This is a genomic window from Ensifer sp. ENS11 (genome assembly GCF_014851895.1).
GTDB lineage: Bacteria > Pseudomonadota > Alphaproteobacteria > Rhizobiales > Rhizobiaceae > Ensifer > Ensifer canadensis.
On the sequence record NZ_JACVAN010000004.1, the window covers coordinates 338,782 to 395,471 of the forward strand.

Annotated in this window: 55 protein-coding genes and 1 riboswitch (2 of these 56 only partly in view); of the genes, 24 read left to right on the forward strand and 31 right to left on the reverse strand. The window is 61.7% G+C overall.

Annotated elements, in window-relative coordinates:
• Positions 1-817: the 3' portion of an inositol monophosphatase family protein gene (locus IB264_RS10835; RefSeq protein ID WP_192433330.1), read on the forward strand. Its footprint begins 8 nt before the window's first position; 817 of the gene's 825 nt are visible here — the last part of the coding sequence; the start codon falls outside the window, past its left edge; its stop codon occupies positions 815-817.
• A 72-nt stretch (positions 818-889) separates the two neighbouring features.
• Here the strand turns inward: IB264_RS10835 and IB264_RS10840 are convergent, their stop codons facing one another.
• From IB264_RS10840 to IB264_RS10875, 8 genes are all read right to left on the reverse strand, one after another.
• Complete coding sequence (locus tag IB264_RS10840; protein ID WP_107028034.1) at positions 890-2,119, reverse strand: multidrug effflux MFS transporter; 1,230 nt, start codon at positions 2,117-2,119, stop codon at positions 890-892.
• Between the two features lie 118 nt (positions 2,120-2,237).
• Positions 2,238-3,473, reverse strand: a complete 1,236-nt coding sequence (locus IB264_RS10845; RefSeq protein WP_025427161.1) for a multidrug effflux MFS transporter — start codon at positions 3,471-3,473, stop codon at positions 2,238-2,240.
• A 392-nt stretch (positions 3,474-3,865) separates the two neighbouring features.
• On the reverse strand, positions 3,866-4,204 hold the full coding sequence (gene grxD / locus IB264_RS10850; RefSeq protein WP_025427160.1) for a Grx4 family monothiol glutaredoxin: 339 nt from the start codon (positions 4,202-4,204) through the stop codon (positions 3,866-3,868).
• A 135-nt stretch (positions 4,205-4,339) separates the two neighbouring features.
• Positions 4,340-4,582, reverse strand: coding sequence for a hypothetical protein (locus tag IB264_RS10855; protein ID WP_025427159.1), 243 nt, complete (start codon positions 4,580-4,582; stop codon positions 4,340-4,342).
• Positions 4,583-4,589: 7 nt separating this feature from the next.
• Entirely contained in the window at positions 4,590-4,823 is a 234-nt protein-coding gene (locus tag IB264_RS10860) for a BolA/IbaG family iron-sulfur metabolism protein (protein WP_025427158.1), read from the reverse strand.
• Positions 4,824-4,842: 19 nt separating this feature from the next.
• The gene (gene purL / locus IB264_RS10865; RefSeq protein WP_025427157.1) at positions 4,843-7,083 is read right to left on the reverse strand and encodes a phosphoribosylformylglycinamidine synthase subunit PurL; all 2,241 of its coding nucleotides are present in this window, start codon (positions 7,081-7,083) and stop codon (positions 4,843-4,845) included.
• Between the two features lie 196 nt (positions 7,084-7,279).
• A complete protein-coding gene (locus tag IB264_RS35580) occupies positions 7,280-7,513 on the reverse strand; it encodes an acyloxyacyl hydrolase (RefSeq protein WP_081788856.1) in 234 nt (77 codons plus the stop codon).
• Between the two features lie 55 nt (positions 7,514-7,568).
• The gene (locus IB264_RS10875) at positions 7,569-8,987 is read right to left on the reverse strand and encodes a PLP-dependent aminotransferase family protein (protein ID WP_025427156.1); all 1,419 of its coding nucleotides are present in this window, start codon (positions 8,985-8,987) and stop codon (positions 7,569-7,571) included.
• 31 nt (positions 8,988-9,018) lie between these two features.
• Between IB264_RS10875 and IB264_RS10880 the strand changes: the two genes are divergently transcribed.
• The gene (locus IB264_RS10880; protein ID WP_038576122.1) at positions 9,019-9,324 is read left to right on the forward strand and encodes a DUF1127 domain-containing protein; all 306 of its coding nucleotides are present in this window, start codon (positions 9,019-9,021) and stop codon (positions 9,322-9,324) included.
• A 140-nt stretch (positions 9,325-9,464) separates the two neighbouring features.
• On the opposite strand, the gene IB264_RS10885 is transcribed toward IB264_RS10880, so the two are convergent.
• The 4 genes from IB264_RS10885 to purC form a co-directional block, all read right to left on the reverse strand.
• Positions 9,465-9,872, reverse strand: coding sequence for a hypothetical protein (locus IB264_RS10885; protein ID WP_025427154.1), 408 nt, complete (start codon positions 9,870-9,872; stop codon positions 9,465-9,467).
• 55 nt (positions 9,873-9,927) lie between these two features.
• Positions 9,928-10,599 carry a phosphoribosylformylglycinamidine synthase subunit PurQ gene (gene purQ / locus IB264_RS10890; RefSeq protein ID WP_025427153.1) on the reverse strand — a complete coding sequence of 224 codons (672 nt, stop codon included), beginning with the start codon at positions 10,597-10,599 and terminating at the stop codon, positions 9,928-9,930.
• A 269-nt stretch (positions 10,600-10,868) separates the two neighbouring features.
• On the reverse strand, positions 10,869-11,111 hold the full coding sequence (purS, locus tag IB264_RS10895) for a phosphoribosylformylglycinamidine synthase subunit PurS (RefSeq protein ID WP_025427152.1): 243 nt from the start codon (positions 11,109-11,111) through the stop codon (positions 10,869-10,871).
• A gap of 32 nt (positions 11,112-11,143) precedes the next feature.
• On the reverse strand, positions 11,144-11,908 hold the full coding sequence (gene purC / locus IB264_RS10900; protein WP_025427151.1) for a phosphoribosylaminoimidazolesuccinocarboxamide synthase: 765 nt from the start codon (positions 11,906-11,908) through the stop codon (positions 11,144-11,146).
• Positions 11,909-12,243: 335 nt separating this feature from the next.
• Between purC and IB264_RS10905 the strand changes: the two genes are divergently transcribed.
• Positions 12,244-12,558, forward strand: coding sequence for an ATPase inhibitor subunit zeta (locus IB264_RS10905; RefSeq protein ID WP_025427150.1), 315 nt, complete (start codon positions 12,244-12,246; stop codon positions 12,556-12,558).
• Between the two features lie 57 nt (positions 12,559-12,615).
• Here the strand turns inward: IB264_RS10905 and IB264_RS10910 are convergent, their stop codons facing one another.
• Positions 12,616-15,168 (reverse strand): EAL domain-containing protein, encoded by a 2,553-nt coding sequence (locus IB264_RS10910; RefSeq protein ID WP_051509167.1) that lies wholly within the window; start codon positions 15,166-15,168, stop codon positions 12,616-12,618.
• A gap of 91 nt (positions 15,169-15,259) precedes the next feature.
• A complete protein-coding gene (locus tag IB264_RS10915; RefSeq protein WP_025427148.1) occupies positions 15,260-15,814 on the reverse strand; it encodes an alpha/beta hydrolase in 555 nt (184 codons plus the stop codon).
• A gap of 161 nt (positions 15,815-15,975) precedes the next feature.
• Here IB264_RS10915 and IB264_RS10920 point away from each other — a divergent pair, with 161 nt between their 5' ends.
• A complete protein-coding gene (locus tag IB264_RS10920) occupies positions 15,976-16,794 on the forward strand; it encodes a DUF2189 domain-containing protein (protein ID WP_025427147.1) in 819 nt (272 codons plus the stop codon).
• A gap of 58 nt (positions 16,795-16,852) precedes the next feature.
• On the opposite strand, the gene IB264_RS10925 is transcribed toward IB264_RS10920, so the two are convergent.
• The 7 genes from IB264_RS10925 to IB264_RS10955 all read right to left on the reverse strand — a co-directional run bounded on the left by IB264_RS10925 (position 16,853) and on the right by IB264_RS10955 (position 22,896).
• Positions 16,853-17,158 (reverse strand): PilZ domain-containing protein, encoded by a 306-nt coding sequence (locus IB264_RS10925; RefSeq protein ID WP_025427146.1) that lies wholly within the window; start codon positions 17,156-17,158, stop codon positions 16,853-16,855.
• Positions 17,159-17,387: 229 nt separating this feature from the next.
• Positions 17,388-18,689, reverse strand: coding sequence for an adenylosuccinate lyase (gene purB, locus IB264_RS10930; protein ID WP_025427145.1), 1,302 nt, complete (start codon positions 18,687-18,689; stop codon positions 17,388-17,390).
• Positions 18,690-18,758: 69 nt separating this feature from the next.
• Positions 18,759-19,313: a hypothetical protein gene (locus tag IB264_RS10935; protein WP_051509166.1), complete on the reverse strand. Its 555-nt coding sequence runs from the start codon at positions 19,311-19,313 to the stop codon at positions 18,759-18,761.
• Positions 19,310-20,053 carry a DUF2259 domain-containing protein gene (locus tag IB264_RS10940; protein WP_025427143.1) on the reverse strand — a complete coding sequence of 248 codons (744 nt, stop codon included), beginning with the start codon at positions 20,051-20,053 and terminating at the stop codon, positions 19,310-19,312. The genes IB264_RS10935 and IB264_RS10940 overlap by 4 nt, the downstream gene beginning before the upstream one ends.
• Positions 20,053-20,727, reverse strand: coding sequence for a ribulose-phosphate 3-epimerase (gene rpe, locus IB264_RS10945; RefSeq protein WP_025427142.1), 675 nt, complete (start codon positions 20,725-20,727; stop codon positions 20,053-20,055). Before rpe ends, IB264_RS10940 begins: the two co-directional genes overlap by 1 nt.
• A gap of 76 nt (positions 20,728-20,803) precedes the next feature.
• Positions 20,804-21,811, reverse strand: coding sequence for a P1 family peptidase (locus tag IB264_RS10950; protein WP_025427141.1), 1,008 nt, complete (start codon positions 21,809-21,811; stop codon positions 20,804-20,806).
• Positions 21,808-22,896, reverse strand: coding sequence for a branched-chain amino acid ABC transporter substrate-binding protein (locus IB264_RS10955; protein WP_025427140.1), 1,089 nt, complete (start codon positions 22,894-22,896; stop codon positions 21,808-21,810). Before IB264_RS10955 ends, IB264_RS10950 begins: the two co-directional genes overlap by 4 nt.
• 339 nt (positions 22,897-23,235) lie before the next feature.
• On the opposite strand from IB264_RS10955, the gene IB264_RS10960 reads away from it, so the two are divergent.
• From IB264_RS10960 to IB264_RS10990, 7 genes are all read left to right on the forward strand, one after another.
• Complete coding sequence (locus IB264_RS10960) at positions 23,236-23,685, forward strand: flavin reductase family protein (protein ID WP_081788855.1); 450 nt, start codon at positions 23,236-23,238, stop codon at positions 23,683-23,685.
• 122 nt (positions 23,686-23,807) lie between these two features.
• Positions 23,808-24,737 carry a MoxR family ATPase gene (locus tag IB264_RS10965; protein WP_025427138.1) on the forward strand — a complete coding sequence of 310 codons (930 nt, stop codon included), beginning with the start codon at positions 23,808-23,810 and terminating at the stop codon, positions 24,735-24,737.
• A gap of 2 nt (positions 24,738-24,739) precedes the next feature.
• Complete coding sequence (locus IB264_RS10970; RefSeq protein WP_025427137.1) at positions 24,740-26,017, forward strand: VWA domain-containing protein; 1,278 nt, start codon at positions 24,740-24,742, stop codon at positions 26,015-26,017.
• 1 nt (position 26,018) lies between these two features.
• On the forward strand, positions 26,019-26,351 hold the full coding sequence (locus IB264_RS10975; protein WP_025427136.1) for an XdhC family protein: 333 nt from the start codon (positions 26,019-26,021) through the stop codon (positions 26,349-26,351).
• A 3-nt stretch (positions 26,352-26,354) separates the two neighbouring features.
• The gene (locus IB264_RS10980; protein WP_025427135.1) at positions 26,355-27,062 is read left to right on the forward strand and encodes an XdhC family protein; all 708 of its coding nucleotides are present in this window, start codon (positions 26,355-26,357) and stop codon (positions 27,060-27,062) included.
• Positions 27,059-28,675, forward strand: coding sequence for an NTP transferase domain-containing protein (locus IB264_RS10985; RefSeq protein WP_025427134.1), 1,617 nt, complete (start codon positions 27,059-27,061; stop codon positions 28,673-28,675). Before IB264_RS10980 ends, IB264_RS10985 begins: the two co-directional genes overlap by 4 nt.
• A gap of 4 nt (positions 28,676-28,679) precedes the next feature.
• Positions 28,680-28,997 carry a TfoX/Sxy family protein gene (locus IB264_RS10990; protein WP_025427133.1) on the forward strand — a complete coding sequence of 106 codons (318 nt, stop codon included), beginning with the start codon at positions 28,680-28,682 and terminating at the stop codon, positions 28,995-28,997.
• A 15-nt stretch (positions 28,998-29,012) separates the two neighbouring features.
• Here IB264_RS10990 and IB264_RS10995 read toward each other — a convergent pair whose 3' ends face one another.
• The 5 genes from IB264_RS10995 to IB264_RS11015 all read right to left on the reverse strand — a co-directional run bounded on the left by IB264_RS10995 (position 29,013) and on the right by IB264_RS11015 (position 33,907).
• The gene (locus IB264_RS10995; RefSeq protein WP_025427132.1) at positions 29,013-29,450 is read right to left on the reverse strand and encodes an NUDIX domain-containing protein; all 438 of its coding nucleotides are present in this window, start codon (positions 29,448-29,450) and stop codon (positions 29,013-29,015) included.
• Between the two features lie 8 nt (positions 29,451-29,458).
• A complete protein-coding gene (locus tag IB264_RS11000; RefSeq protein WP_025427131.1) occupies positions 29,459-30,970 on the reverse strand; it encodes a DEAD/DEAH box helicase in 1,512 nt (503 codons plus the stop codon).
• 198 nt (positions 30,971-31,168) lie between these two features.
• Complete coding sequence (locus IB264_RS11005) at positions 31,169-32,500, reverse strand: M23 family metallopeptidase (protein ID WP_025427130.1); 1,332 nt, start codon at positions 32,498-32,500, stop codon at positions 31,169-31,171.
• Positions 32,501-32,588: 88 nt separating this feature from the next.
• The gene (locus tag IB264_RS11010; protein WP_025427129.1) at positions 32,589-33,419 is read right to left on the reverse strand and encodes a ferritin-like domain-containing protein; all 831 of its coding nucleotides are present in this window, start codon (positions 33,417-33,419) and stop codon (positions 32,589-32,591) included.
• Between the two features lie 20 nt (positions 33,420-33,439).
• Positions 33,440-33,907 (reverse strand): peroxiredoxin, encoded by a 468-nt coding sequence (locus tag IB264_RS11015; protein WP_025427128.1) that lies wholly within the window; start codon positions 33,905-33,907, stop codon positions 33,440-33,442.
• Positions 33,908-34,227: 320 nt separating this feature from the next.
• Here IB264_RS11015 and IB264_RS11020 point away from each other — a divergent pair, with 320 nt between their 5' ends.
• The gene (locus tag IB264_RS11020; RefSeq protein ID WP_025427127.1) at positions 34,228-37,623 is read left to right on the forward strand and encodes a DUF3971 domain-containing protein; all 3,396 of its coding nucleotides are present in this window, start codon (positions 34,228-34,230) and stop codon (positions 37,621-37,623) included.
• 50 nt (positions 37,624-37,673) lie between these two features.
• Here the strand turns inward: IB264_RS11020 and tyrS are convergent, their stop codons facing one another.
• A complete protein-coding gene (tyrS, locus tag IB264_RS11025) occupies positions 37,674-38,927 on the reverse strand; it encodes a tyrosine--tRNA ligase (protein WP_025427126.1) in 1,254 nt (417 codons plus the stop codon).
• Between the two features lie 124 nt (positions 38,928-39,051).
• Between tyrS and IB264_RS11030 the strand changes: the two genes are divergently transcribed.
• A complete protein-coding gene (locus tag IB264_RS11030) occupies positions 39,052-40,188 on the forward strand; it encodes an anhydro-N-acetylmuramic acid kinase (protein ID WP_025427125.1) in 1,137 nt (378 codons plus the stop codon).
• Positions 40,189-40,287: 99 nt separating this feature from the next.
• Complete coding sequence (locus tag IB264_RS11035; RefSeq protein WP_025427124.1) at positions 40,288-41,487, forward strand: diguanylate cyclase; 1,200 nt, start codon at positions 40,288-40,290, stop codon at positions 41,485-41,487.
• 18 nt (positions 41,488-41,505) lie between these two features.
• Here IB264_RS11035 and IB264_RS11040 read toward each other — a convergent pair whose 3' ends face one another.
• Positions 41,506-42,183, reverse strand: coding sequence for an alpha/beta hydrolase (locus tag IB264_RS11040; protein ID WP_025427123.1), 678 nt, complete (start codon positions 42,181-42,183; stop codon positions 41,506-41,508).
• Between the two features lie 224 nt (positions 42,184-42,407).
• Between IB264_RS11040 and IB264_RS11045 the strand changes: the two genes are divergently transcribed.
• The 9 genes from IB264_RS11045 to IB264_RS11085 all read left to right on the forward strand — a co-directional run bounded on the left by IB264_RS11045 (position 42,408) and on the right by IB264_RS11085 (position 51,578).
• Positions 42,408-43,574 (forward strand): cysteine desulfurase family protein, encoded by a 1,167-nt coding sequence (locus IB264_RS11045; RefSeq protein WP_025427122.1) that lies wholly within the window; start codon positions 42,408-42,410, stop codon positions 43,572-43,574.
• 152 nt (positions 43,575-43,726) lie between these two features.
• A complete protein-coding gene (gene sufB / locus IB264_RS11050; protein WP_025427121.1) occupies positions 43,727-45,196 on the forward strand; it encodes a Fe-S cluster assembly protein SufB in 1,470 nt (489 codons plus the stop codon).
• A gap of 77 nt (positions 45,197-45,273) precedes the next feature.
• Entirely contained in the window at positions 45,274-46,029 is a 756-nt protein-coding gene (sufC, locus tag IB264_RS11055; RefSeq protein WP_025427120.1) for a Fe-S cluster assembly ATPase SufC, read from the forward strand.
• 22 nt (positions 46,030-46,051) lie between these two features.
• Positions 46,052-47,329 carry a Fe-S cluster assembly protein SufD gene (sufD, locus tag IB264_RS11060; RefSeq protein ID WP_025427119.1) on the forward strand — a complete coding sequence of 426 codons (1,278 nt, stop codon included), beginning with the start codon at positions 46,052-46,054 and terminating at the stop codon, positions 47,327-47,329.
• A gap of 27 nt (positions 47,330-47,356) precedes the next feature.
• Entirely contained in the window at positions 47,357-48,598 is a 1,242-nt protein-coding gene (locus IB264_RS11065; protein WP_025427118.1) for a cysteine desulfurase, read from the forward strand.
• 71 nt (positions 48,599-48,669) lie between these two features.
• Positions 48,670-49,050, forward strand: a complete 381-nt coding sequence (locus IB264_RS11070) for an SUF system Fe-S cluster assembly protein (protein ID WP_025427117.1) — start codon at positions 48,670-48,672, stop codon at positions 49,048-49,050.
• 98 nt (positions 49,051-49,148) lie between these two features.
• Complete coding sequence (sufA, locus tag IB264_RS11075) at positions 49,149-49,541, forward strand: Fe-S cluster assembly scaffold SufA (RefSeq protein WP_025427116.1); 393 nt, start codon at positions 49,149-49,151, stop codon at positions 49,539-49,541.
• A gap of 92 nt (positions 49,542-49,633) precedes the next feature.
• The gene (locus IB264_RS11080; RefSeq protein WP_158407847.1) at positions 49,634-51,139 is read left to right on the forward strand and encodes an ATP-binding protein; all 1,506 of its coding nucleotides are present in this window, start codon (positions 49,634-49,636) and stop codon (positions 51,137-51,139) included.
• A 10-nt stretch (positions 51,140-51,149) separates the two neighbouring features.
• Positions 51,150-51,578 carry a response regulator gene (locus tag IB264_RS11085; RefSeq protein ID WP_025427114.1) on the forward strand — a complete coding sequence of 143 codons (429 nt, stop codon included), beginning with the start codon at positions 51,150-51,152 and terminating at the stop codon, positions 51,576-51,578.
• Between the two features lie 46 nt (positions 51,579-51,624).
• Here IB264_RS11085 and gcvP read toward each other — a convergent pair whose 3' ends face one another.
• Genes gcvP through gcvT form a run of 3 tightly spaced genes read right to left on the reverse strand, consistent with a single transcriptional unit; the run spans position 51,625 to position 56,007 of the window.
• On the reverse strand, positions 51,625-54,489 hold the full coding sequence (gene gcvP / locus IB264_RS11090) for an aminomethyl-transferring glycine dehydrogenase (RefSeq protein ID WP_025427113.1): 2,865 nt from the start codon (positions 54,487-54,489) through the stop codon (positions 51,625-51,627).
• Positions 54,489-54,851: a glycine cleavage system protein GcvH gene (gene gcvH / locus IB264_RS11095; protein ID WP_025427112.1), complete on the reverse strand. Its 363-nt coding sequence runs from the start codon at positions 54,849-54,851 to the stop codon at positions 54,489-54,491. The genes gcvP and gcvH overlap by 1 nt, the downstream gene beginning before the upstream one ends.
• A gap of 16 nt (positions 54,852-54,867) precedes the next feature.
• Positions 54,868-56,007 carry a glycine cleavage system aminomethyltransferase GcvT gene (gene gcvT / locus IB264_RS11100; RefSeq protein WP_025427111.1) on the reverse strand — a complete coding sequence of 380 codons (1,140 nt, stop codon included), beginning with the start codon at positions 56,005-56,007 and terminating at the stop codon, positions 54,868-54,870.
• Between the two features lie 146 nt (positions 56,008-56,153).
• Positions 56,154-56,241: riboswitch (glycine riboswitch) on the reverse strand.
• A gap of 161 nt (positions 56,242-56,402) precedes the next feature.
• On the opposite strand from gcvT, the gene IB264_RS11105 reads away from it, so the two are divergent.
• Positions 56,403-56,690, forward strand: the 5' portion of a protein-coding gene (locus IB264_RS11105; protein WP_025427110.1) for a hypothetical protein. Its footprint extends 102 nt past the window's final position; only the first 288 of its 390 coding nucleotides appear in the window; the start codon lies at positions 56,403-56,405; its stop codon lies beyond the right edge, outside the window.

Here is a 56,690-nt window from a genome sequence, read left to right on the forward strand (position 1 = left end):
TTCCGTCGACATCGCCGCCCTTGCCAATCTGCTGCAGGAGGCTGCGGTCAAAGAAATCCTGCCGCGGTTTCGTAATCTCGGCGCGGGCGATGTCCGGATGAAGTCGGAAGCGATCGATCTCGTCACCGAGGGCGACGAGGCAGCCGAGCGCCTGATCAAGGCACGCATGGATGAGATTGCGCCAGGCGCCGTGTTCATCGGCGAAGAATCCGTTGCTGCCGATCCGGCGCTGCTCGACAAGCTGGTAGACGCCGATCTCGCCGTCGTCGTCGATCCGATCGACGGCACCTTTAACTTCGCAGCCGGCCTGCCGCTGTTCGGCGTCATGGCGAGCGTCGTGTCCAAGGGCGAGACCGTTGCCGGCATCATCTACGACCCGCTTGGCAACGACTGGGTAATCGCCGAGAAGGGCTCCGGCGCCTGGATGTGCCGTCCTGACGGCTCGCAGGAGCGCATGTCGGTGACTGCAGGCGTTCCGCTTGAAAGCATGGTCGGCGGCGCCTCGACGGGCTTCTACAGCCAAGAGGCGCGGCGCGAAGTCATGGCCAACTTGGCCAAGGTCCGTATTGCGACCAGCTACCGGTGCGCCGCGCACGAGTATCGCATCCTTGCCGGCGGCTACATCCACTTCTTGATGTACCAGAAGCTGATGCCCTGGGATCATCTGGCCGGCACACTGATCGCGCAGGAGGCGGGTGCCTATGCCGCACGCTTCGACGGCGCGCCCTATCTGCCTGCCCACCTCAATGGCGGCCTGCTGCTGACGACCGACAAGGACAGCTGGGAAACGCTGCGTCGCGAAGTCTTCACCATCTAAACACCGACATCGTCGAAACAGAAAAGCCCGCCTGGAGCGATCCAGGCGGGCTTTTTGTTGGTGAGGTCGATATCACATATGGCCGCCGCCGTGGTCGAGCGAGACATCCTTGTCGCCGGGATGGGTGAAGAGCTTGCCCTTTTCGGCCCAAAGGGTGGCCAGGATCGTCACGAGCCCGAAGAGGGCAAAGCCCCCGAGCAACGGCTGCAGCGTGCCATTGAACAACTGGCCGACGGCGCCACCGAGCAGTGCGCCGCCGGTCGTCGAGACGAAACCGGTGATCGCGGTCGCCGTTCCGGCAAGGTGACCCATCGGCTCCAGGCTGATCGCGGTGAAGTTGGTGGCGATGACAGCGAAGAACATCAGAAGAACCGAGAACATCAGGTAGCTGATGACGAATGCCGGCGTGCCCCAGAGCGACATGGCAAAGCCGATCACGGAAATCAGCGTGAACAGGATCATCGACACGTGCGAGATGCGGCGCATGCCGAAGCTGCGCACGAAGAAGCCGTTGGCGAAATTGGCAACGGCGATGCCGCCGGCAGTGCCGGCAAAGGCGATCGGCAGCCACTCGCCGAGGCCATAGACCTCGCCGAAGATCTGCTGGACGGTGACGATGTAGGCGCAGATGACCGCGGTGAACATCGTCATGCCGATCATGTAGCCGCAGGTGATGCGGTTGGTCAGCACCGTCTTGAAGCCGGATGCGACCGATGAGACGGAAAGCGGCAGGCGCTCTTCCTTCGGCAGCGATTCCTTCATGCGGGCCAGTGCCCAGACGAAGAGGACAGCGCCGACGATGCCGATCAGGATGAAGATCCAGTGCCAGTTGGCGTAGAGGATGACGAGCTGACCGATCGACGGTGCGACGATCGGAACGATCATGAAAACGATCATGACGTAGGACATCACCCGCGCCATCTCGCGACCACCGAAGCAGTCACGCACGATCGCCATGGTGGTGATGCGCACGGCGGCAGCGCCGATGCCCTGGACGAAGCGCAGGACCAGCAGCATTTCGAAACTCTGGGTCAGGGCGGCGGCAAACATCGACACGGTGAAGAAGGCAAGGCCGCCGAGCAGCACGGCGCGACGTCCGAACGTATCGGAAAGGCTGCCGAAGAAGATCTGCGAAAGCCCGAAGCCAAGGAAGAACACGCCGATGACGAGCTGGGTGTCGTTGGAGTTGGCGACGCTCAGCGACTGGCCGATGCTCGGTAATGCCGGCAGCATGCTGTCGATGGCGATTGCCACGCTCGCCGTCATGACGGCAATGGTGATGATGAATTCGACGAGGCCCATATTGAGGCGGGCCGCGCCCGAAACCCCGTCGACATGTTCGGATTGTGTGGTGATCGTGGTCATTGTGCGAACCCGTGAAGAGCAGATCTGGGAGGAATAATCGGCCGGCAGGCTATCGTCAGCCTGCCGGATTGTGTGCCTTGAACAGCTTTCCGCGTTCGGCGATGAGGACGAAGACGACGCCGATCGCCGCGACGGTGAAGTAGCCGATCGCGAGCGGTGTCGCCGTCCCATCGAAAGCCTGGCCGATGAAGGCGCCGATGACGCCGCCGCCGATGGTCTGGGTGAAGCCGAGCACCGAGGAGGCCGTGCCGGCGACGTGGCCGAGCGGCTCCATCGCCATCGCATTGAAGTTCGACGCGATCAGCCCGAACTGGAACATGGCGGCGCCATAGAGCACCACGAACAGCGGGAAGGGCACCGGACCATAAAGCGACGCCGCCATCCAGAGGAAGCTCGCCAGCGTGAAGCCGAGTAGGGCAGCATGCGACAGCGCCCGCATGCCGAAGCGCCGAACGAGCTGCGAATTAGTGAAGGACGCGACCGCCATCATCCCGGCAAATGCCGCAAACACGACCGGAAACCACAGGCCCAGCCCATAGACCCCGACCAGGATCTGCTGGGCAGAGTTGATGAAGCCGAAGAGCGCCCCGAGGATAACGGATGTCGCCAGCGTATAGAACAGCGACAGCCGGTTCGTCAGGACGATCTTGAAGCCGCTGAGGATGACCGAAGGGGTAAAGGCGCGGCGATGATCCGGGTTCAGCGTTTCCTGAAGCCGGAACACCACAAGCGTTGCGATCGTGAAGGCAAAGAGCGCGATGACGACGAAGATCATGTGCCATTCGGCAAAGATCATGATCAACTGGCCGACGCTCGGCGCTATGACCGGCACGATCATGAACACCATCATGATCAGCGACATCACTTCAGCCATGCGACGGCCGCCATAGACGTCGCGAACGATCGACACGGTAATAACACGGGTCGCGGCTGCACCGATGCCCTGGACGAAGCGCAACGCCAGCAGCGCGCCGAAGGTCGGCACGATGACGATTGCGATCGCGCAGACACCATAAATGCCGAGGCCGACGAGCAGCGGCGCCTTGCGGCCGAATCGATCAGACAACGGGCCGAAGAAAAGCTGCGCCACGCCCATACCGATAAGATAGGCGGTGATGACATATTGCCGATGGTTTTCGTCGGTTACACCAAGGCTGGCGCCGATCTCCTGCAGGCCGGGCAACATGATATCGATCGACACGGCATTGACCGCCATCAGCATCGCCATCAAGGCGATGAACTGAAATTTGCTGAGGCCGGGAGCGGCCGCTTCGTCTGTCATGCTCGTCATAGGCAAAATCCTTGCGGCGCGCCGGACGCAACCGAAATAGGTCAAGACCGGAGTTTGTTCCGGAAAGAGGCGACGTCGGCTGGCAAAATGCCGGTCGGCATGTCGAGAACAGTTGAGGGGACGGGCCTGGTCCGGCGCAGCGGTGCAGGCGGCATCCGATGTGAAGCGAAAGGGACTATCGGCGATGGGCAGCCGGGCCAAGCCGGAGCATGGGAACGGGCGAACGCCCTTTCAGGCTGCTTATGCCGCTTTATCGCGACCACTTCATGACAGAGCGTGAGTGTGCTCCGCCTAGTAAAGAACAACGAAAATTAGACGATCCGGATTTAATTCCGGAATCAAAAAAGGCGGTCACCCGCCTTTTCCGACCAGATCGGAGTTGGCGGCCTGACTTAGGCAGCGGCGCCCTTGACCGAGATTCCCTGTTCCTGCAGGTGCGACTGGAGCTCGCCAGCCTGGAACATTTCGCGGACGATGTCGCAACCGCCGACGAATTCACCCTTCACGTAAAGCTGTGGGATGGTCGGCCAGCTCGAATAGTCCTTGATGCCCTGACGCAGGTCCGCGTCGGCAAGGACATTGATGCCCTTGTAGTCGACGCCGATGTAATCGAGAATCTGGACCACCTGGCCGGAGAACCCACACTGTGGGAACTGCGGCGTACCCTTCATGAAGAGCACCACGTCGTTGGTCTTGACTTCGTTCGCGATGAATTCGTGAATTCCGCTCATCTTTTCATCCTTCCTGCGCCCGGTTTCAAGGACCGGATATCGATTGGGCCTTAGATAGCATGCATATCGGTGATTTTCATCACCCAAGTGCAACAAATATTGATGGGCCTCAAGATGTGGTTTTAATACAACTGCTCAGGCCGAACGGCGACGGGTCTTGCTGCGTGCGCTGGCGGTTCGCCGCCGGCTCACCTGTTTCTTGGCCGGCTTTCCGATGGCGGCTTCCAGGATATCCCCTAGAATGCCACCCGTCGCCGCCTTGCGCGTCCGGCGCTTGGTCCGCTTCGTCGCGGTCCGCTTGACGCCGGTCTTCTTCAGGATTTCCTTCAGCGCGCTGTCGACAACGCCACTGACCAGTTCCTTGATCAGGTCGGCCATTCCAGCCTTACTCCGGCGCGCTGGTCTGAAGGGCAAGGGCGTGCAGAACGCCGCCCATGTTGCCCTTCAATGCGTTGTAGACCATCTGGTGCTGCTGCACGCGGGTCTTTCCGCGAAAGACTTCGGCCACGACTTCGGCGGCATAGTGGTCGCCGTCACCGGCCAAATCGCGGATCGTGACCTTGGCGCCGGGAATTCCTGCCTTGATCATGTCTTCGATGTCGCCTGGTGCCATGGGCATGATATGCCAACTCCCTTTATTATTCTGCGGCAGCAGCAGCGTTGCTGGAGCCGTCCATAAAGTCAGGGAACCACGATTCATGGGCCGAGCGCAATTGCTGAATTGCGACGGCGCGCGCTGCACCGAGCTTGACGGCATCGCCGCCGGTCTTGCCGATTTCCGGCAGGGCAACGCCTGCCTTTTCCGCACGGGCGCGAACGGCAGCGACGTTACCGGCCGCAACCGTCAGCACGTAGCGTCCCTGGTCTTCGCCATAGAAAACAGCAATCGGATCATGACCTTCGACCACATCCACGGTCGCGCCGATATCCGAAGCCATCGCCATTTCGGCAACGGCGAGAGCCAGGCCGCCGGACGAGCAGTCATGAACTGATGTCGCCAGACCGTCGACGATCAGCCCACGGACGAAGTCACCGACCTTGCGCTCATGTGCGAGGTCGACATGCGGCGCCGGACCGTCAGTGCGGCCATGGACGTCGCGCATGTAGACCGACTGGGCGATGTGCGAACCGAGGCCTTCCGGCGCGCCGGCAAGCAGGATCGTTTCGCCGGCAGCGGCAAACCGGATGCGCGCCATCTTCGACCAGTCCTTGATCAGGCCGACGCCGCCGATGGTGGGGGTCGGCAGGATTCCCTGGCCGTTGGTCTCGTTGTAGAGCGAGACGTTGCCGGAAACGATCGGGAAATCAAGCGCGGTGCAGGCCTCACCGATGCCCTTGATGGCATGGACCAGCTGGCTCATGATCTCAGGACGTTCCGGGTTGCCGAAATTGAGATTGTCGGTTGCTGCCAGCGGCAGCGCGCCGGTTGCCGTCAGGTTGCGCCAGCATTCGGCAACCGCCTGTTTGCCGCCTTCGAACGGATCCGCCTCGACATAACGCGGCGTCACGTCGGAGGAGAAGGCCAGCGCCTTGCTCTGGTGACCCTCGACGCGCACAACGCCGGCGTCGCCGCCCGGCAGCTGCAGCGAGTTGCCCTGGATCAGCGTGTCGTATTGTTCGTAGACCCAGCGGCGCGAGGAATTGTTGGCCGAACCGACCAATTGCACGAGCGCATCAGCAACGTCCGTCTGCGGGATGTCGTTGGTCGCAAGCGCGGTCGGGACCTTGGCCGGGGTCCAGGGACGGTCGTATTCCGGCGCTTCGTCGCCCAGTTCCTTGATCGGCAGGTTCGCCACTTCTTCGCCCTGATGCAGAATGCGGAAACGCAGGTCGTCCGTGGTCTTGCCGACGATCGCGAAATCGAGGCCCCACTTGACGAAGATCGCCTTGGCGACTTCTTCCTTGGCCGGCTCAAGCACCATGAGCATGCGCTCCTGGCTTTCCGAAAGCATCATTTCGTAAGCGGTCATGCGCTCTTCGCGCACCGGCACGGTGTCGAGGTTAAGCTCGATGCCGAGGTCGCCCTTGGCGCCCATTTCGACGGCCGAGCAGGTGAGGCCGGCTGCACCCATGTCCTGGATGGCGATGACGGCACCCGTCTGCATCAGCTCGAGGCAGGCTTCGAGCAGGCACTTTTCGGTGAAGGGGTCGCCGACCTGCACGGTCGGGCGCTTTTCCTCGATCGATTCGTCGAACTCGGCCGAGGCCATGGTCGCGCCGCCGACGCCGTCACGGCCGGTCTTGGCGCCGAGATAGACGACCGGGAGGCCGACGCCTTCGGCCTTGGAGTAGAAGATCGCATCGCTTTTGGCGAGACCGGCGGCAAAGGCGTTGACGAGGATGTTGCCGTTATAGCGGGCATCGAACTCGACTTCGCCGCCGACGGTCGGAACACCGAAGGAATTGCCGTAGCCGCCGACGCCGGCAACGACGCCGGAAACGAGGTGGCGGGTCTTCGGGTGATCCGGCGAGCCGAAGCGCAGGGCGTTCATCGCCGCAACCGGACGGGCGCCCATGGTGAAGACGTCGCGCAGGATGCCGCCGACGCCGGTCGCAGCACCCTGGTAGGGCTCGATATAGGACGGATGGTTGTGGCTCTCCATCTTGAAGACGACGCAGTCGCCATCATCGATGTCGACGACGCCGGCGTTTTCACCCGGACCCTGGATGACGCGCGGGCCCTTGGTCGGCAGCGTGCGAAGCCACTTCTTGGAAGACTTGTAGGAGCAGTGCTCGTTCCACATCGCCGAAAAAATGCCGAGCTCGGTAAAGGTCGGCTCGCGTCCGATCAGGCCGAGAATGCGCTCGTATTCGTCGGGCTTGAGCCCGTGCGAGGCGATGAGTTCCGGGGTGATGGGGCGGGTGTTGGAAATCGTCATCGTCGACCGTCAAATCCTTCGGGCGGCGCGCAATCCTTCCACGGGATATGGCGCGTGCGAACCGCAACAGACACAGGGGGCGCTTTGCCGCTTCTTTAGCGTATGCTGCGGCGCGGCGCGACAGAAAAATACGGGCGATCAACAACGGTTGCCGCCCTTTTTGATGCCCTCACGCGCCTCAGGTGGTGCCGACCTGTCAGAACTTGTAGCCGAGTGCGAGATCGGCACGGGTCGAGCCATCGTTGGGGCCGCCGCAAAGTTCGGCATGCGAGGCATGCGCCACCGTTGCCGACAGGTTCCAATGCTCGTTTAATCTGAATCCGGCTGCGGCATATTCGCAGGCGCTGTCGAAAGCAAACTGACGAGAACAAGCGACGATGTCGCGAGGCGGTGGGATGAACGAAGAAAAAGCAATGCTGGCATGCCGAATTGTTGAGGCGAATCGATCTACACAAGACTGCTAAAACATACGGGACACCGGGTTATCAGTCGAAACTGTCGTAACCCACTCGTCCGCTGTCGAGCAACCGCCGCAAAGTCTGGAAGCCGTTGCGCACTTCGGCACGGTCGGCCGGTGAGGAAAAGCCGATACGGATACGGTGAAAGACGCGGTCCGCCCGGCCGGCCTTGAATTCGTCCTCGTCGTCGACGAGCACGCCTTCCTGCAGTGCAGCCTGCTTGAATGTGCCGGAAAGCCACGGTTCCGGCAGCTTCATCCAGAGGAAGGGAACGCACGGATGCGAGCTGAACTCGATGCCATCGAACACTTCGCGGGCAATCGCCTCGCGCGCCCGGATCTCTTCGATACCCTTGCCGCGCAGAATAGTGGCCGCTCCGGAAAGCACCAGCCGCGAACACAGCTCCGCCAGGATGAACGGCAGGCCGCCACTGACCATCTTGTGGGCAATGCGAATGCGCTGGCTGAAATGGGGAGGGCAGGCAACCCAGCCGCCGCGCACACCGGCAGCAACAGACTTTGAAAGACCACCAACCAGGAAGGTCCGCTCAGGTGCAAGCTCCGCTAAAGGCGGCGTCGGATCGCCGGTCATGGCGCCGTAGAGATCGTCCTCCACCAGCCAGACACCGTACTTGCGGGCGATATCGGCAATCGCCTGACGCCGGGCGAGCGGCATGACGGCAACGGTCGGATTCTGCGCGCTTGGCATAAGGAAGGCGAGCTTGGGATGCTGCTGCGCGCAGACCCGCTCGAAATCCTCGGGAATCAGGCCGAATTCATCCGATTCCATCAGGGTCGTGCGGCGCCCGATCAAGCCGGCGCTGCGGCTGACCTGGGAATAGGTCAAGGTCTCGAAGGCGATACGATCGCCGGGCGAGGTGACTGCCGCGATCACGGCAATGACAGCCGCGTGCGCTCCGAGCGTCGGCACGATCGTTTCAGGCGAGGGACGAAAGCCGCCGCGCGCCAGCCATTGGCATCCGGCCTCAAACCAGTGATCCGGGAAATTGCGCGCGTAGCTGGCAATGTCGGCGTGGTGATCGCGGCTGATCTCGCTCAAGAGCTCACTCAGGACAAAGCCCTGGCCGATGTCCGGCGCCGCGGTGCTGTCGAAGCGCAATTTGCCGGCGGGTGCAATCAGCGGCCGGGTGCCGGCCAAGGATGTGGTCAGCGGATCGGCCTGCTCGGGCGGGCGGCTTTCCTGGTGATCGAGAACATAGGTTCCGCGCCCGACCTCGCCGCTGACGAGGCCGCGTTCGCGCACGATATTGTAGGCGCGTCCAATGGTACCAATGGTGACACCAATGTCATAGGCGAGATTGCGCTGCGGCGGCAATTTTGCGCCGACGGGCAGGGCGCCTTCGCCAATTGCCTGTTCGATCTGGTCGGCGATCCGCGCATAAAGCGGACCATGACCCTGCTGAATGTCCGGGAGCCAATTTGTCATAGTGACAATTACCTAGATTACACAGCGAAATATGTCAATTATCACCAATGCAATGATAGCAATCGATGCATTGGAGCCTACAATGAGTACAATTGATACAATTTGCTCGGCAGTCGTGAAAAAGGCCCCTCGCGCGCGTCGCAAGATCGGGTTTGATGTCGAAATCTCGGGGAGTGCTAAGAACGCGCTTCAACGTCTCTGGCGGCTCTATTGTTTCCTGGCCGCCAAGAGACGCAGCCGGTTAGCTCTCGAAGAGATGAGCGATTGGCAACTGATCGATATCGGGGTCTGCGAGAAGGATGCCCGGCGGGAATCGTCCGTGGCGTTCTGGCGTTAACGGGCATCACACAAAGCGTGCGGTGGTTTTGCGATAGCGGCATGCGAACAAAGCGCCGTATGCCCTAGAGATTGCGACGCGCATCAGCGAACGCTGAGGGCACCAGCCAACAGCGTCCGAACTCTCAACCGGTGCCTGGATTAATTGCAGCCCTGGCCGCCAGCGGCCCAACGCCGGATATCTGCACTCATGCGGGTGGCGACCGGTTCGCTCATGAGCGGTCCGAACGCCTGCAACCGCGCCGGCTGGCCTTCCGCCTGGATGACGGCAAGCGGCCGTGCTTCCGGCGACTTGCGCGGCACGATCAGGATGCGGGGACGTCCGGAGAAGGAATTGAGTTCAGGGGCAAGCCGGTAGTTCTTGAAGGCAGCATCGCCCGATTTGAACCAGCAGCTGTTGGCGCCGAGCGCCACGCGTTCCATTGTCGGCAGGGCTGCCGAGCTTGCCGTCGGCGCCGGCGGGCGCGATGTTTGGCAGGACGCCAGAAGCGTCAGGGCGAACGCCGCGCAAGCAGGGCCGGTCAGGCGTCTAGAAAACATGGAAGGCATCGACGGTCTCGCTTGCGTTACGGGGATGGTCGGATGCCTTCTATCAGCGCGACGGTTAAGCGGCGATTACTTCGAGAGCCGAAGCGAAGATGCCGCGACCATCGGCGCCGCCATGAGCCGCCTCGATCAGGTTTTCCGGATGCGGCATCATGCCGAGCACGTTGCCGGCCGTGTTCATCACGCCGGCAATATCGCCCATCGAGCCATTCGGATTGGTGCCTTCGGCGTAGCGGAACACGACCTGGCCGTTGCCTTCGATCGTCTTCAGGGTCTCCGCGTCGGCGAAGTAGTTGCCGTCGTGGTGCGCAACCGGGCTGCGGATGATCTGTCCCTTGGAATAGGCGCGGGTAAAGTCGGTGTCGGCGTTGACGACTTCGAGCTTGACCTCGCGGCAGACGAACTTGAGCGATGCGTTGCGCATCAGCGCGCCCGGGAGCAGACCGGCCTCGACCAGGATCTGGAAACCGTTGCAGACGCCGAGGACCTTCACGCCCTTTTCGGCCTTCGCCTTGATCGCCTGCATGACCGGCATGCGCGCGGCAATCGCGCCGCAGCGCAGATAGTCACCGTAGGAGAAACCGCCGGGGATGACGATCAGGTCGACATCAGGGATCTCCGTTTCGGTCTGCCAGACGGTTACGGGCGCCTTGCCGGAGATCTTGGTGAGGGCAGCGATCATGTCGCGATCGCGGTTGAGGCCTGGAAGCTGGACGACGGCTGACTTCATGGTGCGGTTCAAACCCTGCCTGCGCCTCTTGAAGCTCATGCAATTCGAGGCGGTTTCCGATGCGGCCGAAGCGCAATTTGACGCGCTCGGGCCGATATTGGATGCACTGCGCATCCTGCTATTTCGAAACCATCGAGCCGCGGACAGTATGCCCCTTCGATGTCGTTTCGGCTGATCTGCGTGAGGATGGCCCATGTCAGATGGGCCTCCTCATTATTTCCAGATCACGCCGGCCTTCACGTCAGGCCATCCGCGGCACTCCGCCGCCATCAGGCGAGGGAGATGGTGTAGTTTTCAATCACTGTGTTGGCGAGCAGCTTTTCGCACATCGCCTTGAGGTCGGCCTCGGCCTTGGCTTTGTCGCCGGTTTCGATCTGTAGATCGAAGACCTTGCCCTGGCGGACCTGGCCGATGCCGTCGAAGCCGAGTGCGCCGAGCGCACCTTCAATTGCCTTGCCCTGCGGATCGAGAACGCCATTCTTCAGCGTCACGGTTACACGTGCCTTGATCACTTTCACTTTCCCCGAACTAACTTGACCAGAAATTACTTGACCAGAACGGGGCCGGTGCCGCGCACAGGCTCGTTCTCGTTCATGATGCCGAGACGGCGAGCCACTTCCTGATAGGCCTCGACCAGCCCGCCCAAATCACGGCGGAAGCGGTCCTTGTCGAGCTTTTCCTTGGTCTCGATGTCCCACAGACGGCAGCTATCCGGCGAAATCTCGTCCGCCAGGATGATGCGCATCATGTCGCCTTCGAACAGGCGGCCACACTCGATCTTGAAATCGACGAGCTGGATGCCGACGCCGAGGAACAGGCCGGTCAGGAAGTCGTTGATGCGGATGGCAAGCGCCATGACGTCATCGAGTTCCTGCGGGCTTGCCCAACCGAATGCGGTGATGTGCTCTTCGGAGACCATCGGGTCATCAAGAGCATCGGCCTTGTAGTAGAATTCGATGATCGAGCGGGGGAGGACGGTGCCTTCCTCGATGCCGAGGCGCTTTGCCAGCGAGCCGGCAGCAACGTTGCGCACGACGATCTCAAGGGGGATGATCTCGACTTCCTTGATCAACTGCTCGCGCATGTTCAGGCGGCGAATGAAGTGCGTCGGAATGCCGATACGGTTCAGATGCGTGAAGATATACTCGGAAATCCGGTTGTTCAGCACACCCTTGCCGTCGATGACGTCATGCTTTTTCTTGTTGAAGGCGGTCGCGTCGTCCTTGAAAAACTGGATCAGCGTGCCCGGCTCGGGACCCTCATAGAGGATCTTTGCCTTGCCCTCGTAGATACGGCGGCGACGATTCATGGATATTGTCTCTGTGGTTGTTGGCGCACTTGGGTCGCGCTAGTGGAGTCTTCTCACGGCGTCCATAGCTGAAAAGAACGCGTTTCACAATCGGCGTATCTTCCCTTCCCCTGATTTACCTAAAGCGTGTCGCAACCTTTCAGATTCGCTCCTTGCGCATCCGTTCTTTGGTTTTTCGCATGCCGTTGTCGCAAAACCGCTGCGCACTTTTGCGCGACATGCTTACGGTACCACGAAAGTCACGAAACGAGAAAACTTCGCATTGCACTTTGACCACTGTTTTGGTTTATGGCCATAACTATTTCCGGCATGGAATTCTCACGGGAGATCAATTGATGACGACGATGCAGGATCGCGAAAAGGCCTTCGAAGCAAAGTTTGCGCTGGACGAGGAACTGAGGTTCAAGTCTGAGGCGCGCCGCAACAAGCTTCTTGGTCTCTGGGCTGCCGGCTTGCTCGGCAAGAGCGACCCAGAGGCCTATGCGAAGGAAGTCGTTGTGGCCGATTTCGAAGAGGCCGGCCACGAGGACGTTGTGCGCAAGATCAAGGCCGATTTCGACGCTGCCGGCGTTGCCCAGAGCGAAGAGCAGATCCGTGTGCGCATGCTCGAGCTTCTCGGCGTCGCCATCGAGCAAGTCCAGAGCAGCTGATCTTCGAGGCTATCATACGCCCATGATATCGCCGCTCGGCCTCAGGTCGGGCGGTTTTTATTTGACCGCCTTGTAGCGACGCCCTTTTTCCGGCGGCGCATCCGCGTTCGGTGACAGTTTCCAGCCGCTCTTGATGCGCTGTTCGAAATCGAGGCGGCTCATCGGCTTTGCCAGGGCGTAGCCCTGCAGAATATCACAGCCAAGCTCCCTCAGTATCGCCGCATGCTCCCACGTTTCCACACCTTCGGCCACCACCTTGATATTGAGCGAATGCCCGATGTCGATGATGGCACGAACGAGCTTTGCCTGCTTGGCGCTTTCGTTGATCGGCCCCACCAGCGCCCGGTCGATCTTCAGGCGGGCCGGGTTCAGGTTGAGCAGGCCGATAATCGAGGCATGGCCGGTGCCGAAGTCGTCAATTTCGATCTCGATACCGAGCGTGTTGAGCGCGGCGATCGTCGCGGCAATCTCGTCTTCGAGATCGTCAAGAAAGATGGATTCCAAGAGCTCGAAAGACATGACACCAGGCGGGATGTTCATGGCGCGAAGGTCTGAAATCAGGCTCGGGTCCCGCAGTCTGCGCGAGGAGACATTGACCGAGATCTTGGGGACGGTCAGACCGGCACGCCCCCAGGCCGCAAAATCGGCATAGGCCATCTCGACGATGTTCCTGTCGATCGCGGGCAGGGCGTTGATCTCTTCAGCTACCTTCAGAAAGTGGCTCGGAGGAAGAATTCCGCGTTCCGGGTGGTCCCATCGCACCAGAGTTTCGACGCCGGTGAGCTCCAGCGAGTGGGCGTCGAACTGCGGCTGATAGTAGGGCACGAACTGGCCTTCTTCGATCGCCTGACGGATATCGTCGCCGGTGCGTTTGGCGCTGAGGATCTGGTTCTGGATCTGCTCGGAAAACACCTCGAAGCGATCGCGGCCGAGGCTCTTGGCCCGGTAGAGCGCGATATCTGCATTCATCAGCAGTTGCTTGGGATCCGTCTCGACCTCGCCCCTCCAGGCAATGCCGATGCTGGCCCCGAGCCGGCAAAGCTGGCCGTCATAGGGAATGGGCCGGCGGAAGGCATGGACGATGCGGGCGGCCAGATCTCCAAGCTCGTCCATCCCGCGGCCGCGCCGACAGAGGATCACGAATTCGTCGCCGCCGATGCGGGCGATGAAATCGTCCTGGTCGGCATGAGACCGCAGGATTGCGGCTGCATGGGTCAGCATCGCATCGCCGGCCTGATGCCCGAGCGTGTCGTTGATCTGCTTGAAGCGATCAAGATCGAGGTGGAGGATAGCGTTGAGCGTCGGATCGTCCGCCAGTATCTGGTCGAGATAGCGCCTGTTCGGCAGGTCCGTCAGGTAGTCGTGCAACGCGTTGTATTCGATACGGATGCGCGCTTCCTCAAGCTCGCGGTTGCGGGCCTCGGTTGCGGCCTTGGCCTTGCGCAGTTCCTCCTGCAGCGCGATGTCTTCGGTTACGTCCCAGTTCGCGCCGATCAGTTTGCGGGTGCCATCGCGGTCGACATAGAACGCCGTGTTGGCGCGAATGTGCCGGATTTCTCCATTCGCCAGGACGATGCGGAACGCATTGGTGAAGGGTGCACCCGCGGCGACGCCGTCATTGACGCGGGCGATCGCCTTTTCGCGGTCGTCGGGGTGGAGCATATCTTCCCAACTGCGGCCGCTGGGCGCGCCGGCTTTGGGGTCAAGCCCATAAATACCGAGGATACGTTCGTCCCAAAGCGTCTCCTGGGTTTCAAGGTTATGGTCGAAGACCCCGATCTTCGATACGTCGAGGGCAAGTCTCAGGCGCCGCGAGATTTCCTCCAGCCGCGCCTCGGCCTCCTTGCGCGGCGTAATGTCGGTGTCGGTGCCGATGATGCGAGTGGGCTTGCCGTCCGGCCCATAGGCGACGGATGCGCCGCGGCTTTCGATCCAGACCCAGTGTCCGTCCGCATGGCGTTCGCGGTACTGGAAGGTGTTGTACGTGACCTCTCCAGAATCCTGGCGTCCGATCGAGGCCATGACATGCGCGCGGTCGTCCGGATGCACATTCTCGATCCAGCGATCGAGCGCGCCATCGACCTCGGCGTCATCAGCCAGACCACGCAGGCGCTTCCAGGTGGCGGAATAGAAGAGGTTTCCGGTCGAAAAATCGTGATCCCAGACGCCTTCAAGTGCGCTTTCCAGCGCATACTTCCACCGCGTCTCGTCGTTGCGAAGCCCCGCGATCTCGGCGATCAAGTGGTCGACCGGCAGCATCAGCAGCATGCGACCGTCCGCCATTGCATAGGAGGTGCAGACCACCGAAACGATATCGGCTGCTCCATGCAAGCGGATCGTCTGGGCGGACGCGGAAGATCGCACCGTCCCGGTCGGCCTCAGCAGGTGATGGTCGTCGGGGTGAACAAGGTCACGAAGAGAACGGTTGAGCAACTCTGCCGGCGGAAGACGCAGAAGCTCGCTGGCATAGGGGTTTACCGAAACGATTGACGCTTGTTCATTGAAAACGAGCGCCGCCACCGGCAGCTGGTCCAGCGCCGCTTGCGTCACGATATTCAGCTTCGCCGGCGCGCGGCGTTCGCTCCTGATGGGATCTTTCGGTCCGGTCACGTATCCCACGATCCAGCATTTGTTGCCGGCAGATGATGATCGCGGACCATGAACTTCGGATTAATGCCGAGTCGTCTTATTCGCAGTGCGATCAGGGTTGGAGGCGGCTGAGGAACTGCGCAAAGACCATCGTGCCTTCCGGCCAGGGGCCATGCCCGGACTCGGTGTTGAGGTGGCCGGATTCCCCCGCATCCACCAACAGCGAGCCCCAGGACTTGGCGATTTCGTCGGCATGCTCATAGGAGCCGAACGGATCGTTGCGGCTTGCGATCAACAGCGACGGGAACGGCAGCGGATCGCGGGGATAGGGGCCGAATGTCATGAGATGCTTCGGACGGATCGCGGCATTGGCCACGTCAGGCGGAGCCACCAGGAAGGCGCCGGCGATCTTCTTTTCGATGTGGGGCAGGGCATGGACCGCGGTCGCGACGCCGAGGGAGTGGGCGACGATGACCACCGGCTTTTCAGCGGCATTGACCTCCTCGACCATGCGCGCCACCCAATCCTCGCGCACGGGCTTGGCCCATTCGGCCTGCTCCACGCGGCGGGCGGTGGACATTTTTCTCTCCCAGCGTGACTGCCAATGGTCAGGGCCGGAGTTGGTGTAGCCGGGAACGATGAGGATATGGGCGTCGGAAAGTTTCATAATGGCCGCGATGTGGCGTCGAAAATCGTCGAAGTCAAGGCGTAGGCGACAGAGGCATCATTTTATGTATAATCGACACTGCAGGTCGCGGTCGATGCGGCTCGAGTTTTGCCGTTGTCGCTGGTCCGGGACCGCTCTGTAGTGGTTGAGGAGTGTGAGCCATGACAACATTCCATGTTCTGTCGGGACCGGACGCCAGCGTCGCCCATCCCGGAATAAAAAAGATCGGCCTGGCTGACGTGGTGGACGCGTTGCGCCTCGGGTTCAACGACTTTCGCGAAAAGCCGTCTCACTATGTTTTTCTCTGCTTGATCTACCCCATCGCCGGTGCCGTGCTCATGACGTGGAGCGCGGGCGCCAACATGCTGCCGCTGCTCTATCCGCTCGCGTCCGGCTTTGCCCTTATCGGGCCGGTCGCCGCCATCGGACTCTATGAAATCAGCAGGCGCCGCGAACTTGGCATGGACACGTCCTGGCCTCACGCCTTCCGCCTGCATCGATCTCCGGCACTGCCCTCGATCGTGGCTGTCGCAGCGATGCTATTCGTCATCTTCATTGCCTGGCTCCTGGTGGCACAGGCGCTCTATATCAGGATCTTCGGCGCCGAACCGCCGGCATCGATCGCCGCCTTCTGGAACGGCATCGTCAACACGGAGCAGGGCTGGAACCTGATCCTGGTCGGCAACGCCGTCGGGTTCGTCTTCGCCGCGATCGTGCTGTCGATCAGCGTAGTGTCGTTCCCGTTGCTGATCGATCGTGACGTCGGTGCTGTGGCTGCCGTCGAAACCTCGATACGCGCAACTCTCGTCAATCCCATCCCGGTTGCCTTCTGGGGGCTGATCGTTGCGGCCGGCCTGCTGATCGGGTCGATCCCGGTCTTCGTCGGCCTTGCCGTCATCATGCCGATCCTCGGTCACGCGACATGGCACATGTATCGCAAGATGGTTGAGCCCGGTGCTCGCAGCAGCCGTATGCGATAACGACAAAACGGCCAGCCTCCCGGAGGCTTGCCGCTTCCTCCTGTGAGGATCGTCCGACCTACTTGAAAAATTTGTAGTAGGACGAAATCTGGGCGGCGGTGTTGGACGAAAGATTGAGCTTGATGCCGATCTTGTCACCGCGATACCAGCGGACCATGCCGGTCAGAAATCCGAGTTCTTCGCTGCGGATCGTCACTTCCTGTCCGGTGCGTGCATTGATGTCGAAATAGAGCTGAAAGCAGATGCCTTCTGCGGAAAGATCCGTAACGATGCCGTTGCTCGCACCCGTCTTGCAGGTCACCGTTCCGGTAATCTTCGTCTGCGTGCGCGCTGCCGTGCGCTGAACACTGTCCTTGTAGGCCATGTGAACCCTCGATCTGAATTGATCAGCCTCGATCATCTCACGCAAAGATTGAATTCCTCGCTAACAAAAATGCCCGCATTCGAGCAAACTGCATCAAATGCGGGCATAATAGCGCAATACCACAGAAACGTGCTTCGCTCTGACACGAACCGGGCGGCTATCGCGCCCGGCCCTTATTGCTTGCGCATGTCGTTATCGCAAAAGCGCTACGCACTTTTGCGCGGCGGCGTCAGCCAAAGACCCGGCCGAAAATCGTGTCGACGTGCTTGGTGTGGTAGCCGAGATCGAACTTTTCGCGGATGTCGGCTTCCGACAGGGCCGCGCGAACCTCCGTGTCGGCAAGCAACTCCTCAAGGAAGTCCTTGCCCTCTTCCCAGACCTTCATCGCATTGCGCTGAACGAGGCGATAGGCGTCCTCACGCGAAACACCGGCCTGCGTCAGAGCGAGCAGGACACGCTGCGAGTGAACGAGACCGCGGAACTTGTTCATGTTCTTGGTCATGTTGTCGGGATAGACGAGCAACTTGTCGATCACGTTGGTCAGGCGGGCAAGCGCGAAGTCGAGCGTCACCGTCGCATCAGGGCCGATCATGCGCTCGACCGAGGAATGCGAGATATCGCGCTCGTGCCAGAGGGCTACGTTCTCCATCGCCGGAATGGCGAAGGCGCGAACCATGCGGGCAAGACCCGTGAGGTTCTCCGTCAGCACCGGGTTGCGCTTGTGCGGCATGGCCGACGAGCCCTTCTGTCCCGGCGAGAAGTATTCTTCCGCTTCCAGGACTTCGGTGCGCTGTAGGTGGCGGATTTCGGTTGCCAGCCGCTCGATCGACGAGGCGACGACGCCAAGAGTGGCGAAATACATCGCATGGCGGTCGCGCGGAATGACCTGGGTGGAAACCGGCTCCGGCTTCAGGCCAAGCGCCTTGGCGACGTGTTCCTCGACGCGCGGGTCGATATTGGCGAAGGTGCCGACGGCGCCGGAGATGGCGCAGGTCGCGACTTCTTCACGGGCCGCGATAAGGCGCTGCTTGCAGCGATCGAACTCGGCATAGGCAAGCGCCAGCTTGACGCCGAAGGTCGTCGGTTCGGCATGAATGCCGTGCGAGCGGCCGATCGTCACCGTATCCTTGTGCTCAAAGGCGCGGCGCTTCAGTGCTTCGAGCAGCTTGTCGATATCAGCAAGCAAAAGGTCGGTTGCGCGCACGAGCTGTACGTTGAAGCAGGTGTCGAGCACGTCGGAGGATGTCATGCCCTGGTGGATGAAGCGGCTGTCGGGGCCGACGAACTCTGCCAGATGCGTCAGGAACGCGATGACGTCATGCTTGGTGACGGCCTCGATTTCGTCGATCCGGTCGACGTCGAATTTGGCGGCGCCGCCTTTTTCCCAGATCGTCTTTGCGGCATCCTTCGGGATCACGCCGATTTCGGCCAGCGCATCGCAGGCATGGGCCTCGATCTCGAACCAGATGCGGAACTTGGTTTCCGGCGACCAGATGGCCACCATTTCCGGTCGGGAATAACGGGGGATCATGGGCTCTCAGCTTTCGTCATCAGTGGAGGATGGCTGTGCCTCTAGCAAAGATGCCCGACAAGCTCAACGTTATTGACGGCCTCGCGAACCTGCAAGCCACAGGCTGGCGGCCAGAAGTGCGGCGCCGCCAACCGGAAGATAGAGCCGAACGCCCAGCACAAGGAACTGGTAGAAGGCGACAAGCGAGGTAAAGGCGAACTGGTAGAACCAGGTCCGGGTACCGGTATTGGCATGCCAGCGGGCGTAAAAGACGCGATAGTCGAGTGCGAAGAGCATTGCCGTCACGGCGATCGTGCCGAGCGAAAGGCAGAGCAGATAGGCCGCAAACCGCGTCTCGGCAGGGCGGCCAAGCGTAGAAAACCGTGCGAGGAACAGGGCAGCTGGCCAGGCCAGCATGCCGCCCAGACCATACATCACCAGCAGTTCCACCAGGTGGAAGGTCAGGGCGCCCTCGCGCAGCCAGAGCGCGACCCAGGCGGAAGCGACCATCACCAGCCCCCAGGCTGGCGTGCCGAAGACAAGTTCCGCCGCGGACGGAAACGCCCGCAGGAATCGCGAGCGCTTGAGGGAGGGCGCGGAAGCATATGCTGATTTCACTTCCGCCCCGGCGCCCGTTTCGTTCATTTTGCGATCCGCGTCGGAACCGCAATCCATCGTCCGTCAGTCGTGCCCTCGAACCCGAGCGATTTGACGAGCACCATCACAACGTGGGTTTGCGTGCCGTCGTCATTCATGTGCGTTACCGCACCGCCGATGCGATAGCCCGTCGGGCAACGGCGGCTTTCCGGCACACGGGTATCGTCCTGCAGCACGTCGCTTGCAGGCTTGCCCGCCTTCATCGTCATCGACAGGCGGAAGCCTTTGACCTCCTTCAGGAAGTCCTTGCAGAGCCCACCTGGTTCGAAGCTCTTTTCTTCGAGCGTCAGGCCGTAGGTCTGGCGGAAGGCATCGTCGGCGGCAAAGGCATCGTAAGTGAGGGCCAATGGCGTTGCATTGGCTTCGGTAATCGGATTGTAGGCCGCCAGCAATCCCGGCGCCTCGGCAAGCCTGTAGGCGTCGATCAGCGGAGCGGCGCGCCGATGCGCCTCATGTCTCATCCGGTGCAGGGGGGCGCCATCTTCGCGACCGACTGCGCGCACCGGCGCACCCGGCAGAAAAGTGTCGTTGCGGGTATCGATGACGTAGATCGTGGAATAGGGAAAACCCGAGCCGTCCTGGACACCGTATTCCTCGAACGCAAAGACATATCCATCGGAGGAAAAGCCGATCGGCTGGAATGCGGCATAGTCACCCGCCGATGCCTGCGAGGCGACAAATGTCACCGCCAGGAGGAGGAGCCCTGGCGCTGCCGGGCGCGAGATCATCAGCGGGCCTGTTCGGCAGGCGCTCGGATCGCCTGGATGGCGGAGCGATAGGCATCGACCCAACCACCCTTGAAGATCGCCGAACCGGCGACCAGCACGTTTGCGCCGGCGCCGGCTGCAATCGCCGCCGTTTCAGGCGCAATGCCGCCGTCGACTTCGATCTCGATCGGCCGGTCGCCGATCATCGCCTTGATCCGGCGGATCTTTTCCGCGGTCGCGTCGATGAACTTCTGGCCGCCGAAGCCCGGGTTGACCGTCATCACCAGCACCAGATCGACGGTGTCGAGCACATATTCGATGGCGCTTTCGGGTGTTGCCGGGTTGAGCGAGACGCCGGCCTTCTTGCCGAGCGACCGGACAGTCTGCAGCGAGCGGTGCAGGTGCGGCCCGGCTTCGGCGTGAACCGTCAGGATATCGCAGCCGGCCTTTGCGAAGGCTTCGAGAAAGCCGTCGGCGGGCGAGATCATCAGATGGCAGTCGAAGGTCGCTTCGGTGTAGGGGCGCAGCGACTTGATCACGTCGGGCCCAAACGTGATGTTCGGGACGAAATGGCCGTCCATGACATCGAGATGGATCCAATCCGCGCCGGCATCGACGACATCGCGGACTTCCTGTCCGAGCTTCGAGAAATCGGCCGCCAGGATCGACGGGGCAATGCGGATGGGATGGGTCATGAGAAGGCTCCGGCTGTTTCCCGCGCAATAGCACTCCGCAGCCGCGCAAACAACATGCGCTGGTGCTAATCGCGCCTTAGCCGCGGCTCGACCATGACGGCAAGGGATCGTTTTCGGCAGGTGTGGCGTCGTGGACGCCGCGGGCGATCGCGCGCGCCATCGTCGCGGCGGCGGCAGCACCCAGATCGAGGAAGTCTGCGAGCTCCAGCGTCCGGCCGCTTGCGCCGGTGGCAAGGGCGAAAATGAGGTCGCCGTCGAGCGGCGTGTGCGCCGGCCATATTGCCCGCGAGAAGCCATCATGCGCGGCGATCGCCAGGCGCTTGGCCTCGGCCTTGGTCAACACCGCATCTGTGGCGATGACCGCAATCGTGGTGTTGGCGGCGGCCGACAAATTTGCGCCCATTTTCGTGCGGACCTCGGATGCATTCGCCGGCATGGGGTGGGGAAGGCCGAGCCCACCGAACTCGTCCTGTTTCTCGTGAGGGGCGGCCCAGAAGTGCCGGGTGCTGCCGACAGTCGCAGAACCCAAAGCATTGACGGCCACGAGCGCGCCGACGGTAATGCCGTTCGGCAGCACGATTGAGGCGGAGCCAAGGCCACCCTTGAAGGTCGCGGTCAAGGCGCCAGTGCCGGCGCCGACCGAGCCGGTGGCAAAATCAGCGTCAGCCTTTTGTACAGCCTCATACCCAAGTTCGCGGTAGGGCGGAAACTGCCCCCAATCCTTGTCGCCGCCATTGATCAGGTCGAACAGGATGGCGGTCGGGACGATCGGCACACGGTGCGGGCCGATCACAAACCCACGTCCCATTTCCCTCAGCGCCGCCTGCGCCCCGGAGGCGGCATCCAGCCCAAACGCTGACCCGCCGGACAGAATGATACCATCGACTGTCTGCACGGTGTTGTGCGGTTCGAGAAGATCCGTTTCGCGCGTGCCGGGCGCGCCGCCGAGCACCTGGACGGCGGCCGTTGCCGGTGGATCGCAGACGATGGCGGTCACGCCCGATTTCAAGCGATGATCTTCGGCATTGCCGACAGAAAGGCCGGCGACGTCGGTGATAAGGTTGCGTGGACCAGGCAGCATCATTGCACTCCGGCGGCGTCGGCAACCGGCACGAAGCGGCCGCTCTGCCATTGCATCAAGCGATAGGGGTTGCCGGCGCGTTCATGCCCCGCATTGAAAGCAATCGGCCCAAGAACCGTCTGGTATGGGCCTTTGAGCAGCGCCTCCGTCAACGGCTTTTCATCCTTCTCAGCCTGATCCTTGGCCTGCTCGAGAACAGACATGGCGCCGAATGCCTGGAGCACATAGCCATCGGGCTCGATGCCGGCGGCACGCATGGCCTCGGCTATGGGCTTGCCTTCGGGCGACCGCGCCGCATCGGGCAACGTCAGCGCCAGGACACCGTCGGTGAGCGGCACGGCAACGTCGGCTGCATTCAGCGTGTCACCGCCGAGCAAGGTGAGGTTCGCGCCTTCCTCCTGCGCGTCGCGCGCGATCACGGCAGTATCCTGCCGGTCGCCGCCGGTGAAAACGTGGGTGGAGCCGCTCTTGACGAGCCGTCGTACGAGATTGATCTGCTGCTCCTGGGCGGGGCGATAAGTGTCGGTAAAGACCGGGGTCAATCCGATTTCGCCGAGCGCTGCGCGCACGCTCTCGACCAGTTCGCGGCTATGGATCGTGCCGTCGTCGATCAAGGCGATCGGCTTGTCCTTCCAACGCGCGGTGATCGCAGCAACGACGGCTGCCGATTCGGCCTTGCCACTCGGCGCCAGGCGGAACAGCGGCCAATGCTTCTTGAGTACGTCTTCCATCAGGATGTCGGACCGTACGCTCAACGTCACCGCCGGTATATTGGCCTCGGCGAGGGCGGGCAGTGTCGCGTCGAGGCTCTCGACGCAGAGGAAGCCGATGGCCGCCTCTGCAGCTGCTGCCACAAGCGCCTTGGTCAGCGCTTCTGCACCGGCCGCGTCGCATGTTTCCGGGATGACGACGATTTCGCTGCCGCGATCGCCGGCCTGGAAAGAGGCGCCATCGATGATCTGTTTGCCGAGAAGGGCAAATGGCCCTTCAACGGGGGCAACGACCGCGACCTTGACGCCGGCAGCGGCGGCAGGTGCGGCTTGCGCCATTCCCGCTACGATGAGGCTCAAAACGATCGATCGAAGCATGCAATTCCCCGCTACTGCATAATTCCCAAGCTCGGATTGGTTTCAAGGAAAGATTATGCAGCGAGTCCAAAAATGCTACCGCAATCCTTGGCATGAACTCAATCACCCGCAGCGCTGTAGTGGCCGCATGTTTTAAGGATGTGGCCACCGGCGTCAAAGGAAAAGATGCGAGTGGAAACAACGGGCATCCGATCCGCGCCATGGCCATGTCGCGGATCTGAAAGAATCTCCAGCCGGCGGGTTTCATAATTTACGCCAGCGTCTATATGTGCCTGACCTCGCCCGGAGAGAGATGTGTTGGAGAGAACCCGACTGGACCCGATAAGTTATCGCGACGCCATGAGCCGCCTGGCCGGCCACGTGCAGCTCATCACCGCTGCCAATGGCGGCGAGCGCCGCGGCGTCACGGTCACTGCTTCCTGCTCGGTTTCCGACAGTCCGCCGACCGTTCTCGTTTGCCTGAACGGCGCCAACCCGCGCAACGACATCTTCGTGCGCGGCGACAGCTTTGCGCTGAACCTGCTCGGTGACGAACACCGTGCGCTCGCCCACGCCTTTTCCGGCCGTGACCAGCTCGACATGGATCGTCGCTTTGCGCTTGGCCAATGGAGGCAGCTGGCAACCGGTTCGCCGATCCTCGTCAATGCGACGGCCGCGTTCGATTGCCGGCTGATCGAGGTCAAGACCATTGCGACGCATCTGGTGCTGTTCGGCGAGGTCGTGGACGTCGCGCTTGGCCCGCCGCGCCCGCCGCTCATTTATGTAGACCGCGGATATCACTCGCTGTAGGTTTTCACGAGGCGTAATTCACTCTCTGCGCTTGATTGAGAAAACGCCTGCAACTTACTGATATAAAGGCATTACTTCAACCGAAATAGCTTACAACTGAAACTGGCCGTGGCGGAGGATGCATGACGGCACCGGCGACAGGCGTATTGCCCCAATCCATCGATGAAACGATGGCGATGCTGGAGGCACAGGATTATCTCGCCGGCACGGCGCTTGCGACCGTGCTGTTTCTCGCGTTGCGGATGAAACGCCCGCTCTTTCTCGAGGGCGAGGCCGGTGTCGGCAAGACCGAGATTGCCAAGGTGCTGGCTCGTGCCCTCGATCGGCCCTTGATCCGCCTGCAGTGCTACGAGGGGCTCGACGTCGCCTCTGCCGTCTATGAGTGGAACTACCCTGCGCAGATGCTGGAGATCCGGTTGTCGGAAGCGGCCGGAGCGGTCGACCGACGCAGGGTCGAAAGCGACATCTTCTCCGAACGATTTCTCATTCGACGCCCGGTACTTCAGGCGATTTCCGCTGAGAACGGGCGGGCGCCGGTGTTCCTGATCGACGAACTCGATCGCACGGATGAAGCCTTCGAAGCGTTCCTGCTCGAAGTCCTCTCGGATTTCCAGGTCACGATTCCTGAACTCGGCACCATCCGTGCCATTGAGCCGCCTATCGTCATCATCACCACCAATCGCACGCGCGAGATCCACGACGCCTTGAAGCGGCGCTGCCTCTATCATTGGGTCGACTATCCGAAGGCAACACAGGAACTCGAAATCATCCGCCGCAAGGTTCCGGGCTGCAACGCCGCCCTGTCGCGCGAAATCATCGCCTATGTGCAGCGGCTTCGCACCATCGATCTCTTCAAGAACCCGGGTGTCGCCGAAACGATCGACTGGGCAACGGCCCTGACCGAGCTCGACCGGCTCGCGCTCGACCCCGAAACGATCGCCGATACGCTCGGCACCTTGCTCAAATACCAGGACGACATCGCCAGGATCGACGGAGCCGAGGGGCGCAGGCTGCTCGCCGAGGTCAAGGCCGAACTGCTGGCGGCTGGTTGACGATGGAGCCGGGAGAACATCCGCCTGATGGTGCCATTCTCCCGCCGATCCTGCCCGGCGATGGAAGGCTGGCTGACAACATCGTGTACTTTGCCCGCGCCCTGCGACGCGCCGGGATAAAGATCGGACCCGGGGCGGTGGCCGACGCCATCGGCGCGGTGGCCCTGATCGGCATCGGCGCCCGCGAGGAGTTCTACGCCGCCCTTCAGTGCATCTTCGTCAAGCGCCACGAGGATCAGCCCGTGTTCGACGAGGCTTTTCGCCTGTTCTGGCGCTCGCGCGGCCTCGTCGAGAAAATGATTGCGATGATGTCTCCGCTCGCGCCGCAACGCGAGAGCGAGCGCCAGCGCCGACGGGCCGGCGAGACGCGCGTTAGCGACGCACTGATGTCCGGCCACGATGACACCCGGCCGCCACGTGACGAACCCGAGATCGAGGTCGATGCGCGCTATACGGTCTCGGGCCAGGAGCTGTTCCGCAAAGCCGATTTCGCCCAGATGACGGCTGCCGAGATCACCGAAGCGAGGCGGGCGCTATCGGCTTTGGTGCTGCCACTCGATCGGGTGCGTACGCGTCGATACCGGCCTTCGGCGCGGCAGATCCGGATCGATCCGCGCGCGACGATGCGCGATGCGATGCGCTTCGGCGGCGAACTGATCTTGCCGCGCTTTCGCGAACGGCGTCTCGTTCATCCGCCGCTGGTCGTGCTTGCCGATATTTCCGGCTCGATGAGCCAATACACCCGCATCTTTCTACACTTTCTCCATGCCTTGAGCGAAAAGCGCCAGCGCGTTCACACCTTCCTCTTCGGCACGCGGCTGACCAATGTTTCTCGACCGATGCGAAACCGCGACCCGGATGTCGCGCTCGACGAATGCCTATCCGCGGTCAAGGACTGGTCGGGTGGCACGCGCATCGGCGAAACTTTGCATGAGTTCAACCGACGCTGGTCGCGACGCGTCCTGGGGCAGGGCGCCATCGTGCTCTTGATTACTGACGGGCTCGAGCGGGACGATACGACAGAGCTTGAGCAGGAGATCGATCGTCTGCATCGATCCTGCCGTCGGTTGATCTGGCTTAATCCGCTGTTGCGGTTCGACGGCTTCGAGGCGCGGGCGCGCGGCGTCAAGGCGATGCTGCCGCATGTTGACGAATTCCGTGCCGTGCACAATCTTGAGTCCGTGGGCGAGCTAGTCAGATCGCTGTCGGGTCAAAGGTCCGGAGAGGCCGACCCTCGACGGTTCATGAGCGAGCATCGCGCCGTGCTGGGAGGCAAGTAAAATGCAGATATCAGCTGACGTCCTCGATCCGCTCGCAGTCGCCGAGGCCTGGGTCGGCGAGGGCCGCCGGGTGGCGATCGCAACGGTGATCGAAACCTGGGGGTCTGCGCCGCGGCCGGTCGGCAGTCATCTGGTGATTGACGGTGCCGGCAATTTCGAAGGTTCCGTTTCCGGCGGATGCGTCGAAGGTGCTGTCATCAGCGAAGCCGCTGATATTCTTGAGACGGGAAATCCGAGGATCCTGGAATTCGGCGTTGCCGACGAGACGGCATGGCGTGTCGGTCTTTCCTGTGGCGGCCGGATCCGGGTGCTTGTCGAGCGGGTTGACGGCTGAGCCATGGACCTCACAACCCTTCAGGCATTGAATGCAGCCCGGACGGGGCGGCAAGCGGCTGTCGTCTTCAGCGATCTCGAGACCGGCCAAAGCGTGCTCTGCGTCGAAGGCGAGCGCTGTCCGGCCGAATGGACCGAGGCGATGTCGGCAGCACTTCGCTCCGGCAAGCCCGGAATGATCGTCGTAGGTGAGCGGTCCTTTTTCCTCAATGTCTACCTGCCGCCACCGCGCATCCTGGTTGTCGGCGCCGTCCATATCTCCCAGGCGCTCGCGCGCATGGCGCCCATAGCAGGCTTCGACCTTACTATCATCGATCCACGCACGGCCTTTGCGACGGCCGAGCGCTTTGCTGGCGTAGAGCTGATAGCGGAGTGGCCCGAAGATGTTCTCAACGTCCGGCCGCTTGATCAGTTCACGGCCATGGTCGCCCTCACGCATGATCCGAAGATCGATGACGAACCGATCCGGGCGGCCCTTAGTGCCGGCTGTTTCTATGTCGGTGCGCTTGGCAGCAGAAAGACCCATGCAGGCCGCGCCGAACGCCTGCGTCGCCTGGGGCTCACCGACGATGCGATCGCGCGGATCAGGGCGCCAATCGGCCTTGACATCGGCGCGGCGAGCCCAGCGGAGATCGCCGTTGCTATCCTTGCCGAAATCATCGAAGCGCTCAGGCGCCGGGACATCATGTCCGGCAGCGAGGAACATCGATGAGATTTGGGAGCCTCAGTGTTTCAGCGGCCGAAGGCACCGTGCTTGCGCACGCGGTCAAGATTGGCAATCTTCGATTGCCGAAGGGGCACGTCCTGACCTCAGCCGATATTGCTGCATTGGTTCAGGCGGGCACCGACGAAGTTATCGTCGCCCAGCCGGATCGGGGTGATCTGCTGGAGGATGAAGCGGCGGCCCGGATCGCTGCGGCGATCGCGCCCGACCATCTGCGGTTCTCGGCAGCGGCAACCGGCCGCGTAAACATCTATTCCCGCGTACACGGACTGTTCGTCGCCACCCGCGGGACCGTCGACGAGTTGAACCGCATCGACCCGGCCATCACGCTCGCCTGCCTTGCGGACCATGTGCCGGTGCAGCCCGGCGACATGGTGGCGACGATCAAGATCATCCCGCTTGCAGTGGCAGGCTCGCTCGTGGCGAAGGCGGAAACGCTGCTACGCCAACACACAACCTTCGAGGTCAAACCCTTCGCCCCGCGCGACGCGGCACTAATAGCAACCGAGTTGCCATCGCTGAAACGCCAGGTCATGGATAAGACCCATGCCGTGCTGGCTGCGCGGCTGCGGCAATCCGCAAGCCGGCTAACGACCGAGCGGCGCGTCGCCCATACGGAAGACGCCGTGGCTGCAGCCATCGGCGATTTGAAGGCCGACCACGACCTCATCGTTGTCTTCGGCGCGTCGGCGGTTGCCGATTCGGATGATGTCATTCCGGCCGCCATCCGCCGTGCGGGCGGCACTGTCGACCATGTCGGGATGCCTGTTGATCCCGGCAATCTCATCGTGCTCGGCCGCGTCGGCACGGTGCCGGTGGTCGGAGCGCCCGGCTGTGCGCGGAGCCCGCGTGAAAACGGCTTCGATTGGGTGCTTGATCGCATCCTCGCCGGCGAATGGCCAAGCCCGCATGACATTACCGGGCTCGGCGTCGGCGGCCTGCTGAAGGAGATACCCACCCGCCCGCAGCCGCGAGAGCCCGTTGCCTCCAAAGCTCTGGGCCCGGTGGAAACCGTCGTGCTGGCAGCGGGTCGTGCAAGCCGCATGGGGCCGGAGGGCGGCCACAAGCTGCTCGCGACCTTCGATGGCGTCCCGCTCATCCGTCGCACCGTCGTCAGCGCGCTTGCAGCCGATATCGGCCGGGTGATCGTTGTCACCGGCCATCGGGAGGCCGAAATCCGCGCGGCACTCGGCGATTTGCCGGTGACGCTCGTTTCCAATCCCGATTACATGTCCGGTATGGCATCGTCGCTGACATCAGGGCTTTCGGCACTCGATCAAGGAGCGGGCGGCATGCTGGTGATGCTCGCCGACATGCCCGGGATAACGGCAGGCGATCTGCGCCGGCTCGTCGATACATTTACCGCTGAAGGCGGGCGGGCAGTGATTCGAGCAACGGCCGATGGCCAGCGCGGCAACCCGGTTATCCTGCCGCGCCAGACATTTGCTGCCATCAGCCAGCTGGTTGGCGATGTCGGCGCAAGGCATATCGTCGAGAGATGTGGACTGTCGGTGGTCGACGTCGAGCTTGGAGCAGCTGCGCGTCTCGACCTCGACACACCGGAGCAGATCATCGCTGCCGGCGGCATATTGGAGGAGTGACAGCATGGACAATGCGGCAATCGAAGAGATGTTCGAAACGCTTGGGGCGGTGACCATCAAACGCATGTTCGGCGGCAAGGGCGTCTATTTCGAAGGCATCATCTTCGCGCTTGAAGTCGATGGCGAAATATTGCTGAAGGGCGACGACAGGACAGGCCCGACCTTCGAAGCGGCCGGATCCAGACAATGGGCCTATGACGGCAAGGGGAAAACGGTGAAGATGCCCTATTGGAGCATCCCGGAAGAAGCGTACGACGATCCGGACGAAATGGCGCGGTGGGTCAGGCTTGCCTATGAGGCGTCGCTGCGGGCCAAAAAATAGAATCGACGACGGAGTTTAATTGGCGTCAACCAGCGCCTTCGTCTGCACGCGAATGGCACGGACGGCGTCGGCGGCAAACCGCGAAAGCGGCTGGGGCAGGGCATCGAGATCGTACCAGCCGATGTCGGAAAGCTTGTCCGGTTCGGTCAGTTGCGGTTCGCCCGAAAAGTCGTCGGTCACGTAGATCATCGAGATCCAGTGCTGACGATCTGCTTCGATCAGTTGTTCGCTGAGGCAGAGAAAGCGGGTCGAGCGGATAGACAGGCCGCTTTCCTCTTCCGCCTCACGGCGCGCAGCAAGCTCGCTGCGCTCCATGTGATCGACCTTGCCGCCCACGATATTCCAGTGGCCGGCCTCGGGCGCCTTCAAACGCTTGCACAACAACAGCTTGCCATCGCGCATGATCGCTAGTCCGCAACCGAAGCCCGGAAAGTCGATGCCTGGCCGACCCATTGATAGGATCAGGCCTTGCCGGCGATCAGCATGAATGCGGGGATTTCGTCGCCGAAACCGACAGGTGTCGGGCCGTCGTCGTGATCGCGACGGTGGCGGCTGCGGCGATCGCGGTTGTCGTCATTGGCAGGGTTTGCCGCGCGGACCGGACGTTCCGGACGGTGGCCGTTGCTCTGCTTCGTCTCTGCGTTGCGTGCCGGTTTCACCGATTCTACCCTTTCCACGACTGCTTCAATTTCGGCCTCACTATCGGCACGAACCGTATCGGTTTTGTGATCGGAACGGCCACGTGGCGCCCGGTCCCCATCTTTTTTATTACGGTCCCTGCGACCGTCACGACCGCGTTCACGGCGACCGGTGTCGTGGCTTTCCATCGGCTCGGGAAGGTTCGACAGATCACCGTTCAGCCACTCGACCTTCTGGCCGATCAGCTTCTCGATGGCGTCGGAGAACTTCGTGTCGCGCTTGGTCACCAGCGTGAAGGACGCGCCGGAGCGGCCAGCACGGCCGGTACGGCCGATGCGGTGAACATAGTCTTCCGCATGGATCGGCACGTCGAAATTGAAGACATGGCTGACATCGGGGATGTCGAGGCCGCGGGCAGCAACATCGGATGCGACCAGCAATGTGATGTTGTTGTCCTTGAAGCCGGCAAGCATGGCCATGCGCGAGCGCTGGTCCATGTCGCCATGCAGAGCACCAACCGAGAAGCCATGACGCTCGAGCGACCGGAAGAGGTCGGCGACATCCTTCTTGCGATTGCAAAAGATGATGGCGTTCTTCAGCTCGTCCTGGGCGCGGATCAGATCGCGCAGCACGGCGCGCTTCTCGTAATCCTTCGCGTGCGTCGCGACGAAGCGCTGCGTCACCGTCTGTGCCGTCGATGCCGGACGGGCAACTTCGACCCGTTCCGGGTTCTGCAGGAAGCGGTCGGCAAGCTTCTGGATCTCCGGCGGCATGGTTGCCGAGAAGAACAGCGTCTGGCGCGTGAACGGGATCATCTTGGCGATGCGCTCGATATCAGGAATGAAGCCCATGTCGAGCATGCGGTCAGCTTCGTCGATGACCAGGATTTCGACGCCGCTCATCAAAAGCTTGCCACGCTCGAAATGGTCGAGCAGGCGGCCGGGCGTGCAGATCAGCACATCGGCGCCGCGCTCCAGCTTGCGGTCCTGTTCGTCGAACGAGACGCCGCCGATCAGAAGTGCGATGTTGAGCTTGTGGTTCTTGCCGTACTTGTCGAAGTTCTCTGCAACCTGGGCCGCCAGTTCGCGCGTCGGCTCCAGAATCAGCGTGCGCGGCATGCGCGCACGTGCACGACCCTTTTCGAGCAGGGTCAGCATCGGCAACACGAAGGATGCCGTCTTGCCTGTTCCCGTCTGCGCGATGCCGAGGATATCACGGCGCTGCAGTGCCGGGGGAATGGCACCAGCCTGGATCGGGGTCGGGATTGTGTAGCCCGCATCGGTAACTGCGGAGAGAACTTTTTGGCTAAGGCCAAGGTCAGCAAAATTGGTCAAAGGGAAATCTGTTTCCGTTCCGGTTCGGGAAGAACACTGCTCGATCGGTGGAAAACACACCACCGCGTGGCCGGGCTCTTAAGCCGAATGCCGTCGAAAGTCAAGAAATCCAGCACGTTGAAGCTGGAAAAGGTTGATGGCAACGAATCTGTTGCGTTTCTTGTCAAGTAGCACGGGCCGAGCGGGTCGGCATGATGCTCATTTCATGTAGCTCGCGAGCTTGCTACTGGCGTTGAGAAACCGCATGGGGTCGACTGCCTGACCGTTCAGCCTGACCTCATAGTGCAGGTGCGGGCCTGTCGAACGACCGGTGTTGCCGGACTTGGCAACGACATCACCGGCCTTGATCCGGTCGCCGACCTTGACGAGCACCGTCGAGAGATGGGCATAGCGACTGGAAACGCCATTGCCATGATCGATCTCGACCATGTTTCCATAGCCACCCGTCAGCCCGGCAGTCGTCACGGTGCCCGGAGCCGTCGCGCGGATGCGGGTGCCGACGGTGGCGCGAAAGTCTATGCCCGCATGCAGCGCCAACCGCCCGAGAAAGGGATCGAGCCTGTTGCCGAAGTCGCTGGTGATATCACTTGCGGGCGACGGGTTGCCGAATGGCAACTCCCGGACCTGTGCGCGCGTCCGCTCGAGCTCGACAAGCGCCGAGTCAAGCGCGGCAAGCGATCGACCGAAGCCGTCGTCATTGACGGGCTCTACGAAAGGTCCGCCGATCGCGCTATCTATGGAACCGGTGGTTTCATCTGAGGGCGGCAATTCGGCGACGTCATTTTCTGGTAGGGCAACACCTGTGCGACCGACGATCTTGCGGATCGCCTCGGACGTTTTGGCGGCTCCGTCGGTCAGTTGCTCAAGCCGCAACATCTGGTCGCGCTCAACATCCTTCAGCGAGAGCGTCACTTTCGAAAAAAGCCGATCGGCGCGATCGGAGGTGCTTTCAACCGTGGCAGGCCGGGCATAGGCGAGGGCCGCAACTCGGGCGGGCGCGGCACCCTGTGTGCCGCTCAGCCCCATCAGTTTTTCGATTGCCTGCACACCGCCCGTGGCATCGGCACGTTCTTCGTAGGCGAGAGGTTCGACCGGTGCAGGTTGGGTGAAATCGGTCGACAGACCAGAATTTTCAGCCCGTTCGATCAGCGCGCCGAGTTTGCCGTTTCGAGAAGAAAGCGCCTGCTGCTGCTGAAGCAGCTTTTCGACTTTCTCTTCGACCACCTGTTGATCGAGTAACTGCCGGCTCGTAACGCGATCGACCTGCGCTCGCAACGCGGTGATTCGATCTTCGTATTCGTGCTGCATGCGCGCTTGGCGGGCGATCGTGCCACCGATGAGGTCGTCGCGAAGAACAAGGTAGGATGTGGCGGCGAGGTAACCGATGCTGAACACACCGGCTGCAGAAACGGCAAGGGCCGCCATCCAAGGACGCACGGTCATGTGACGAACCTTGTCGCCGCTCGCCAGGATCAGGACGTGATTCTGCGCGCGATTTCCGAAGGTGCGATTTGCCGAACGTTCAGACACTCCACCGCTCCCGCCATGTGCGAATTGTCTCGCATTGCTTGACGGGCATTACACTTCGTTAGGGTTAATATTTGGTTGAGTGCTCGCGCTACGAGAGGTTGGTGGAAGCCGTCATCGAGCGATAGAACGATGGCGTCAACCCGGCTTCGGCGCGGGCGATATCGTTGAATGGCGCCTTGAGGGGACCTCGAAAATTGGCGCGAACGAGCTGCTGGAAAGTCGCTGCCGGATCTTTCCGCTCCCGCGCGCACAGGAAACGAAACCATTTGGCACCGACGGCCACATGGCCTTTCTCGTCTTCGTAGATGACGTCGAGTACCGCGGCAGTCTCGAAGTCTCCGGTCTCGCGCATGCGCGCCTGCAGCGCCGGCGTCACGTCGAGCCCGCGCGCCTCGAGGATAAGCGGGACGACGGCCAGCCTGGCGGTCAGATCGTTGCGGGTGTCGTGCGCCGCCTGCCAGAGCCCGTCATGCGCGGGCAGGTCGCCATAGTCGGCGCCAAGGTCGTTCAGGCGCTGCCGAACCATGCGGAAATGCTTGGCCTCCTCGAATGCAACCTTCATCCAGCCGTCGAAAAACGAATTCGGCACCGATTCGGACGCAAAGCGGGCGACGATATCGAGCGCGAGATCGACGGCGTTGAGTTCGATATGGGCGATCGAATGCAAGAGCGCGATCCGGCCCTTGAGCGAGCCGAGCGAGCGCTTCTTCACCTGCGTGGGTGGCGTCAGAACAGGCCTTTCCGGCCGACCCGGACGCAGAGGAACGGGGCGATCCAGCGGCGAACGCAGCGACAGCGCACGGCGCTGCCAGCGCCGTGCCGTTTCCTGGGCCAGTTCCGTCTTGACGGTCAGGTCGGCAGCACTGATCGCCTCAACGGCAGCGCCGCGTAGACTGTGAAAGTTGGGAAGCGTCTTCATTGCGGCCTCGTCGTTTTGACTTAGAGCGCCTTGGCGGCCTCGAGCACTTCATTGGCGTGGCCATTGACCTTGACCTTCTCCCAAACGCGCGCAATCCGGCCGTCGGCGGCAATCAGGAAGGTGGTGCGTTCGACGCCCATATATTTGCGCCCGTAGAGGCTCTTTTCCACCCATAGACCATAGGCGTTGACGACGGATCTTTCCTCGTCGGCAGCAAGCGTGACTGCCAGATCATATTTCTTCGCAAAGCGATCGTGACGTTTCACCGAATCGGGCGAGAGCCCGATCAACTCAACGCCTGCAGCGGCAAACTCGGAGGCGAGTTCGGTGAAGGAAATCGCTTCCAAGGTGCAACTTTTCGTGTCGTCCTTGGGGTAGAAGAACAAGACGACCGGACGCCCGCGCAAGGCAGAAAGCGAAATCGTGCCGCCGCCGTCACGGGGAAGCGTGAAGTCGGGAGCGAGATCTCCGGGGGTGAGGCTTGCCATGAATAAACCTTCCTTGCGCCAAGTTTTGTGAACAATCGCCGGCTAGGGCATATCGAGAATCGGCGACCGCAGTCCAGCGGATTTGTGCTAGATTTGACAGGTTCCGGACGGGTTGCGTCGATAGGACCCTTTGCCCGGCATTCGCGCACACGAAACCCACGGATGTGTGAATGCTTTCCACAGCATGGTCGGCCAGACGTGATGACACCGTCCGGCCAGATGTGGTCTACGTGACGGCAATGATCCGTCGACCCGCTGCCGCATGATGCGTCGACGGGAGAGGCGGGCTTTCCCGTATGAACTGGAGGGCGTCCGCGCCGATGAGTGAGATCCGCGGCGAAAAAGTCGGCTTTCGCAAGAAAGACATCGTCGCGTTGCATGCGTTGCCCTCGGCGCAGGCACACGAACCCGTCATCGTGCATGCCCCGCACAAACGCGGGCTCTTGCGCTTTCTCAGCAAGATTGCCCTTTGCGGCTTACTGCTCGCCTTCATCACTGCGGCCAGCCTCATCGCCGTCGTCGAGAGCGGGGCGATCGACAGCACACTGAACGCGCGCGCCCGCACGGCGCTGAACGCGGCACTCGGCGGCGCCTATCGCGCTGAGGTCGGTAGCACCGTCGTTCGCATGACCTCGAACGGCGCGCTGGCGCTCAAGGCGCGGGAAGTGGCGCTGAGCGAAGCCACGTCCGGCCAACCTGTCGCAAAGTTGAGTTCGATATCCATTGCCCTCGACCCTCTGGCGCTGTTGACGGGCAGGATTTCGGTTTCACGTCTTGAAGCCGAAGGTGGCGACTTCGACACCGGCCTCCTGCCACGCGGCGAGCCGGTCGATCTGACGAAGATCAAGATCGCCGATGTCGGCGACGCACTGGAGCAGCTTTTTGCCCATGTCGACCGCATGTCGAAGATGGCGGCAGGGCGTGGCGACCAGACGGTGTTGCTTTCCAACTTTTCTTTCACAGTCGCCGGTGCACGTAACCGTGTCGTGCCGGTCGATGCCAAGGAGCTGGAGTTCAATCGTGATGCCGATGGCTCCATGCACGTCAAAGGCAGCGTGACCGTCGATGGAGTCGATGTCGATCTCAGCGCCAACGCTCTTGGTGCAAAGGGTCATATGTCCGGCTTCGAAGCGGCAATCTCGAACATTCCGCTGAAGCCCTTCTTCTATCACGGCCCCTTCGGCAAGGAGGCCGCCTTCGGCATCGATGCGACCGCGGGGCTGACCCTCACGGCGACACGCGCCGCCGAAGGCGCCAAGCCCGACCTTCGCGTGGCCGTCAGGACGTCGGAAGGTGCATTCCACGCCGGTGGGCTGGTTTCGACGATCAATCCCTCCCAGATGGATATCGCATATGACTTTGAGCGGGCTGCCGTCGAGGTGCTGCCGTCGACGGTCAATATCGGTCGCTCGATCTTCCCGTTTACTGGTGCAGTGAAAGATCTCGACAGAACAGCAGGCGCAACCGATCAGGGTTTTGCCATCGATCTTTTGTTCAGGAATGCAAGTTCCGCGCCGGAGGACATTACCGAACGTCCCTTGATCTTCGATGCGAAGGCAAGCGGCCGCTTCACCTCGGATGCGCGCCACCGCCTGATCTTCGATCAGCTCGCCGTTTCCAGCCCGCTCGGCTCGATGTTCGGTTCGCTTTCGGTCGCCTTCGGCAAGACTTCGCCGCAGGTCAGCTTTGCCGCCGTCAGCGACCAGATGCAACCGACGGCCGTCAAGCAGCTTTGGCCCTGGTGGATCGCCAAGGGCGCGCGCCGCTGGGCGATCCGCAATCTCTTCGGCGGCACGGTCACTGATGCGCGCATCGAGGTTTCGGTGGCAGAGGGGCGGATCGCCCAGAACGAAGGCGAGCTGAAGCTCGACGAGAAAGAACTGAACATCACGTTCAACATCGACGAAACGCGGATCAACATTGCTGGTGAGATACCGCCGTTGCGCGACACATCGGGCACGTTCAAGCTGAGCGGCCAGCGCATGGAAGTGGGCGTAAAGCAGGGGGCGGCCTTTTTTCCCTCCGGCCGGTCCGTCGCGCTCAATGGCGGCGATTTCATCATTCCCGATGTCTACACCAAGCCGTTGATCGCGGAAATGAAGATCGAAGTTGGCGGCGAGGCAGACGCGATCGCCGAGCTCGTCACCTACAAGCCGATCCAGGCGCTGCAAAAGACACCGTTTGTCCCAGGCGACTTTACCGGCCCGCTAACCGCACAGGTCGGAGCGCGGTTTGGCCTTGTCACCGACCAGCACCCGCCACCGCCGCTCTGGCAAGTGGAGATGCAGCTTGAGGACGTCACCGTCACGCGCCCGATTGCCGGACGTGGCGTCTCCAATCTTTCCGGGACTTTCCGGGTCGACAACGAGCAAGCGGTTCTCGATGCCGATGCGGTTGTTGAAGGCGCAAAGGTCAAGATCGCGCTCACCGAACCGGTCGACAGCAAATCGAAGGTCAAACGCAAACGCGAAATCAGCGGCACACTCGATGCGGCAGCCCGGGAGAAGCTGACCCCCGGCCTGTCGAAGATCATCTTCGGGCCGATGGACGTCGATCTGGTGATCGACGAGGCTGATGTTCAGCACGTTACCGTCGATCTGACCAAGGCCAGGCTCTCGCTTCCCTGGATCGGCTGGAACAAAGGTGCAGGCATACCAGCCGAGGTGCGCTTCACATCCGACATCAACGACAGCGTTACAACCATCAAGGACTTTGCAATCGCCGGTGACGGTTTCGGCGCACGCGGTAATCTGCAGGTCGATGGCGCCGGCATCGTTAATGCAAAGCTCAGCAATGTCCGTCTGGCGCAGGGCGACGATTTCAACGTTGCCATCGATCGCCGCAAAGGCATCCATGTCGTGACGCTGAGCGGTGCCGCGGCAGACATTCGTCCGATCCTTGCCCAGATGAAGAGCGGCTCGAACGGCGACGGTGGCGCCGGTGACGACATCACCATCCAGGGTCAGCTCGGTCGCGTCGCCGGCTTCAACGGCGAAGTGCTTTCGAATGTGAATCTGGTCTACTCGGAGCGTGGCCAACAGATCGACGACATCAATCTGTCGGCAGTCACCGGAAGCGGCCAGGCAGTAGTGGCGCGGCTCGCCAAATCCGGTGCAGACAACATTCTTGAACTGACCACTGGCGACGCCGGCTCGCTTGCTCGGTTCGCCGATATCTACAGCAACATGCGCGGTGGTCTGTTGAACATGAAGTTGCGTGATCGTGGCGGCCGGTCATGGCGCGGCTCGATCGACATCCGCAAGTTCCAGCTGGTCGGCGAGCAACGCCTGCAGTCGATGGTGTCGACGCCGGCTGGACAGGACGGACGGAGCCTCAACCAGGCGGTTAAGCGCGACATCGATGTCAGCACGGCGCGATTCGAGCGCGGTTTTGCCCAGCTTGCCCTCGACCGCAGCGCCATTCGGGTCGATGGCGGCGTTCTCAGGGGAACCGATGTCGGCGCGACTTTCCAGGGAACAGTGCGTGACGGCAACGGCATCATGGATATGACGGGTACCTTCATGCCCGCCTACGGTTTGAACCGAATTTTTGGCGAACTGCCGTTGATCGGCGTCTTGCTCGGCAATGGCCGCGACCGTGGCCTGCTCGGTATCACCTTCAAACTCAATGGCCCATTCAACCAGCCGAAGCTGACGATCAACCCGCTTTCGATCATCGCGCCCGGCGTCTTCCGCAGCATCTTCGAGTTTCAATAAAAAGGCCGGCACAATGGCCGGCCTTCGAGATTCTCTAGGAGTGCACCGGCTTATGCGGGGCGAACGAGGATATGCTTCTTCTTGCCGAGCGACAGCTTGACGATGCCATCCGAGGTCACATCGCCACTGCCGATCAGGCGGCGCTCATCGCTGACGGCCTCGTCATTGATGCGCACGGCGCCGCCCTGAACGTGACGGCGGGCTTCGCCGTTGGACGAGGCAAGCCCCGCACGCACGACAAGCGTCAGCAGACCGATGCCGGCTTCGAGTTCCGACGCAGGCACGTCGACCGACGGCAGGTTTTCGGAGACTGCCCCTTCCTCGAAGGTCTTGCGGGCAGTTTCGGCCGCCTGCTCGGCAGCGGACCGGCCGTGAAGCATTGCCGTGATTTCGGTCGCGAGGATCTTCTTGACCTCGTTGATCTCCGAACCGCCGAGCTTCGAGAGCCGCTCGATCTCCGCCATCGGCAGCGTCGTGTAGAGCTTCAGGAAGCGCGTTACGTCGGCGTCCTCGGTGTTGCGCCAGTACTGCCAGAAGTCGTAGGCCGACAGCATATCCGGATTGAGCCAGATGGCGCCGTTGACCGACTTGCCCATCTTCGCGCCAGACGACGTCGTCAACAGCGGCGAGGTGAGGGCGTAAAGCTGGGTCGTTCCCATGCGGTGGCCCAGGTCGATGCCGTTGACGATGTTGCCCCACTGATCCGAGCCACCCATCTGCAGCCGGCAGCCGGTGCGCTTGTGCAGTTCGACGAAGTCGAAGGCCTGCAGGATCATGTAGTTGAATTCGAGGAACGACAGCGACTGCTCGCGATCAAGCCGGGTCTTGACGCTGTCGAACGACAGCATGCGGTTGACCGAGAAGTGACGGCCGACATCGCGCAGAAATTCAAGGTAATTGATGCCAAGCAGCCAGTCGGCGTTGTTGATCATCAGCGCGTCCTTGGGGCCGTCGCCGTAGGTCAGGTAGTTCGAAAACACCGTCTTGATGCTGGCGATATTGGCGTCGATCGTCGCCGGCGTCATCAGTTGGCGCGCCTCGTCCTTGAAGGAGGGATCGCCGACCATGCCGGTGCCGCCGCCCATCAGCGAGATCGGCCGGTGGCCGGTCGCCTGCAGCCAGTGCAGCATCATGATCTGAATGAGACCGCCGGCGTGAAGGCTCGGCGCCGTCGGGTCGAAGCCGATATAGGCAGTCACGGTCTCCGTCCGGAACAGCTGGTCGAGGCCGGCATCATCCGAACTCTGATGAATGAAACCGCGCTCGCTGAGGGTGTGGAGGAAATCGGACTTGAACTCGGACATGACCTGTCTCTTTCGGCTGGGTAGAACGTCTGCGCGCGGCGTTTAGCACTGTTTGGGCAAAAGTGCACGTCTTTGCTTGGCCGATGTTTTTGCTATGTAGATGGGCAACGCCTTGGAGGAATGCATGGCCAAGATCATGACCGCGATCGGCTTGATGAGCGGAACGAGCATGGACGGGATCGACGTCGCGCTGCTGCGCACCGACGGCGATGCGATCGTCGAGCGGGGACCTTCGGCGGGATACGCCTATGAGGCACGCTTCCGCGACCGGCTGAAACAGGGTCTCGAAGACGCAAAGTCGATCGCCAGCCGCGAGCAACGGCCAGGGATTTTGGCCGATCTCGAGCGGGAACTGACGCTCAGGCATGTCGAAGCGGTTCAGGCATTTCTCCGGCAGAACAACATCTTGCGCGAAAATGTTGATGTTATCGGGTTTCACGGTCAGACCGTGCTTCACCGGCCAGACGATGCCCTGACCGTCCAGATCGGCGACGGGGCGCTGCTTGCCCGCGAAACGGGCATCGATGTCGTCTATGACATGCGCGCCAACGACATGGAGCATGGAGGCCAAGGCGCACCGCTCATTCCGGCCTATCATGCAGCACTCGCCCGGAACGCCGCAGCGAATGGCGAACTGGTTCAGCCGGTCGTTTTCGTCAACATCGGCGGCATCTCCAATCTGACATTCATCGGCGCCGACGTCGGACTGGTTGCCTACGACAGCGGGCCCGGCAACACGCTGATCGATCAATGGGTGGAGGCACATGCCGGCATTCCCTTCGACCAGGGCGGCATGATTGCCAGCGAAGGCAGCGTGCTGCCGGATCTTGCCGAACGCTATCTGCTCAATCCCTTCTTCTCCTCGGACAGGCGCCGTTCGCTCGATCGCAACGATTTCGCACCGCCAAGGGGAAAGGACGCCAATCTCGAAGACGGAGCGCGCACGCTCGCCTATGTGACGGCGGCCGCGATCATCAAATCGGCCAGTCATCTGCCAGCAGCGCCCCGAACCTACATCGTGTGCGGCGGCGGTCGGCTCAATCCGGTGATCATGCGGGATCTGGCATCGGAGGCGAAAGCCCATGGTGCAAACGTGCTTACGGCCGAAGCGGTCGGCTTCAACGGTGATTCGATGGAGGCAGAGGCCTGGGCCTATCTCGCGGTGCGTGCGCAGCGGGGGTTGCCGCTCAGCTATCCCGGCACAACCGGGGTGCGCCAACCGGTCACCGGCGGCAAATACGCATCCCGCACCGCAGGCTGACCGCAGGTACCGCCTGCCACCGATAGTATCGTCCGGTGCTGCCACATGAGGTGGCACAAAGCGGCCCTGCCGTAGCAACAGACAATTCGGGTTCCGTCGATGGGTGGTGCGATTTCTCTGCTGGCTGTGAACTTCGTTATCGCCCAGATATTCACTGCAGCATTTCTTGTCATTGCCGCCAAGAGCCGGTCCAGAAGGGCCGCGCTCTTTTGCGCCGGCGGCTTTGCCGTTGCCTCGCTCGCGGCGGTATTCGAAACCGTCGTGCCCTTCACATCCTTTCCCCGTTTTTTTGCCATCGGTGCATTTGCGAGCGTGCTTGCCGGTTTCTGTCTGCTGCGCTTCGGCCTTGGTCTGTTCTATCGCGTGCCAGCCAACTGGCAGGTGCTTGTCGCCTTCTTCCTGGCCTCGGTGACGCTCGACCTCGCGATCTATGATCTTCCTAGGGGAACGCTGCAGCATGCCGCCCCCTACCAGTTGCCATTCTTTGTCATCCAGGCGTGGTCGGCCTCCGTCGTCATCCGCTCCAAACGGCGCTCGGCGGCGGACTGGATCCTGCTCTCGCTGCTGGTACTGACCTCTGGCTACTATCTCCTGAAAATCTACGCGGCCGTCGCGGCCGGTTCCGGGGCAACCGCGCAGGATTATGTATCGAGCCCGTTCGCGCTGATTTCCCAGGCGCTTGGCGCCGTGCTGATCGTCAGCACCGGTCTTGCGATGCTCGGCGTCATGGTCAAGGAGATCGTCGATGATGCCCGCGCACGCTCGGAAATAGACCTCTTGTCCGGGCTCTATAGCAGGCGTGGCTTCACCGAACGCGTCATCCCTATGCTCCAGCTGCGCGAGGGCCGTCAGCCGGGCACCTTGATTCTGGCCGACCTCGACCGTTTCAAACTGGTGAATGACAGCTACGGACACCACACAGGTGACGAGGTGATCCGCCAGTTTGCGCGCGTCCTGAAAGATGTCATGCCCAACCGCGCAGTTGCCGGTCGTCTTGGCGGCGAGGAGTTTGTGGTTTTCCTGCCCTCCACAGATCTGGAGGAGGCGCGGGTGGTGGCGCACGGAATGCGCGCTGCGATGATGTCGCAAAAGATCGACGGTCTTGCGGAGCAGGCGAGAGTGACGTCAAGCTTCGGCGTTGCGGCGATTGCCAAGGGTGAACCGCTCGAACAGGCGATGCAGCGGGCCGACAAGGCTCTCTATGCGGCAAAAGAAAACGGGCGCAATCGTGTGGAATGCGCCGAGGCGCTACAAAATGTGGTCAACCCATTGCCCCCACAATGGATCGGGCGGCCTTAAGAGCCGCCCGCATCGGTATCAGCGGATGCGCTTGGCAGCCGGCTCCGGCGTCAGTTCGCCGTTGAGGCGGCGGTCGAGATAATCCTCGCATTCCGCCATCAGGCCTTCGACCTGGCCGTTGAAGAAGTGGTTGGCTCCCGGCACGGTCTTGTGGGTGATGAGAATACCCTTCTGCGCCTTCAGCTTTTCGACAAGTCCGTTCACGTCCTTCTCGGGTGCCACCTTGTCCGAATCACCATTGATGATGAGGCCGGAGGACGGGCAGGGCGCCAGGAACGAGAAGTCATAGGTGTTCGGCTGCGGGGCGACGGCCATGAAGCCTTCGATTTCCGGACGGCGCATCAGGAGCTGCATGCCGATCCAGGCGCCGAAGGAATAACCGGCAACCCAACAGCTCTTCGAATCGGGATGCAGGCTCTGCACCCAGTCGAGCGCAGATGCGGCATCCGAAAGCTCGCCGGCGCCATGGTCGAACTCGCCCTGGCTACGGCCGATGCCCCGGAAGTTGAAACGCAGCGTCGTAAAGCCGCGCTTCTGGAACATGTAGAAAAGCTGGTAGACGATCTGGTTGTTCATCGTGCCGCCGAACTGTGGGTGCGGGTGCAGGATGATGGCGATCGGGGCGCTCTTCTGCTTCGAAGGCTGATAGCGGCCTTCGAGGCGGCCGGCAGGTCCGTTGAAGATAATTTCGGGCATTGGCTCTCCGGGGGTGTTCCTGGTTCGAATCTTGGTTTCGGATCGCGATGAGTCTTGACGAAAGCACTCAGCTTTTCTAAAACCTAGTTTAGAACCGTTCAAAACTTCTGTGCGGGCATTCCGCCGTGTGCTTCGTCTCATAAGGCAAGCGGTGCGGAAAATTCAAGGAAAATGCATCGTCGGTGGTTGTCGGCGGTGAGCCTATTGTTCTAGCGAAGGAAATTATGTCGACCTCGCGCATCTATATGGACTGGAACGCCACGGCGCCGCTTCTTGCCGAAGCGCGCGACGCGTGCCTGTCTGCGCTCGATCTGGTCGGCAATCCTTCCTCCGTCCATGGCGAGGGCCGGACGATCCGCACGCTGATCGAAAATGCCCGCCGCGACGTGGGCGCGCTTTGCGGCGCCAAGGCGGCAAGCGTGATCTTCACCAGCGGCGCGACCGAAGCGGCCAACATGGTGCTGACGCCCGATTTCCGCATGGGCCGCACGCCGCTGAAGATTGGCCGACTCTATGCCTCGGCGATCGAGCATCCTGCATTGCGCGAAGGCGGGCGGTTTGCGCGCGAGAACGTTTCGGAAATCCCGGTGACGACCGCCGGTGTCGTCGATCTCGAGGCCCTGCGTGCGCTTCTCGACACCCACGACCGCGAAAGCGGCTTGCCGATGGTCGCGGTGATGCTGGTCAACAACGAAACCGGCATCATTCAGCCGATCTCCGAGATTGCCGCGATCGTTCGCACCCATGGCGGTATTCTCCTCGTCGACGCCGTACAGGCGGCCGGTCGGCTGCCGCTATCTATCGAAGAACTGGGTGCGGATTTTCTCATCATCTCCTCGCACAAGATCGGCGGCCCCAAGGGCGCTGGCGCGCTTGTCGCCCGGGGTGAGATCATGATGCCGGCACCGTTGATCCGGGGCGGCGGCCAGGAAAAGGGCCATCGCTCAGGTACCGAGAACGCGGTTGCGATCGCAGGCTTTGCTGCAGCGGCGCGCAAGGCTGCCGACAACCTCGATGATCGCATGGCATCGGTCGCAGCGCTTCGCGATCGGCTGGAACAGGATATGCAGACCTCTGCGCCGGATGTGGTGATCCATGGCCGCGACGTTTCGCGCGTTGGCAACACCATCTTCTTCACGCTTCCTGGCATGAAAGCGGAAACCGGACAGATCGCCTTCGACCTCGAGGGTGTCGCACTTTCGGCGGGTTCCGCCTGCTCATCCGGCAAGGTCGGTCAGAGCCACGTGCTGACTGCAATGGGTTACGACCCCCGTCAGGGGGCACTGCGCATCTCGATCGGCCCGGCCACCACGGAGGCCGAGATCGAGCGTTGCGCGGCGGTGTTCGCCAAGGTCGCCGCAAGGCGCCGAACGACAGGTCAGGCCGCGTGAGAACGCGCGGTTGAACGAAATTGCGGAAAAGCAATTTTCCGCTTGGCAAACGGGGTGAAAAGCGCCTTTTAGCCATTACATAAGCGGTGCGCCAAGTTCGCATCGTGTTGACAAGCTACCGGACCTTGGATCCGGCAAGATTGGAGAACGACATGCCTGCCGTGCAGGAGACCATTGATCAGGTCCGTCAGATCGACGTGGACCAGTACAAATACGGGTTTGAAACCACCATCGAAGTCGAAAAGGCGCCGAAGGGCCTTTCCGAAGATATCATCCGTTTCATCTCTGCCAAGAAGAGCGAGCCGGAATGGATGCTGGAATGGCGTCTTGAGGCCTATCGCCGTTGGCTGACGATGGACGAGCCGACTTGGGCGCGCGTCAACTATCCGAAAATCGACTTCAACGACATCTATTACTACGCCGCGCCGAAGGGCACGACGGGTCCGAAGTCGCTCGACGAAGTCGACCCGGAAATTCTGAAGGTTTACGAAAAGCTCGGCATCCCGCTGAAGGAACAGGAAATCCTCGCCGGCGTGCAGAAGTCCAAGATCGCCGTCGACGCCGTCTTTGACAGCGTTTCGGTGGTGACGACCTTCAAGGAAGAGCTGAAGAAGGCCGGCGTGATCTTCATGTCGATCTCCGAGGCGATCCGCGAGCATCCCGATCTGATCAAGAAGTATCTCGGAACTGTCGTTCCGCCGACCGACAACTACTATGCGACGCTCAACTCCGCCGTCTTCACCGATGGTTCGTTCGTCTACGTGCCGAAGGGCGTTCGCTGCCCGATGGAGCTGTCGACCTACTTCCGCATCAACGAGAAGAACACCGGCCAGTTCGAGCGCACGCTGATCATCGCCGAAGAAAGCGCCTACGTTTCCTACCTCGAAGGCTGCACGGCGCCGCAGCGCGACGAAAACCAGCTGCACGCAGCTGTCGTCGAACTCGTGGCCCTCGATGAAGCCGAGATCAAGTATTCGACGGTCCAGAACTGGTACCCTGGCGACAAGCACGGCAAGGGCGGTATCTACAACTTCGTCACCAAGCGTGGCGATTGCCGCGGCAAGAACTCCAAGATCTCCTGGACCCAGGTGGAAACCGGCTCAGCGATCACCTGGAAGTATCCATCCTGCATCCTGCGCGGCGACGGTTCGCGCGGCGAGTTCTATTCGATCGCCGTATCGAACGGCCATCAGCAGATCGACAGTGGCACCAAGATGATCCACCTCGGCAAGAACACGTCGAGCCGCATCGTCTCCAAGGGCATCGCTGCCGGCGTTTCGGAAAACACCTATCGCGGCCAGGTTTCGGCCCACCGCAAGGCCGAGAACGCCCGCAACTTCACCCAGTGCGATTCGCTTTTGATCGGCGACAAATGCGGCGCGCACACCGTGCCCTACATCGAGGCAAAGAACTCGACGGCACAGTTCGAGCACGAAGCGACGACCTCGAAGATCTCCGAGGACCAGTTGTTCTACTGCCTGCAGCGCGGCATCCCGACTGAAGCGGCGATCGCGCTGATCGTCAACGGCTTCGTCAAGGAAGTGATCCAGGAACTGCCGATGGAGTTTGCCGTCGAAGCGCAGAAGCTGATCGGCATCTCGCTCGAAGGCTCGGTCGGCTGAGGCCTTGAACTGATTATTGAATGGCGCGCATCCGCTTTGCGCGCAAACAGACGTTCGTTTCCCAAGAGGACGATATAATGCTTGAAATCAAGAACCTGCACGCCCGCATCGCCGAAGACGGCACTGAAATCATCCGTGGCCTGAACCTGACGGTGAAGGCCGGCGAAGTCGCCGCCATCATGGGGCCGAACGGCTCCGGCAAGTCGACGCTGTCCTACATCCTGTCGGGCCGCGAAGACTACGAAGTGACCGAAGGCGAGATCCTTTACAACGGCGAGAACATCCTTGAGCTGGAGGCTTCCGAGCGCGCCGCCAAGGGCATCTTCCTTGCCTTCCAGTACCCGGTCGAAATCCCGGGTGTTGCCACCATGCAGTTCCTGAAGGTGGCGATGAACGAGCAGCGCAAGTATCGCGGCGAAGACGAGCTGACGACACCGGAATTCATGCGCCGTGTCAAGGAAGCCGCTGCCGAGCTCAAGATCGCTCCGGAAATGCTGCGTCGCCCGCTCAACGTCGGCTTCTCCGGCGGTGAGAAGAAGCGCGCCGAGATCCTGCAGATGGCGTTGCTCGAGCCGAAGCTGTGCGTGCTTGATGAAACCGACTCCGGCCTCGACATCGATGCGCTGAAGATCGTCGCCGACGGCGTCAACGCACTGCGTTCGCCCGACCGCGCCGTCATCGTCATCACCCACTACCAGCGCCTGCTCGACTACATCGTTCCGGACACGGTGCACGTGCTCTACAAGGGCCAGGTCATCAAGTCGGGCGACAAGGCGCTTGCACACGAACTCGAAGCCAACGGCTACGCTGATATCATCGAGGCTGCAGCCTAGGGCCTGTTGAAGGAGTGTTCGAATGAATATGCAACAGGCAATCAAGATGACGGCAGCCGAAACGGCGCTCGTCGATGCCTATACCGCGCAGATCGGCGATCTACCCGGCGACGGCTCGGTGCTGTCGGTTCGTGACACCTTGGTGCACGAACTGCGGACATCAGGCCTGCCGACGCGCCGCGTCGAGTCCTGGCACTATACCGATCTTCGCACGCTGCTGCGTGCGGTACCTGCCGCCGACCCGACGGCTTTTGCTGATCGCGTCGAGGCGCTTGTCGCCGGCTCGACAGTACTTGCGGTGCGCAACGGCCATGCCGACCTCAAGGGCAATGCGCCCGAGGGCGTGACGATGCGCTCCTACACCGACAGCCTGCTCGACGGGTCGGCTGCTGCCGGCCTTGCGGTGCTCGGCTCGGACGACGCAATCGGCCGCATCAACGGCGGCCTCGTGCGCGGTGGTATCGAGCTTGCGATCGCAGACGGAACCGAGCTGGAAGACCCGCTTGAAATTCAGTTGGTGCAGAGCATCGGCCAGTCGCACACGCGCTTCCCGGTTTCCTTCGGTGCGAACACCAAGGCGACTGTGATCGAACGTCACCTGTCAACCGATGCCGGCGAGAGCCTGGTCTCAACGGTCAGCGACGTTGCGGTTGGCGAGGGTGCCGACATCATCTGGATCATCCTGCAGCAGCAGGGAGCCGCAGACACCCATCTCGGGCAGATGCGCTTCGATCTCGCCAAGGACGCCAAGCTGTATCTTTTCGTCATCAATGCCGGCGGCAAGCTGGTGCGACAGGAGATCCACGGCAAGACGAGCGGCGAAGGCGCTGATTTCAAGCTACGCGGCATCAACCTGCTCGGCGGCGAAAGCCACACGGACGTCACCTTCACGCTTGGCCATAACGTGCCGCACACCACATCGACGGAAATCATCCGCAACGTGGTCTTCGATCGCGCCAAAGGCGTCTTCCAGGGCAAGATCCTGGTTGCCAAGGACGCGCAGAAGACTGACGCGCGGATGGCGTGCAACACGCTGCTTCTTTCGGACGATGCCGACCTTTCGTCCAAGCCCGAGTTGGAGATCTTTGCGGACGACGTGCAGTGCGGTCACGGCGCGACGGTTACTGACATCGACCACACGCAGCTCTTCTATCTGCTTGCGCGCGGTATTCCGGAAAACAAGGCGCGGGCGATGCTCGTCAACGCCTTCGTCGCCGAAATCGTCGAGGAACTCGACGACGAGCCGCTGGTCGAGGCGCTGGAAGGCGTAATCTCGGCCTGGCTCGTGAAGCATGCCTGACAGGCGCGACTGATTGGATTGAAAGACATGGAACACACTGTGCCGGTGCCAGCCTATGACGTCGAAGCGATCCGCAAGGATTTTCCGATCCTGTCCCGGACCGTCTATGGCAAACCGCTTGTCTATCTCGACAACGGCGCATCGGCGCAGAAGCCGCAGTCAGTCATCGACGCGGTGAGCCATGCCTACGCCAACGAATACGCCAACGTGCATCGGGGCCTGCATTTCCTCTCGAATGCCGCCACCGAGGCCTATGAAGCGTCGCGCGAGAAAGTGCGCCGCTTCCTGAACGCGCCATCGGCCGACAACATCATCTTCACAAAATCCTCCACCGAGGCGATCAATACAGTCGCCTATGGCTACGGTATGCCGAAGCTTAGCGAGGGCGACGAGATCGTGCTGTCGATCATGGAGCACCACTCTAACATCGTGCCTTGGCATTTCATCCGCGAACGCCAGGGCGCCAAGCTGGTCTGGGCGCCGATCGACGACGATGGCGTGTTCCACATCGAAGATTTCGTCAAGTGCCTGACGGAGCGCACCAAGCTCATCGCCATTACCCACATGTCGAATGCTCTGGGCACCGTTGTACCGGTCAAGGAGATCTGCCGGATTGCCCGCGAGCGCGGCATTCCGGTGCTGGTCGACGGCAGCCAGGGCGCAGTCCACATGCCTGTCGACGTGCAGGACATCGACTGCGACTGGTACGTGATGACCGGCCACAAGCTCTACGGTCCCTCGGGGATCGGCGTGCTTTACGGCAAGATGGACCACCTGAAGGAAATGCGCCCGTTCATGGGTGGCGGTGAAATGATCGAGGAAGTGACCGAAGACCGCGTCACCTACAACGATCCGCCGCATCGTTTCGAAGCCGGAACGCCGCCGATCGTCCAGGCGATCGGGCTTGGCTACGCGCTCGACTACATGGAAAAGATCGGCCGGGCGGCGATCACCAGGCACGAAGCCGACCTGACCGCCTATGCGCGCGAGCGCCTGTCGAGGATCAACTCGCTGAAAGTGTTCGGCAATGCGCCTGATAAGGGCAGCATCTTTTCCTTCGAGATCGCAGGCGTTCACGCCCATGACATCTCGACGGTGATCGACCGCGCCGGCGTCGCAGTTCGCGCGGGCACCCATTGTGCGCAGCCGCTCTTGAAACGCTTCGGCGTCACCTCCACATGCCGCGCATCCTTCGGCCTCTACAATACGCGGGCTGAAGTGGACGCATTGGCTGACGCGCTTGAGTACGCGCGCAAGTTCTTCGCCTGATCGGGTTTGGAAAATGGTTCAGAGTTTCAACTCAAGCATCTGAACTGAAAGAGAAAGTCTAGGAGGCCGACATGAGCCTGGATGCAACGGAAGACAAGATCGACGTGCGCGAGGGCATCGTGCATTCGGAAATCCCGTCCGAAGAACTGGCACGTCTGAGCGACGATATCATCAGCGCGCTGAAGACCGTCTACGACCCGGAAATCCCCGCCGACATCTTCGAGCTCGGCCTGATCTACAAGATCGACATCGAAGATGACCGCATGGTCAAGATCGACATGACGTTGACCGCGCCGGGCTGCCCCGTCGCCGGCGAGATGCCCGGCTGGGTCGAAAATGCGGTGGGCGCCGTCGAAGGCGTGTCGGGAGTCGAGGTCTCTATGACCTTCGATCCGCCGTGGACGCCTGACCGCATGTCGGAAGAGGCACAGGTGGCCATCGGTTGGTACTGACCGCAAGGCGCCATATTGATCCGTTAAGCTGCGGACACTACATTTGATTCTGGAAGGCGCCGGGCCTTTACCCCGGTGACGACAAGGAGAAAAGGCCGATGGGCTTTGCCGTGATGAGCTTGACCGATGCAGCCGCCGGGCGCGTCAAGTCGATCGTTGAAAATGCAGGTGGCGATGCCCTGGGCATCCGCGTCGGCATCAAGAAGGGCGGCTGTGCCGGCATGGAGTATGCCGTGGATCTCGTCACCGAGCCCAATCCAAAGGACGATCTGATCGAGCACGCTGGTGCCAAGGTCTGGGTTGCGCCGGAGGCGGTGCTTTACCTGCTCGGCACCCAGATGGATTTCGAGGTGACGACGCTTCGCTCCGGCTTCACCTTCCACAACCCCAACCAGACGTCAGCTTGCGGATGCGGCGAATCGGTCGAGCTGAAGCCGGCCGATCTGGCAGCGCTTGCGGAGCGCGGCGACGCCGTGGTGCGCGCGAACTGATACGCTCCTTGTGTTTCGAGAGATGGCAGGCCCGGGTTTTCGCCGGGCCTTTTTTCTGCTGATATGCGGTCGCGTAACTGGGGGAGATGGGCGTGACGGCGTTCGACGAGGAACTTGTCTTCAATGCGCTCTATGAGACCTTTCCGGATCCGGTGATCATCCTCGACGCTGAGCGCATCATTCGCTCCGCCAACCCAGCTGCACTCGCGCAATTCGGCTATGCGGCCGACGCGTTCATCGGCCAACCGGCGCGCCTTATCTATGCTGACGACGACGAATACTTGAGGCGGCTGCGCAATCGCGCGGCAAGGGTCGACGAGACGATCGCGCGCACCTCGACCTACAGCTATATCCGGCGCGACGGCTCGACATTCTCGGGCCATCTGCGCACCACGCCGCTGATCGATGCCGCCGGACGGGAACTGGCCCTGATCGGCATCATCCGCGACGTCTCAGATCTCGCCACGGCCGTGCTTGAGAGACAGCGGGCGTCCGACATGCTCGACGCAGCATTCGACGTTATGCCGGAAGGTTTCGCAATCTTCGATGCCGAGGAAAGGTTGCTGGTCTACAATCGCGCCTATGTGACGATCTGCGGCCCAGCCGGCCCCTTGCTTCACCCTGGCATGACCGCCGAAGAGATCCTTCTGCTTGCGCAGAAGGAGGGGCACTATCCCGAAGCCTTGCCCGGTAACCCGGATTGGCCCGCCTGGGTGGCGCATCGGCTGCAGGACTTTCGTCAACCGGACAACAGGGCGAAGATCTACCGCTACGCCGGCGACCGCTGGCTGAGGGTTGAAAATATCAAGACCAAGGACGGAAACACCGTCGTCCTGCGCGTCGATGTGACCGAACTGAAGCGCGCGGAACTGACGCTCGAGCGCCAGCGACAGGAGCTCGAGCACAAGAACGAGGCCCTCGATCAGTTCACGGCAACGGTCTCCCATGACCTGAAGGCACCCTTGCGGCACATTTCGATGTTCTCCGAGATGATCGAGGATGAATTGGCCGCCGGCAATCAGGATGAGGTTTCGGCCAGCGCCCGCCATCTGCGCGACAGCGCAAGGCGGATGAACCGGGTGATCGACAGCCTGCTCGATTATTCGCAGATTGCCTATCAGATCAGCACATGGTCCGATGTCGACCTCGGCGACATCGTCGCCGATACTCTGGGCGTTCTCGGCGGTCACGCGCGCGAGGCGAATGTGGCCTTCGAGATCGGTCCGCTGCCGAAGGTCCAGGGCGATCCGGAACTGTTGCGCCGGCTGGTGCAAAACCTTGTTGGCAATGCCATCAAGTATCGACATCCGGATCGCGGGCCTATCGTGCGCGTCAACGGCCGCGCCGTCGGCCAGCAGGTGGAGCTTGCGGTCGAGGACAATGGCATCGGCATCGACCCGCGATTCGCCACGCGCATCTTCGAAGTGTTCCAGCGCTTGCACCACGACGAAAGCACCTATGGCGGCACGGGCATCGGCCTTGCGCTTGCCAAGCGGATCGCCGAAAGCCACAACGGATCGATCCATCTTGACACGAGCTTCACCGAAGGCGCACGATTTGTGGTGACGCTTCCCAAGCGCATGCGGAAGACCAAGTAAGGCGACAAGATTGGCCAAGTCACCGAAGCGATTGCTTGTGGTGGAGGACAACGTGCACGACGCGCGTTTCGTCACGCGTGCCCTTTCACAGACCGACGACACGCTCGACATCGTCCATGTCACCCACGCCGACGAGGCCGTGGCGCGCCTCGGGCACGAGCACTTCGACTATGTGCTTCTGGATATCAAGATGCCCGGTGTCGACGGGATGGAACTCTTGGAGCGCATTCGCAGCAATGAGGGCACATCGGTGGTGCCGGTCATCGTGCTGACGTCGTCCACCAATCCGAGCGACGTTTTCCGGTCCTACAAGGCCGGTGCAAACGCCTATGCGGCCAAGCCGTCGTCGCTTTCGGGCTACAGGCAATTCGCCGAGGCCTTCGTCCGCTTCTGGATAGAAAACACCCTGCCGCCGCGCGGCGTCGTGCTTGATCAGTAGGGTAAGATCGGGGCGCACCATCGGGCGCGCCCCGCTTGTCATCGGTTTATTCCGCTGCTTCCGCGTAGCTTTCCAGCGGCGGGCAGGTGCAGACCAGGTTTCGGTCACCGAAGACGTTGTCGACCCGGTTGACCGGCGACCAGTACTTGTCGACCCGGAAAGCGCCTGGCGGGTAGCAGGCCTGTTCGCGCGAGTAGGGACGATCCCAATCGCCGACCAGGTCTTCGACCGTGTGCGGAGCGTTCTTCAGCGGGTTGTTGACCTTGTCCATCCGGCCTTCCTCGATGGCGCGGGCTTCCTCGCGGATTGCCAGCATTGCCTCGCAGAAGCGGTCGATCTCAGCCTTGGTCTCCGATTCCGTCGGCTCGATCATCAGCGTGCCGGCAACCGGCCAGCTCATGGTCGGAGCGTGGAAACCGCAGTCGATCAGGCGCTTGGCCACGTCGTCGACGGTCACGCCGGCGCTTTCGACCAGCGGGCGGGTGTCGATGATGCACTCATGCGCGACACGACCCTTGGACGACTTGTAGAGCACTTCGTAGGCGCCCTTCAGCCGAGCAGCGATGTAGTTGGCGCTGAGGATCGCCACCTTCGTCGCCTGGGTCAGGCCTTCTCCGCCCATCATCAGGCAGTAGCTCCAGGAGATCGGCAGGATCGAGGCCGAGCCGAAAGGAGCAGCCGAAACCGCACCGTCATTGCCATCCGTTTCCGGGTGACCCGGCAGGTAGGGTGCCAGATGCGCCTTGACGCCGATCGGGCCCATGCCAGGACCGCCGCCGCCATGCGGGATGCAGAAGGTCTTGTGCAGGTTCAGGTGGCTGACGTCGGAGCCGATGTCGCCGGGGCGGGCAAGGCCGACCATGGCGTTCATGTTTGCACCGTCCATGTAGACCTGGCCGCCGTGCTTGTGCACGATCTCGCAGACCTCACGGACGTTCTCTTCGAACACGCCGTGCGTCGAGGGATAGGTGATCATGCAGCACGAGAGGTTTTCCGCGTACTGCTCGGCTTTTGCACGGAAATCATCCATATCGATGTCGCCGTTGTCGCTCACCTTGATGACGACGACCTTCATGCCGGCCATCTGGGCGGACGCCGGGTTCGTGCCGTGCGCCGAAGTCGGGATCAGGCAGACGTCGCGATGGTCGTTGCCCTGTGCCAGGTGGTATGCGCGGATCGTCAACAGACCGGCATATTCGCCCTGTGCGCCGGAGTTCGGCTGCATGGAAATCGCGTCATAGCCAGTGACGGCGCAGAGCTTATCCGACAGGTCTTCGATCATGTGCTGGTAGCCGGCCGCCTGATCCTTCGGAACGAAAGGATGGATTTCGGCGAATTCGGGCCAGGTGATCGGCAGCATTTCCGCCGTAGCGTTGAGCTTCATCGTGCAGGAACCGAGCGGAATCATCGCCCGGTCGAGCGCCAGGTCGCGGTCCGAAAGACGGCGGATGTAACGCGTCATTTCGCTTTCGGCGCGGTTCATGTGGAAGATCGGATGCGTCAGGTATTCGCTGGTGCGCAGCAGCGGCTGCGGCAGGCGATAGCCCGGCTCGAACTCTTCTACCTTGAAGTCACCACCAAAGGCGCGCCAGACGGCTTCGAGCGTGACGGGGCGCGAGCGCTCGTCGAGGCTGATGCCGATCTTGGTTTCGCCGATCTTACGCAAGTTCACTTCCTCGGCGACGGCAGTCTTGAGGATGATGCCCTGCAGCTTGCCGACATCGACGGTGATCGTGTCGAAAAACACGTCCGGTTCGACAGTGTAGCCAAGCTTTTCGAGGCCCATGGCGAGGCGAACGGTCTTCTGGTGAACGCTCTGAGCGATCGCCTTGATGCCCTTCGGTCCATGGAAAACAGCGTACATCGAGGCCATGACGGCCAGCAGCACCTGCGCGGTGCAGATGTTCGACGTCGCCTTTTCGCGGCGGATATGCTGTTCGCGGGTCTGCAGCGAAAGGCGATAGGCGCGGTTGCCGCGTGCATCGACCGAGACGCCGACGAGACGGCCGGGCATCGAGCGCTTGTGCGCGTCCTTGACGGCCATGTAGGCAGCGTGCGGACCACCGTAGCCGACCGGAACGCCAAAGCGCTGGGTGCAGCCGATGGCGATATCGGCACCCATTTCGCCGGGCGACTTCAAGAGGGCAAGCGCCAGCGGGTCGGCCGCGACCGTCGCGATCGCGCCGGCCTGGTGCAGGCGGGCGATCAGGCCGGTAAAGTCATGCACGTGGCCGTAGGTGCCCGGATACTGGAAGATGGCGCCGAAGACGTCGACCGGATCGAGATCGGTGAACGGATTGCCGATGACGATCTGCCAGCCGAGCGGCTCGGCACGGGTCTTCAACAGAGCAATCGTCTGCGGGTGGCAGCTCTCGTCGACGAAGAAGGCCTTCGCCTTGGACTTCGACACACGTTCGGCCATCGCCATGGCTTCGGCGGCAGCCGTCGCTTCGTCAAGCAGCGAAGCGTTGGCAACGTCGAGGCCGGTCAGGTCGCAGACCATCGTCTGGTAGTTGAGCAGCGCCTCGAGACGACCCTGGCTGATTTCCGGCTGATAGGGCGTATAGGCCGTGTACCAGGCCGGATTTTCCAGGATGTTGCGCTGGATGACCGGCGGCGTGATCGTGCCGTAATAGCCCTGGCCGATCAGCGACACGAGCTTCTGGTTGCGGTTGGCCGTTTCGCGCATCTTGTCGAGCGCTTCACGCTCGGTCATCGGCGCGCCCCAGGCCAAAGGCGTCTTCTGACGGATCGACGGCGGCACGGTGTCATCGATGAGCGCGTCGAGCGACGGATAACCGACGACCTTCAGCATCTCATCCATTTCCGCCGGCGACGGGCCGATATGACGCCGGTTGGCAAAGTCATACGGCTTGTAGTCGGTAAAGGTGAAGTCCTTGGGCATGCTCATCAGGCGACGAGCTCCTTGTAGGCCGCTTCGTCGAGAAGGGCGTCGGCTGCGTTCGGATCGGCGAGTTTCAGCTTGAAGAACCAGGCAGCGCCCTGCGGATCGCTGTTGACCAGCGACGGGTCGTCGACGATCGCCTGGTTGACTTCGACGATTTCGCCATCAAGTGGACAATAGACGTCGGATGCCGCCTTGACGGATTCAACCGTTGCCGCCGTGTCGCCCTTGGCAAAGGTGGAGCCAGTTTCCGGCAGTTCTACAAAAACGAGGTCGCCGAGCTGGCCGGCCGCGTGTTCGGTGATGCCGACCGTTGCTACGCCAGCTTCGACCTTCAGCCACTCGTGTTCGTCGGTGAACTTCAACATTTGCGCTCTCTCCTGATCAGCGTTTGTAGGTTTGTTTGACAAAGGGCAGGGCGGCGACGACGACCGGCAGATATTTGCCGCGCACCTCCGCATAAACCGTCGTGCCGTTGTCGGTATGGGTGGCGTCGACATAGCCCATGGCAATCGGGCCATCGACGGTGGGGCCGAAGCCGCCCGAAGTCACCTTGCCGACGAGCGTCTTGCCCTCGGTGTCGGCAAAAAGATTGGCACCACCGCGCACGGGCGCGCGGCCCTCTGGCTTCAGGCCGACGCGACGGCGCTTGGCGCCGTCTGCGAACTGGCCAAGAATCCGGTCCGCACCGGGAAAGCCGCCCTCGCGGGCACCGCCGGCGCGCCGCGCCTTCTGCATCGCCCACTCGATCGCGCCCTCGACCGGTGTGGTCGAAGTATCGATATCGTTGCCATAGAGACAAAGTCCGGCTTCGAGACGCAGCGAATCGCGCGCGCCAAGGCCAATCGGCTTGACATCAGGGTGTTCGAGCAACCGCTGCGTGACGTCGGCGGCCGATACCGAGGGAATGGAAATCTCGAAACCGTCTTCGCCGGTATAGCCGGACCGGGAGATGATGCAGGCTACATCGTGCAGGTCGGCTTCGGCGACATCCATGAAGCGCATGGCCGAAACATCGGCCCACAATTCGCCAAGAACTGCTTCTGCGTGGGGGCCCTGCAGCGCGATCAACGCACGGTCGTCGAGCATCGTGACTTCACAGGTGTCGGCGAGGCCCTTCTTCAGGTGCTCGAAATCGGCATCCTTGCAAGCGGCGTTGACCACCAGGAAGAGGTGGTCGCCGCGGTTGGCGATCATCAGGTCGTCGAGAATGCCGCCTTCGGCATTGGTGAAGATCGCATAGCGCTGCCGGCCTTCACCAAGGCCGAGCACATCGACGGGCACCAGCTTTTCCAGCGCCAGCGCTGCGTCCTCAATCTTGCCGGACTTTGGCCGAACGATGACCTGGCCCATGTGAGAAACGTCGAACAGACCTGCCGCGGTGCGCGTATGCAGGTGCTCCTTCATCACGCCGTCAGGGTACTGGACCGGCATGTCGTAGCCGGCAAAGGGCACCATGCGGGCACCCAGCGACAGATGCAACGCATGCAGCGGCGTATGTTTTAAATGGGAAATCTCTTCCAACTCCGGCCTCCAGGTCTGGCGCGCACGCGCGCCGGCTCACACTTCCGGCGTCAAACGCCGTCAAATTCGAGCCCCCTCTGTCCCTTTGCCTGAGATTGTTATCCCTTCGGCGAGCGCAAAAAAACGCTTCTCTCCAGAGTCCTACCGGCACCTTGCTGGTCCTTTGGCCTGAGAGTTTCCGGGGCGGTTGCTCCTTCGGCACCGGAACGAACCGGTTTCTCCCAACAAGATCGCCTCCAAATAACGGCGAACCTGTGAACTTGGCAAGGGGGCGGTGTCGCGGTCAAACACATTTTTGTCGCAGCACTTCCCATCGCCGGACTGGGGGTGCGTCAATTCTGTCTTTGCATTCTCCTCCGCTTGAGGATAACTCAGGATCGATACCGGGGACGACAATGACTAGGTGTAAGGGACATTTGCGGATCGCTGTGCGCATCGTCGCCGCTTTCGCGCTTGTTTTCCTGTCCTTCGCCCACAAGCCGGCGATGGCAAAAAGCCTGACGCCTGCAGAGATCGCAGCCTATCAGCTACCCGATGGCACCATCGCCGATATCTGCTTCGGCATGGATGGCATCGACCACGACAACGGCAAATCGCCATCGATGGCGCCGGTCTGCGAGGCCTGCCGGCTTGCGGTGGCTGCCCTGCTGCCGACGCCGCCGCAACATAGCGAACGCGCCGAG

Bases quoted from the DNA above. Each gene is read 5' to 3' on its own strand.
- IB264_RS10840 (WP_107028034.1), bottom strand. From the start codon at position 2,119: ATGGGCCTCGTCGAATTCATCATCACCATTGCCGTCATGACGGCGAGC.
- IB264_RS10845 (WP_025427161.1), bottom strand. From the start codon at position 3,473: ATGACGAGCATGACAGACGAAGCGGCCGCTCCCGGCCTCAGCAAATTT.
- grxD (WP_025427160.1), bottom strand. From the start codon at position 4,204: ATGAGCGGAATTCACGAATTCATCGCGAACGAAGTCAAGACCAACGAC.
- IB264_RS10855 (WP_025427159.1), bottom strand. From the start codon at position 4,582: ATGGCCGACCTGATCAAGGAACTGGTCAGTGGCGTTGTCGACAGCGCG.
- IB264_RS10860 (WP_025427158.1), bottom strand. From the start codon at position 4,823: ATGCCCATGGCACCAGGCGACATCGAAGACATGATCAAGGCAGGAATT.
- purL (WP_025427157.1), bottom strand. From the start codon at position 7,083: ATGACGATTTCCAACACCCGCCCCATCACCCCGGAACTCATCGCCTCG.
- IB264_RS10875 (WP_025427156.1), bottom strand. From the start codon at position 8,987: ATGACAAATTGGCTCCCGGACATTCAGCAGGGTCATGGTCCGCTTTAT.
- IB264_RS10880 (WP_038576122.1), top strand. From the start codon at position 9,019: ATGTCAATTATCACCAATGCAATGATAGCAATCGATGCATTGGAGCCT.
- IB264_RS10885 (WP_025427154.1), bottom strand. From the start codon at position 9,872: ATGCCTTCCATGTTTTCTAGACGCCTGACCGGCCCTGCTTGCGCGGCG.
- purQ (WP_025427153.1), bottom strand. From the start codon at position 10,599: ATGAAGTCAGCCGTCGTCCAGCTTCCAGGCCTCAACCGCGATCGCGAC.
- purC (WP_025427151.1), bottom strand. From the start codon at position 11,908: ATGAATCGTCGCCGCCGTATCTACGAGGGCAAGGCAAAGATCCTCTAT.
- IB264_RS10905 (WP_025427150.1), top strand. From the start codon at position 12,244: ATGACGACGATGCAGGATCGCGAAAAGGCCTTCGAAGCAAAGTTTGCG.
- IB264_RS10915 (WP_025427148.1), bottom strand. From the start codon at position 15,814: ATGAAACTTTCCGACGCCCATATCCTCATCGTTCCCGGCTACACCAAC.
- IB264_RS10920 (WP_025427147.1), top strand. From the start codon at position 15,976: ATGACAACATTCCATGTTCTGTCGGGACCGGACGCCAGCGTCGCCCAT.
- IB264_RS10925 (WP_025427146.1), bottom strand. From the start codon at position 17,158: ATGGCCTACAAGGACAGTGTTCAGCGCACGGCAGCGCGCACGCAGACG.
- purB (WP_025427145.1), bottom strand. From the start codon at position 18,689: ATGATCCCCCGTTATTCCCGACCGGAAATGGTGGCCATCTGGTCGCCG.
- IB264_RS10935 (WP_051509166.1), bottom strand. From the start codon at position 19,313: ATGAACGAAACGGGCGCCGGGGCGGAAGTGAAATCAGCATATGCTTCC.
- IB264_RS10940 (WP_025427143.1), bottom strand. From the start codon at position 20,053: ATGATCTCGCGCCCGGCAGCGCCAGGGCTCCTCCTCCTGGCGGTGACA.
- rpe (WP_025427142.1), bottom strand. From the start codon at position 20,727: ATGACCCATCCCATCCGCATTGCCCCGTCGATCCTGGCGGCCGATTTC.
- IB264_RS10950 (WP_025427141.1), bottom strand. From the start codon at position 21,811: ATGATGCTGCCTGGTCCACGCAACCTTATCACCGACGTCGCCGGCCTT.
- IB264_RS10955 (WP_025427140.1), bottom strand. From the start codon at position 22,896: ATGCTTCGATCGATCGTTTTGAGCCTCATCGTAGCGGGAATGGCGCAA.
- IB264_RS10960 (WP_081788855.1), top strand. From the start codon at position 23,236: ATGAGCCGCCTGGCCGGCCACGTGCAGCTCATCACCGCTGCCAATGGC.
- IB264_RS10965 (WP_025427138.1), top strand. From the start codon at position 23,808: ATGACGGCACCGGCGACAGGCGTATTGCCCCAATCCATCGATGAAACG.
- IB264_RS10970 (WP_025427137.1), top strand. From the start codon at position 24,740: ATGGAGCCGGGAGAACATCCGCCTGATGGTGCCATTCTCCCGCCGATC.
- IB264_RS10975 (WP_025427136.1), top strand. From the start codon at position 26,019: ATGCAGATATCAGCTGACGTCCTCGATCCGCTCGCAGTCGCCGAGGCC.
- IB264_RS10980 (WP_025427135.1), top strand. From the start codon at position 26,355: ATGGACCTCACAACCCTTCAGGCATTGAATGCAGCCCGGACGGGGCGG.
- IB264_RS10985 (WP_025427134.1), top strand. From the start codon at position 27,059: ATGAGATTTGGGAGCCTCAGTGTTTCAGCGGCCGAAGGCACCGTGCTT.
- IB264_RS10990 (WP_025427133.1), top strand. From the start codon at position 28,680: ATGGACAATGCGGCAATCGAAGAGATGTTCGAAACGCTTGGGGCGGTG.
- IB264_RS10995 (WP_025427132.1), bottom strand. From the start codon at position 29,450: ATGGGTCGGCCAGGCATCGACTTTCCGGGCTTCGGTTGCGGACTAGCG.
- IB264_RS11010 (WP_025427129.1), bottom strand. From the start codon at position 33,419: ATGAAGACGCTTCCCAACTTTCACAGTCTACGCGGCGCTGCCGTTGAG.
- IB264_RS11015 (WP_025427128.1), bottom strand. From the start codon at position 33,907: ATGGCAAGCCTCACCCCCGGAGATCTCGCTCCCGACTTCACGCTTCCC.
- IB264_RS11020 (WP_025427127.1), top strand. From the start codon at position 34,228: ATGAGTGAGATCCGCGGCGAAAAAGTCGGCTTTCGCAAGAAAGACATC.
- tyrS (WP_025427126.1), bottom strand. From the start codon at position 38,927: ATGTCCGAGTTCAAGTCCGATTTCCTCCACACCCTCAGCGAGCGCGGT.
- IB264_RS11030 (WP_025427125.1), top strand. From the start codon at position 39,052: ATGGCCAAGATCATGACCGCGATCGGCTTGATGAGCGGAACGAGCATG.
- IB264_RS11035 (WP_025427124.1), top strand. From the start codon at position 40,288: ATGGGTGGTGCGATTTCTCTGCTGGCTGTGAACTTCGTTATCGCCCAG.
- IB264_RS11040 (WP_025427123.1), bottom strand. From the start codon at position 42,183: ATGCCCGAAATTATCTTCAACGGACCTGCCGGCCGCCTCGAAGGCCGC.
- IB264_RS11045 (WP_025427122.1), top strand. From the start codon at position 42,408: ATGTCGACCTCGCGCATCTATATGGACTGGAACGCCACGGCGCCGCTT.
- sufB (WP_025427121.1), top strand. From the start codon at position 43,727: ATGCCTGCCGTGCAGGAGACCATTGATCAGGTCCGTCAGATCGACGTG.
- sufC (WP_025427120.1), top strand. From the start codon at position 45,274: ATGCTTGAAATCAAGAACCTGCACGCCCGCATCGCCGAAGACGGCACT.
- sufD (WP_025427119.1), top strand. From the start codon at position 46,052: ATGAATATGCAACAGGCAATCAAGATGACGGCAGCCGAAACGGCGCTC.
- IB264_RS11065 (WP_025427118.1), top strand. From the start codon at position 47,357: ATGGAACACACTGTGCCGGTGCCAGCCTATGACGTCGAAGCGATCCGC.
- IB264_RS11070 (WP_025427117.1), top strand. From the start codon at position 48,670: ATGAGCCTGGATGCAACGGAAGACAAGATCGACGTGCGCGAGGGCATC.
- sufA (WP_025427116.1), top strand. From the start codon at position 49,149: ATGGGCTTTGCCGTGATGAGCTTGACCGATGCAGCCGCCGGGCGCGTC.
- gcvP (WP_025427113.1), bottom strand. From the start codon at position 54,489: ATGAGCATGCCCAAGGACTTCACCTTTACCGACTACAAGCCGTATGAC.
- gcvH (WP_025427112.1), bottom strand. From the start codon at position 54,851: ATGTTGAAGTTCACCGACGAACACGAGTGGCTGAAGGTCGAAGCTGGC.